This is a genomic window from Proteiniborus ethanoligenes, from assembly GCF_900107485.1.
Classification (GTDB): domain Bacteria; phylum Bacillota; class Clostridia; order Tissierellales; family Proteiniboraceae; genus Proteiniborus; species Proteiniborus ethanoligenes.
In genome coordinates this window covers 1-57,671 of sequence record NZ_FNQE01000012.1, presented here as the reverse complement: position 1 = coordinate 57,671, position 57,671 = coordinate 1, and the positions used below count along the sequence as shown (strand labels likewise).

Genomic DNA, 57,671 nt, shown 5'->3' with positions numbered 1-57,671 from the left:
AAGATATGAAAAAAGCTCCCTAATAATTATAACTAACCTTCCCCTAAGTAGATGGGATGAAGTATTTACAGGTCAATTAGCAGCAACCGCAATACTAGACAGATTAGTTTATCATTGCCATATCCTTAGTATAACAGGCGACAGTTTCCGTGTCAAAGGTGAGAAATATCTAGAAGGTAATCGAAAAGATACTAAGGAGGATAAATAGATGGCAAATGTTCCTAAACAAGACTATGAGAAAATAGTTAATATATTCAATGAGTCTGGAGAAAAAATAGCTATAGACTACATTCAACAAAACTATGGGATAAAAGCTCCTCGAGGAGTAATATCAAGAATTAAGCAATCTCCTGAGTATAGTTATGATAAGGAAAATAGAAAAATCATAAAATCTAGTAAACAAGATGAGTCAATATTTATGGGTTTAGATGAATTATGTAGTAAAGGGATTACTCCAATGGATCCTGTAACCCCAGTTCTATCAACTAGAAGCAACGATATTCTGGAATTACTATTCAGAGATCTAATGCAAGAAAAATTATTGGAGCTAAACAAGTACATTACACTAAATAGATATTCCGCGACTATTGAGATTGATAAGCAAGCTTTAGTAAAGGATGGATACCAAATAAATATTAACTAGATTTAAGTGGTCAAAATTAAACGTAAATAATTAATCCAGGTGGTCAATTTTAAATGTAAAACATGAGATTGACGCCTGGAAATATATAAATATTAAATTTATGAGTATATTGTTTATGCTAATCTAAAATTACCCCAAATTCTAATTGAAAATTCCCCTAGAGGAAATATAAAATAACCCTATGATACTTCATAGGGGGGCAAGGGGATGATTAGTTTAATGGACAAGCAAGAAATAATAATATCACATTTTTTAGAGGGAAAGTCTCAATGGGATATTCATAGGCAAACTGGATTTGATAGAAAAACCATTAGAAAATATATTAATCAATATGAAGAAAAAAGAAAAGCAATATTGGATTCAAATGAAGATAGGTTGGTTTTAACCGAAGACATTGTAACACCTCCCAAATATGATACAAGCAGCAGAACTAGGGTAAAATTAACTGATGAAATAACAGACAAGATTGACAAAGAAAATGAATTAAAGAAATCAACGGGTAGAAGCAAGCAACAGAAAAAGAAAATAGATATTTATGAATGTCTAATAGATGAAGGTTACGATATAAGCTATCCAACTGTATGTAACTACATAAGAGATAAGGTAAATTTAGAAAAAGAAGCATATATAAGGCAGGAATATGGATTAGGCGACATAGCTGAGTTTGATTGGGGCCATGTAAATTTAACAATAGGTAATAAACCTAAAATAGTTCAAATGGCCGTATTTACAACTGCAAAAGGAAATTTTAGATTTGCTCATCTCTACCAAAATCAAAAGATGGAGAGTTTCCTAGATTCCCATGTAAAATTTTTCAATAGGGTTGGTGGAGTTCATAAAACTCTAGTTTATGACAATATGAAAGTAGCAGTAGCTAAATTTGTAAGCAGGACAGAGAAAGAGCCAACTGAAGAACTTTTGAAATTATCAATTTACTATGGATTTAAATATCGATTCTGTAATGCAAGGCGAGGCAATGAAAAGGGCCATGTAGAAAAAAGCGTTGAATATGTAAGAAGAAAAGTTTTTAGCAAAGAGGATTCATTCCAAACACTAGATGAAGCTAATAAATATTTACAAGAAATATTAAATAAATTGAATAGCAAAATATATAAGCAATATGATGATAAAAGCCCAAATGATATTTTAAAAGAAGAGTTACCAAATTTACTAAAGTTAATGCCGAGTTATGATATTGCTAGGACAGCTGAAATAAGGGTTAGTAAATATTCAGTAGTAAGTATAGATGAAAACAAATATTCAGTACCAGATGCTTTAGTAGACAAATTCGTAACAGCCAAAGTATATCCAGAAAGAATATTAATTTACCATAACAACATTAATGTAGCTGAACATATAAGAAATCATGGTGCTCATACTTGGAATATAAAAATTGAACATTATCTAAAAACACTAAAAAGAAAGCCTGGGGCAATTCATTCAAGCACAGCCATGCAACAAATGAATCCCAGACTTCAATCAATATACAATAAATATTATACAGAAAATCCAAAGGATTTCATAGAGCTAATAGAAATAATATCACAATACGGATTAGATAAAATAGAAAACATAATTAAGGATTTAGAAAAAATAAGCCCAATAGGGATAAATACAGAAAAAATAAAACTTTTATGCAATAGAAATAAAGATTACATATTAACAAATACAAATAAAGAGGCTACAGAAATTGAGGAATACTCAAAAACAATTCTAATTGACAAATACATATATTAGCCAGATGGTCAATTTTACTTGACAATCAACAATCAGGTTTGTTAGAAAAAGAATGTGTTACTTTGTTCATATGCATCACCTATATGAATATATGTAGGTTTGTACAAATATAGAACGAACATTATATGATGACTATAAATTGACAAGATGGAAACTTTGCATTTAGAAAGTATGGCGAGAATTTGAAATATAGAAAATACAGCATTATGACAAGAGGAAGATTAAGAATCAGAGTTTTATGCATATATAGGAAAGCTTGAGTACAAATATAATTAGAAAGGATATGGAGCATTCATATTAGAAAATTTAGATGAAGTATTTAATAAGGTAAATAATAGGCTAACGAGTCAAGTTTTTATATATTAAAATGAGAAAAAGGTGCATAAGTTGATTAATAGTCTAAGAGGAAAACTTAATCTCTTAGATATGTCCCTTTATAAATTAGCTGAATTTCATAGAAACCATAGACTTGAAACTACATTTACTCGAGGTGAATTAAAAACTAAAAATTTAGTGTAAGTATGTATTTTGAAACTTTACTGAAGATTTTTCTGCAGATTTGAGAAAAAATAAAAAATGCTTGTAAAAATATATAAACAATGCTATAATTTATGCAAGCACTAGCAATAGTGATTAATTTTGGTAACTGCATAGCGAAATAGATGCCTATTTTGTTGTGCAGAAATTAGACTTAATCAGTGTTGCTGGTGCTTTTTTGTATACAAAAATAAGGAGGGAAAAGATGAGAGCCTATTTTGTTTCAAAAGAGCACGTTGAATTAGATCTTCATGGAATGACAGTTGAGGAAGCTAAAAGATACTTAGAACTAAGTATAGTACTAACTCTAGATAACGTAGATGAGATAGTTGTTATTCATGGATATCGTGGGGGAGATGCGCTTCGGAATTTTGTTCAAAATGATTTTGAATCAGAATATGTAAGTAGAAAATATTTGTGGCTAAATCCTGGGGTTACTTCATTCATTATTAAAAGAAACATTAGAGAAAATTTAAAGGAGGCATAGATCTATGAAGAAACATTTTGTAGTTGTGGGTAAAAAGAAAAAATCAGTTTATATGTGGGACTATGTTGAAAATGAATATTATGAATTTACATCAACAAACAAATCAGGTTTAAATTTTCATTTATACAATGTAATTGAAGTTGACAGTGACAAATTTGAAGTTTTACGAAATAGTTCAGTTATTAAATTTGACCTCAAAGATGCAAAAGCTATTGGCAAGACAGACTTAAAGCTATTTTTAGAAAAGATGAAAATAATATCAGGCTGGCAGTTTGCTACATTTGAGGACTTATTTAACCAAAGAAAGGAAAAATGGAGAATTATCAGCCTAGTTAAATTTTCAGGATCAACTATTACTAATGGACAGCTTAGGATTAAACATAAAGAAGATTATTCATATTGCGATATATTAGATAATGAACTAAAGAAGGAAGAAGGCTTTGAATATAATGGGATAGCACTTATGGAATATATACCAGATAAAAGGAAAGAAAGAAGCTTCAATTTAATTTTCTCTGTAGAAAATAGCTTCAAAAAACAAAAAAAGAAAAAAGCCAAGTATATACTGCTGAAGATATGATTGATTTGCAGGATGGAGATGCTTTACGTAGCATGTTTCCTTCTAATAAAAAGTATTATAAAGAAATAAATGCATACATTGAAAATGAACAAGCTAAAACACATAAAAAGATTGAAGAAGATTTTATGCTTATCAACTATGGCAAGATACCTAATGAAGATTATTTTGAAGAATACATTGATGAAGATATTTTACAAGATATAGTTAATGTTGGATTTGACAATTGGAATGAAGCTAGTAGTGTTGATATTTTTGATGGATATAATGAGTATGATGATTGTGCTTACTTCGGTTTTGGAAGGACTGATGAAGAACAAGAAGAACAAAAGAGATTAGCAATCTCAAAAAACAATTCATATGTCTACCAATTAGATAAATTGCTTGGAAGTTTCAGGATTTATATAGAAAATAACATAGAAGCCAAAACCTTTGCTATAAATAATAAATATATAGTTATAAATTTACTTCATCCATACTTATCAGAACATGTAGCTAATGAATTGTACGAAATATCAGATATAGATTTAAATGTACTTATGAAGTATGACAACAGAGTTAGAAGTATATTAAATCGCTTTAAAAATTATATGCCAAGTATTAATATCCCTAATCTTGCATCATTTCACAATCAATTCGCTTCCAATGATGATGAAGATATTCCATTTTAATATTATGGATTTCTTAAAAATACAAGATCACAATATAATCTAACATAAAGTACAACAATAATATTGACACAATATAATTTCGACAAAATATGTCAGAAAATTTAAAATAATTGTATTATAATTAAATTGATGAGCAAGAAGGGGGATGCGAGATGGGATGGGCAAAATATGCTGAGGATAATATGGAGATATTTAATAATAGGATGTATGATAAGGGGATAAATTCTATTTCATTTAAGGAATTTAAGAAAAAAGTTAGGCATAACCTTGAACTGATATCGAAGGAAGAGGAATATCAATTAGTTCTAAGAGAATTAATTAAAATAGACAGATGGCTAGAACTCGTTAACGACATGGCTAATGTTATACATACTCCTCTTCTTCTTAAGTTCCTTAATGACCAAAAAAAATATCTTCTTGCAGATAAGGAAAGTTATATTAATTATAGGTATGACCCCAAATTTAAAACGCTTAGGAATGTTCAGGTTGACAGAAATAAAATTAACTTTAAAGATTATATCTCTAATCTTATTAAAAAATATGCTCTATACATTATAGATAATATGAAAGAAATAAAAAATAACACAGATCATGAAGCCATAATCCTAAATTCTTTATTACTAGACTTGGAAGACTTTGCTAAAAAGTATTTAGATATAAATAAAAAAACGTTACAAGTTCCATTGGTAAAATATGTTCGAGAAAATGTTATTAAGGAAGAAAAAATCGTAAGAGCTATATGTAACAAATGTGGAGAGAAAACATACAGCGATTTTAATCATTGCATATACTGCAAATATACAAGGGGGGACAACTAAATGGATCTTAGTTTTCTAGACAAAAAAGGTACAAAAGAATTTAAAAACATTCTAGAGTTTCTAATGAATCCTGACTTAATTGAAAATACTTCACAAAAAACAAAGTTTGGGAAAATTGAGTATAGGAAAGAAGTTATTCTTAACAGTTTCAAACATCTAACTTCAAAAGATAGACAGAGTTTGATTAGAAATCTAAGAGATGAACTAAAAACTCTTGAAGAAATTGTGAATTCATTTGATGAGTTTAAGATATCGGAATTCAAAGAAAGTATAGCAGCTTTTCTTTATGACTTAATGAAAAGCATTAATGACTCAACACTAAAATCAAGAACATTTGAGGTTCTTTATTCAAATGATTGTGAGTACTCACTAAGGATTATCATGGAAGCGGAAACTCAGGAATTAAAAAAGCAACTTTATGAAATATGTTTACACCAAGATCAAGAAAGAGGGTATCTGTATGGGCTATTAAGTGATGTCAATAGCACATCTCCTGGTTCGATAGACACAGAGAAAATGCTAAATGAAATCAATACCTTACAGCCTTACCATAGTAATTCTATTTTAGAACTAGTATTAAATAATTATAAAGCTAAAGACGATTTGATTGATACAATTAATAGGAATATAGTTTTAAGGGATTTTAACACATTGATGACTTTGGCAAAAAACATCAATTTACTTAGCCAATACAAATTTGAGGTAGACAAGGAAGAACTATTACTATTAACTTGGATGTTTGATATCAAGGATGAAGATAGACTTAAATATGAAATTATGAACAAGGATTTAAGTTCATATTCATATGAATGGCTTATTTACTTATCAGATAACCTGTTGGGGACGGATACATTAAGAAGAAAAATTGGAATTAAAATTGTAAGTTATATTGCAGGAGACAAAAATCTAAGTCAAGATAACACTGATAAAATTGCTGATATTATTAAGAACCATATGAAAAATGACAAGGAATTAAAAGATGACTTTTTTGAAGTTTTAGTAGAACTAAAATCCATGAAGGGATTTTATGAAATAGTTGATATGATATTTGAAGGGGAGTTGCGACTGCTTAGAAATAAAAATGTGGAAAAGTATATTTATGATAAGTTAGAACAAACAAAAGAAAATAAATTCATAGTTAGGATAGATAAATCTGATGAAGATCTAGAATTAGATAAAGACTTAAATCCTAAAATCCTAGTTCTCTTTTTTAGAAAAAAATCACTTAAGGAAAACTACCTATTTTTGAGTATGATGAGGGATTCAAACAATGCTTTGTATTCTATAATGATGGAATATTTTATCAAGATTATTAAGAATAAGTTAGATGATGATAAAAAATATATAAAGCTTATGCTCATGTTTGATTATGAGTGTGAGGATAAAAGTGTTCTAATGGAAATCAAAGACTTTGGGGAAAAAAATCAAGGAATCATTAAAGGAGCAATTGAAGTGATAGACCCAAGTTTGCTTGAGGATCATTATGCTAAAGAAATTGAACAGGCTTTAGCGAATAAAGACAATCGCTATATTATTGAAGTACTTAAGAAAATAGAAAGTCTGGATATTAGGCGTAATTGTTCCTTAATAATAGTAGAAGGCCTGCTAAGAAATGATTTTTATATGCTAGTAGATATATGGGGGAATCTTTCACTAGATGTAATTAGCGAAACTAAATATAAAGAAGAGATTTTTGATATGTTAGCTCGGAAGGAGATTGAATTAACAAAAGAAGTTATAGACTTTTTAGACATGATTAGAATAGAACCTATTACTTTATACAGAAATGTAATATTACCAGAACAAAAAGAATATTTAATGGATATGTGGCATAAATCAGGAGATAATGGAAAGATTGTAAGCGTAATTAAAGAAATATTATTAGTTGAAGCCAATTGCTTACAAGACTTGGAAGATATTTTTAAGATATCAAGTTGTTATGGAATAAACAATCCTGGTCTTGTAGCAATAGCTAAAATAAAAGCATATTCGTTAATCAGTATAAGCCTACTAGATATTAGTGTTGAAGTTGAAGGGGCACCAGACTTATTAGATAAACTGGTAAGTAAGTTAGAGCTTTTTAGTCTAGTCGATAAGTTTGTAAAGGATGAAACATTTCATCAGGAGTTAGATAAGAGAATAGTTGATTATATTATTAAAAAGCTAATGATAAATACTTCTGAGAATACTATATGGGAGTATTATTGGGATAATATCAATAAAGAGCTGAACGCTAGAAGCTCTAATAGTAGTAGAGAAAAAATGGAGTCCTTTTTTTCCAATCTAACTAATACTAAAGATAGAATAGAATGGTTTTTAGATATAATTGATACTAAAACCCTTCCCAACGAAATATATGTGGAAGTAATAGAAAGCTTATTAATCTTATTGAATAAATATAATAGAATCATTCTACAAAGCAAGCAAGAAAACGATTCAGTAAAGAAAAGCACTTTAAAAATAATAGGGACAAGCATTAGTAAACCTTTAAGTAATATAGAAAAAACAATAATAACTAGAAGTAGTGATGTTACAAGCGATACACTAATAGAGAATATTAGAAAATTAAGGAGATCATTAAAAGAGGTTGGGATTGATACAGTTGAAGATATAGATAATTATGGGACAAAGGTTAGTTTTAATAATAAAAGGCATGAAAACAATCAACCAATAGGCATTGACGAGGGAATAGTAGATTCTTTAGGAATTAGAATTGATAATGAAAATATAATGTTAAGTACTTTATTAAATAATCTAAAAATAAGGGGGATATAAATGAAAAATATTTCTATAGGTATAGATTTTGGGACTACAAATACTTCTGTTGCTTATATGAAATATAATAACATTTGGTCTGTATTTAGTCCTGAATGTTTTGATTTAGATAGAAGTGATACTATTAGAACGATTATTACCTACAAGGATGAAACTAATTATTGGATAGGTGAAGATGCATTAATACACTCATACGAATATCCATATGGATTTGTTAATTCACTAAAAAGGCAAATAGTAAGCGATACACTTAAAATTGCAGGTGTTAAAAACAAATCTGATTTAGACATAGTCTCTGATTTTCTATCCGCAATTATGAAAAAAATTGAATCACAAATTCCATATGGTACTCAAATAGGAGGAGTGGCCATAGGTATACCTATTGGCTTTAAAGACAAGGACAAGGAGTTGTATTTAAGGGCTATGTTGAAATCAGGAATATATAAGGATTATAACATTGCCAAAGCTAATACAATTTTTGTATCTGAACCTATTGCTTCAGTATTAAATTATAATTTATCATTAAAAGATGACAAAAGAGTTTTAGTCTTTGACTTTGGGGGTGGAACCTTAGACTTAGTTATAATGGATATGAAGAATATTAGAAATGCAAACGAGATATCTCCTCATGATGTTATTTCTAAAAAAGGCAGATTAAATCTTGGTGGAGATGACTTTGACAAGGCTATACTTGAAAATATCGTTGTAGAAAAATACGGGATGAGAAGTCTTAAAAGAGATCTGGGAATAAATAGGATAGAAGATCTGCTATCAGTACAAGAAGGTATAGAACTAATGAATCAAATTAGAATAGCAAAAGAAGAGTTATCAAGATACGACTTTACGACAATAGCCTTTGAAAAAGGAAACCTAAAAATGAATATTGAGATTACAAAAAAAGAATATGAATTAGCTATAAGTTCCTATCTTAGAGAAATAAGAGAATTAGTGTTGGACTGTTTAAATGAATCAGGAATTAATTCTAATGATATAGACATAGTCGTACTTGCGGGAGGAAGTTCATTAACCCCAGCTGTACAAGAACTTTTATATGAAATTTTCGGCAGAGATAAAATAAAAGTGAATGGGGATGCAATGACAAGTATTGCAAGAGGATTAGCTTTAAGGGGCTATGATCCAAATGCAAACAAATACAATGATATTCTGGAACATGACTATGGAGTCAAAATGAAGGATGAATATGGTCAAAAAGATATTATAGAAACAGTTCTTAACAAAGGTAAAAAAATAAAAGAACTAAATACAGAAGAATGTTATAAGGAATTTGAGTTAACCACAAACGCTAGAGGGAGAAACGCATTTAAAGTTAGTATCTGTGAAAACGATGAAGAAATAGGGAAAGCATATATTCCCATTGAAAAAGAAATGACAAATTCAAGTTTCAAGTTATACTTTACAATAGATGAAAATAGCGATAGATTAGAGTTACATATTTACGATTCAATGTGGGATGAAAAGCTAGATATACCAATTGAGAATAGATTCTTTGAAATAAATAAATAAAGGGGAGCATTAAATGAGTACACTAAAATTGGGAGAAAAAGAAAGATATGATATAAGTGAAGAGCAAATATTGAAGTACAATATTAATGAAGGGACTATTTCGCCATTTACTAGACTAAGGGTAATCGACATTGATAGTGATAAGGAAGAGATAGATATTAAAAAGCCGACTCCAATAGAAGAAGTTGACATCAAAAAAGTAAGTAAGAAAACTAAAGAAAAAAATGTACCAGATGATGAAGAAGTTGATATCAAAAAGATAGGTAAAAAAGCTGTAGGAAATGCTGTTTCTGATGATGAAGTCGATATTAAAAGAATAACTTACAATAATAACAGTAAAAATGCAACTGAAGATGACGAAATAGATATTAAGAAAGTTAAGAAATAAGCTTAGTAAATAAATGATTAAAGGAAAATCTATAGAATCTTTTTAGTAACTAGATTATATTGATAAGACTAACAATAAATTTGTATCAATAAGAGAAGAGGATGTCACTGATCCTCTTCTCTTATTAGCATTACTATTATTATTTTTAGAAGTTCATCTAAACTCTTTGCATCAGGCTTGTTAGAAAATGAATGTGTTACTTTATTTATACTACATCACATATATGAATATATAGATTTGTACAGATATAGATCAGTGTGGATGGTATGGCAATAATGCTAAGAGCTTTCTAGGCAAGAAGATGAAATCAAATAGAAGGATATATATAAATTCAAATAGAATTAATAATAAATAAATCTATTTGAATGGGAATGGTTGTTATCTTTTAACAATTATATGTATCAGAAAGGGGCAAATACATATGGATCTTAGGCATGCAATAGAAGAATACATTGTCAAAAAGGTAAAAGGCAAAGAAGAAAAAGAACAGGTGACAAAGCTTTTGTTAGGGGAATTAGACCCATATTTAAAAGAAGAGCAAGTACACTATAATATTAGTTTAGAATCTTTACAGGCAAGAAAAGAATATAGACCAAGTATCGTGGATGCATTCTATGAGCTGTTAAAGAAAACAAGAAATAATAAAGAATATACTCAGAAAAGAATTGTTTCATTTTCAGAGTATTTGCAGAAGAAATATAAAATAGAGTTGGAATTAGGTAAAGTATTTGAAAGAGAAACTTTGAACCCATACGAAAGACTAGTAGACTTATTAAAAACACTAAATAAAGGCATGACGAAGAGTGAGTTAATGGATCATTATAGTATTAGCAGAAAGCCATTGGAAAGTGACATAAACCAGCTAGTAATGGGCACGAAAATTCTTGGACAAGAGGTAAAAATCCGTGATATTCAAAAAGAACAAAATAAAATAACCTATCAATCTACCATTCATCCGATATTCCTTCCACTTAACATGACAGAGGTATACTATTTAATCATGGGGCTTAAATCCCTTTCAAAAGATCAAAGAAATATAGCAAGCAAAACCTATGATGATTTAGCAAACAAAATATACTGCCAACTATCTGACTATGCAAGAAATAAGATTGACATGAAGGGTAGAGAATTAGGAATCAGGTTTCCCTATGTAGATGAGTTTGATACATATAATGGTAGTAAAGATGAAGAGAAAATGATTATTGATAAAAAGAGAGATGCTATATTGTATTTATGGAAGGCTGGAGTCAAGTGTACGATTCATATGAATAATGATGACATGGAAATAATTAAGGATTGTTACATAGATTACGATATAGCTAAAGGAGATATATTTGTCAAAGATTCATTATATGGGACAAGGATAAGAAAATTAGATATTAATGAAGTGTTAAGGATTGATTATGACTATATATAATCTATATATATTTAATTTAGGGTAGCTGAGCTACCCTTCGTGATATATATTCCTTGATATATTTTATATAGAGAATAAATCAGGGAGGTAATAATATGAGAAAATTATTAAACAAAGCAAATCCAAGCAGAGAGAACTTTAATGAATTTAGAATCCAAATGGAAGAGAGTTACAACTTATTTATTAACCAGGTTGAAGGTAAAGCAGATGTACAAGCACTAATCGTGCTAATAGAAGAGCTAGTCTCAAATCAAGATTCAGATGGATATTGGAGACTAATTTCTAGTGATGATATACCATATGATGCAAAAGTTGAATATTGGAAATATCCAACTATATTATTCACTTCAATTATGATTAAATTTCAATTAAACTATCCTAAATTATGTAATAATTTAAAGGGATTTGATACCACACTTATTAGAGCTCTTAACATTTTAGAAAAAGGAAAACTTGTTGGTCATGGATTTAGTTCCTTTAGTTTTAGAATTAATGCAATAAAAACCTTGCTTAAGGCAGATATAATGAGATTTATTGAACTATATCCCGAGAAACATGAAAAATTTACTGAACTGATATATTTTAGTAAATCAGAAATTGAAAAATTATTGAAAGAGGGAAACACTCGATTTGACTATGATGAGGAATTTTCATTGAGGATGGAGGATGTACTGAATAAAATGAATAATAAGAAAAAAGTATTTTTGTTTGTTTATGGAACATTAATGAAGAGTAATAGACAGAAGCAATCTTATTTAGAGGAAGCAGAGTTTAGAGGAGAAGGTATTTTGAGCGGTTACTCTCTATATGATTTAGGATATTATCCTGGAATAGTAGAGAGCAAAGATGGAAGAGTAAAAGGTGAAGTTTATTATATATCAGAAGATAAGATTCATGAGCTTGATATCTATGAAGCAGAAGGCTTACTGTATAAACGAGTAATAGCTCAAGTTTATAGCGATAAAAATGAGAAAATAGACGCATATGTTTATGTATATAATCAGTCTATTGAAGGTAAAACCAAAATTGATTTTGTGTATCAACCTTGGTTTGAAGGTGTAGCATACATCTACACAAATTATGTGTGGTATGCTTGCTATGGATCTAATATTAACAAAGAACGTTTTATGAAGTATATTTTAGGAGATGCAATTAGGAGTGGATGTAGGGATAAAACACCTCCTGTTGACGAAAAACCAATAATCGTAAAATATCCAATTTACTTTGCAAATCATAGTAGTAGATGGAATAACAAAGGGGTAGCTTTTCTTGATATAAGTAAAAGAGGTAAAAGCTACGGAAAAATGTACTTAATCACTAAAGAACAGTTTGAAGAGATTCATCAGCAGGAAGGAAATGGACCATCTTGGTATAATAAAAAAGTAAATTTAGGATTTCAAGGAGGAATACCAATTCAGACCATTACCCATGAACTTCGTGATATACAAGAGGTCATTCCAAGCATTGATTATCTTGAAGTTATTAAAGCAGGAATTAGAGAGACATATCCAAAACTAAAGGATGTAGATATAGATGTTTGTTTGATGAAGAGATACCTAAAAGAAGAGTGTATTAGTATTTTGAGATATCTAAGGGCACAGGAACATGGAGTTACAATCCAGAAGATTAGTGATGACTTAAATAAAGATATAAGAAGTATTATTAGTGCAGCTCAAGATTTAATTGAAACAAAATTAATAAAACAGGACGGGAGAAGTGTTAGAAGTGGTATAGCTTGGAATGCTGATGAGGCTATATATTATACAATACCAGATAAAAGAGAATCAATTGATAAATTTATAAAATAATGGGGTAATAAGTAGTACTATTAAACTAGAGGAGGGGATATAAATTAATACAATAGGGTATATAAGGGGATATAATTTTTATAATAGTTCAGTTAATAAATTTGTAAAGTATGTTATTTCAACATTAGGTAGAGAATTTGAATATGAAACTTTTCTAGAGGAGACTGGTGATAGTTTTAAAATTCGTATGGATAAAAATGGAATAAATGTATCTATAGAAGATGAAAATAAGCTATAGAAAAGAGATTCTTACGCATTAGACAGGTATATCTTAATTATTTTATTTGACTAAGGTTTGAAACTCGACAAAAAAAGAAGTCAATATATAAGATATTGTTATGGAATACTTGATGTTTAATCTGTTGAGTTAAAGATAAAATATATGCCTTTATTACTTTTGTTGGCTACATTTACATAAAATAAAGGATATTAGAATATGTTTGTGGAATTTTTATACTATAGTGAATCTTCTGTAATAATGAGGCTGTTATAATATATCAAGAAGTATTTAAATGCTTACCATTTACTTGAGTTTATGTGAATTATAGATGACCTATAATTGAAAACATTTATTTAATCTGTTCTATAAGTCTAGGATAAAAAAGTCAAAGATTATAACCTATAGTAATTTAATAATATAATTTAAAGCCTATGATGTCATTAGTTTTTAGGTAAAAATATCAATTTATGATTTTGGGATAAAGGGGGATTTGCAAAATGGAGGTGCTATTCAAACAAGGGGATGTTAGAACTAATATTTTTGCTGAATTCAACAGTATTTCGGTAATTGATTTAATGTGCTTAAAGAAATTAATAGACATTGTTACTAAAGGGAAGTCTAAACTAAGCTATTTAGATTTCGCATATGAAATTGTGTCGGAGTATTGGAATACTGATTTGTCTAAAGTAGAACAATCTTCTGAAATAAAGTTGTTCAATGAAATAAAAAACACTTTAATAATCAAATATGGTCTTTCTATGATTTCAATGAAGGAAGATGTTACTCAGATTTTAAAGTATATGAACGACAAACAAGTTAATATTAAACTATTAGGCATGGTGAAAAAATCTTTAAGCTACCTAAGGAATCCAATTGATAACAATAAGATTACTAACGCTAGTTTTAATTATTGGAATAACTATTTGATCAGCGAATGGAAATGCAACAATGATTTATTTGAAACTCAAGGACAAAATGAAATTATTATAGATAAGAATTGGGTTAAATATATTTATAGCAACAAAGACACAATATATCGCGATATCTCAAATTGTCTCCAAGCCTTACTAAACGGAGAATCACTAGTTGTAAAAGAATACAATAATAGCGCCTTTCAATCAGATAAGGAAGAATTCTTATCATTGGAAAAACTTGAAAAAAGAATAAAGTTCCATCAAATGTTAAATAAAAAAAATCATATATGTCTTGAGGTAGCCTATGATTGGCTCAGCTTCAAGAATGAGGATTATGTAAAATTAAAGCTGGAATTTGATTCATATATAAACAGGTATGGTATCAAGATAACAGTTCAAAACTATCCTTTTGTTACATCATTGATATTAATTTTTACAGCTATATATAGATATAACGATGAGGACAGTAATGGATATTGGCCTGAATTTTTTGGTAAGGGTGATTATCAATATAAAGATGCCTTATTAGCTATGGAAGTATTAAAAGAAGTAGCAGATAAGTTTAATATTAACTCAGAAGATAGACGTTACCTAGAAAAGACTAATTTATCAGAAATTTTTTCGCAAATTTATATACCTGAAGTATCTATTCGAAAAATTTATAGTGCTATTTATAAATATTACTTCAGGTACAGTAATAATCAACGAATAGCTAGTGTGCATATTTTTTTAGAAGATAACACATATAGACTAGACAAGCCAGGAATTTTCTTCTTGTCCGAAGACAAAATTATTGACAATCCATTTAATAAGATTATGGAAATGTTTAATAATTGCCTAGATAATAAAGAAAATATTGAAGCTATTGATTATTTACCAAAGCGTTTTCTAACCTCTTTTGAAAAATGGATTGAATCGGATAAAGTAGATATTGACTCCCAGAAGGAGGAATATTACATTGCAAATCCGAGAATACGTTTTGATATACCAAATGAGAAGTTACTTTTGATGTTGCCACAACAAAGAAGTAAAACTTATAGTGATGAAATTTGTGGTTGGAATATTTTTATTGATGATTCACCAAAAAAATTTATTGATGGACGAATTATTAAGCGTAAAGATGGAGTTTATATAGTACTAGATGAAGAGATTGAATTAACTTATTATGAAAATATAAAGATTGAGTATGTCTTTAATAATAAAGTAGTAGGCAAGTGGCAAATTGAAAATACCAATTCGTTTATTTTATTTAATGAATATGGTTATTATTTGAAAAGTGATAAATTAAATAGAAGTAAATGTGTAATTGGAATTATAAACTCAGAATATAAAGATCAAGTTCATGTGCTTGATAAGATCACCTTAAAGAATTGGAAGGGTTATATCTTCTACTATTTAGATTTAGAAGATATAAGTCAACGAGAGATAGTATTCAGTGGTTCTGGAAAAGAAATTATTTTTGAAATTGATGATCGACCTAGTGTAAAAAGAAACTCATACAAGTTAGCATTTGAAAAGCGGGAAACTAGCCCACATAATTTTGAGGGTATTAATATATACGAAGATATTGGAACCTTTAGTTTTCATGCGCCAAATATAGATGCGAATGATATAGAAGTTCGGTTAAGACCATTAAACAATAATAATAACTTTGAATATTCATCGTGCTATAGAATAAGGCAGAAGAACTCTAATAGTATCGAAATAGATTTTGATAAAGACAAATTACCTAAAGGATACTATAGCTTATTAATAAGTTGTAAGGAAAGAACCATCACGAAGGAGACCTTTATTCTTATAGATCCAATTGAGTACAATGATGGATTTGGTATGTCTTATGAAAAAATAAACAATAAGCATGAAAAATTCATTTTAGAGAAAGGTTTACATTATCAAATTGAACCATCTCATATAACATGTCTTGTATCTGAAGATATGAATAATTATTATATCGAACCTTCAAATGTTGCTAAGGTAAGATTTAATCTACTAGTTCATGGAATTACAGTACCTATTTCTAAGGTTATACTGCCAATAAGGTGGGATATTACTGGATTAGAAACTGTTGTAGACAACAAGGATCATAACCAGGTAAGAGAAATATCTAAACAAGCTTTTGATAATAGTGACATCCGTTTACAGATTATTAATTACGATTATAGATATAAAACATTAACATATAAGCTAGAGATAAAAGAAATAAATAATAATGAAAGTATAGTTGAAACTAGAAAGCTAGGTTATGGGGATCAGTTTAACTTTCAGTTTAAGAATATCAGAGATAGGTTGATTGATTTTCATAATATTTCAATCAAGATAGTTGTCTTAAATGAGGAACAAGAAATCTTATATGAACAAATTATCTTGAATGTAGCAAAAAAAATAAAGATGCTTAATTTAAAATCGGAATTTATTGAGAATGTCCTGATTATATCATGGGATGAAGAATACTCCAATAAATCAAGGATCCTGAAACTCTATAATTATATTAATCCTTGGAAGAACCCTTTGGAGTTTGAACTTTCCGATGGTATTACAGAGGTGATAGTGGCACTTGATAAAATAGACTATGGTTACTATTTACCAGTGTTAGATTATAAAAAAGAATATAGTCTTTTTGACAATATTCAAGAGAAAAGGGATTTCTTCAAAAAGAATGATATAAAAAATATAATCGCTAATGATATAGCAATAAAAGTGGAGAATGAAGACTTTATTTTGGGTGAGCTATTGCAGTGTTACGCAAATGGGCAGTCTAACAATTCACAATTATTTGAAGGCTTGAAAAATACAAGTGCTTTATCAATCAGTAAAGTATTTATGACCCTTACTCAGATGAGATATTTTACTGTTGATCAGAATCATGTAGAGACATTTATAAAAGATTCATTTAGAATACTGAACTTAATTATTAGTAGAGAGGGATATGAAAGAGTTTTAAATGGTTTACTTAATATGACTAACTATCTCAATAATCAAGATATGAAACTATGTGTTACAATGTTGCTAGCAACGAGAAAAGATAAAGAAATTTCTAATGAAAAAATCGATTTATTATCTGAAATAAACATAATAGATGCCTTATGTAGTGTGAAAAATGGAAGTGGGGCACTTACTAGCAATTTAAAAAGTCGTTGTGTATCAACTTTTGAAAGAGAGCTTTTATCTATTGCTAGAAAACACAAAGAAATTTCAAATGTTGTAAGAAATGAGATTGAAATAATCAACTCTTTCTGGAGTTGGATAACAGAATATAAAAACAGTTATATTCTTAAATATGATTATTCTCTACCAAGAGCTTTTAGGATTTATGAATTTGAAAAAGATATTTCTACAATGAAAGTGAATGGAAATAAAATTGATGATCTTGTTGAAAATATTAAGTGTGACAACAACTGCTCATACTTTAAGTTACCAGAAGAATTAGCTAATCGTTATAAGATCACTAAAGAGCAATTCAATACCATTAAAGATCTGCTTGAAACTAACATGAATGATTATTATCGTTCCTTATTAATTTCTGCATTTTTGTCGATTGTTCCAGTCGAGACTATGTCTGATGATGATTACTACAAAATGATTATGGAAGAATACTTTGGGAAACGATGGGAATTATTTGAAAGATATAGGGCATTTTTCAAATTGATATTTATATAGGGGGAAGATATATGAGCATTAACCCAATTGCAACTACAGAAAATATAAGGGAAGAGTACACTAAATATCTGAAATCCATGTTCTTATTTAAAAATAAGGAATTAAGGGAATCAGCGGATAAGGCAATTGAACTTAATAAATCTGAATTAGTAAAAGGTCCCTATCTTGAATCAACAGCAATGTATAAAAGTGGTAAGGATTTAAAACAATTAGCAAATGAAAAAATATTACATAAAAACTTTGTAAAGCTAATCCCTAGGATTGGAGAATTTCCACTACACTTACATCAAGAAAAAGCAATTAAGAAAGCAGTTGTTGAGAAAAAGAATATGATCGTTGCTACTGGTACAGGCAGTGGTAAAACTGAAAGTTTCTTGATACCGATCCTCAATCACTTAGCAGAACAACATAGTAATAATGAATTAACTCCAGGAGTTAGAGCACTGATTCTTTATCCTATGAATGCATTAGCAAATGATCAACTAAAAAGATTAAGAAGCTTATTAGCGGATTATCCAGAAATTACTTTCGGAAGATATACAGGTGAAACCAAAGAAAAGAAAAGTGAAGCTCTTGATAATTTCAAGAAAATGAATCCAGACCAACCACTTTTAAAAAACGAATTATTATCTAGAGAGGAAATGCGGTCAAATCCACCACATATTTTATTAACAAATTATGCAATGTTAGAATATCTATTACTACGTCCTGATGACAATGTATTTTTTGATGGATTATATAAAGATTATTGGAAGTATATTGTTTTAGATGAGGCTCATGTTTATTCTGGTTCTTTGGGAAGCGAAATTTCATATTTGATAGCTAGATTAAAAGATAGGGTAGTTGATGGAGAAAAAGGCAAGATAAACTTTATTGCTACTAGTGCAACATTAAGCAGCAGTAAAGAAGAAATTAAACATGTTGTAAAGTATGCTGAGGATTTATTTGGAGAGGACTTTAGCGAAGACTGTATAATTACATCTGAAAGAGTAAGAACTAACGCAAATGCAAATTTAATCAAACCACCATTGGATACATACAAGAAAATCTTAATGTTAACTGAAAAATATACTGGAAGAGAATTAGCAGAGGCAATTAATAAGGAAGGCATATATGAATCTATAAACCCTAAAAGTGAGTCATATGAAGTTCTTTATGACACATTAATTCAGGATTATTATGTAAATAAGTTAAAGATCGTTATTGAGAACAAAACAAAGTTGATTGAAGAAGTTATAGTGGATGTTTATGGGGCTGTGAATAATGAAAATATTGATGCTTTTCTAGCAATGGTAGATTTAGCTGCTAAAGCTAAAAAAGAAGATAACTCAGATGTGTTACTACCTGCAAGATATCACACATTTTCTAAGGCTATAGAAGGTGGATTTGTAAGATTATACCCAACAAAAAAAGTTTTCTTGAATCGTAAAGAGTATGAGAATATTGGAACAGAAAAAGTTGGCATCTTTGAATTAGCCAATTGCCAGAAATGTGGACAAGAGTACCTTATAGGCAAGATAGAAAACGGATATCTAAAACAATCATCTGGCTTTTTTAATGGAGAAACTAAAGAAAGACTTGAATACTTTTTACTTAAAGAGGACTACTCAAATATAGAATTAAATGAAGATTCTTTAGTTGAAGATGACGAATTATTAGGTGATGATTTCAAAGCAAACAATGCTGAGAGATATATTTTATGCACAAAATGCGGGAAAGTTGCTCCATATGCTAATAGGACAGACAAAGAATGTTGCAAAAATCCTAATCTTATCATTGTATATAAAGTCAATCATAAAGGTTCGATTAATACTTGTTTAGATTGCGGTAGTTATGGAAGAAGCATTGTAAAAAGACTTGTAAATGCTGACGCACCAACAACCGAAATGTTAGGGAGGACGCTCTATCAGAATATACCAGGAGAAAAAGTCACATTTGCATCCGAAGAAGATAATGACTTGACTGAAACTGAAAGCGAAAGTCTCTTTGGAAACTTTAATTTCTTTGATACGGTAGAAGAAAAAACTAGTCAAGATATAAATGGAAGAAAACTATTAGCTTTTTCAGATAGTCGAAAAGAGGCAGCTTATTTTGCAACTTATATGGATATTAGGTATAACAATTATTTGTGGAGAAAGATTATCCTAGATGCAATTGATTCTCTTGACGATGAAGAGATTACAGTTAATAAATTGCATACAAGAATATATAAAGATATAGAATCACAAAAAGATTTACTTATTGATAAATTAGAGGATATTGATGAAACAATTTCTGCTTATATAATGTATGAACTAATGTCATATGAAAGAGAAATTGGATTAGAAGGAGTTGGCATGCTATCGTTCAGCTTCCCAAAACCAGATTGGTGGCCTCAGGGACTTGAACTTTGTGGATTGAATAGTAATCAAGTTTGGCAAGTAGTAGAGCAGTTTTTCCATGGTCTGAGAATTTATAGGTGCGTAAATTATCCTGAAGATTTGCGACATGAACATCCACTATTTGGTCAACGTACTAAACCTATTTATTTTAGATATGAAGATTCTAATCCTCAAAAGGGAATTATGAGTATCAGGCCAAAAGAAAACTATAGTAACATGAGATTTGAATACTTAGTAAAAATATTCACTGAATTAGGTGATAATAAAAAAGTTGCTAAAGAGAAAGCAGATATTTTTCTTGAAAAAATATTTAATGATTCAAATTTTATTAGATTAATGATTGATAGAGGAGTATATATATCTAGATATATTCCAAATGAAGGCAATGTTTATCAATTGAACTACAATAAGTGGCTATTTAAAAAGAATCAAGTACTTTATCGTTGCAATATTTGTGGTAAAAAAACACACATTAATATTGAGGGAGTATGTTCATCATATAGATGTAATGGACAATTAGAGCTATTTAGGGAAGAGGTTTCAAGGCACACATATTACTCTGATATTTATAATAATATCAAAAGAATTCCAATGGTTATAAAAGAGCATACAGCTCAGCTAACAAGTAGGCATGCCTCTGAAATACAAACTAAATTCGAACAAGGCAAGGTAAATATTTTAAGTTGCTCAACTACCTTTGAAATGGGTGTTGATGTAGGAAGCCTAGAGGCAGTATTTTTACGGAATATACCTCCAGAGACAGCTAATTATGTCCAAAGAGCTGGACGAGCAGGTAGGAGAACAGCTTCAACAGCATACATTTTAACATATGCAAAGCGTAGATCTCATGATTTGTACTATTTTCAGAATCCTGAGAAAATTATTGAGGGCAAGATTAAACCTCCATATATAGAGAAAAGTAATGACAAAATTGCTTTTAGACATCTATGCTCTATTGTATTTTCATGGTTATTTAGAAAAGATGAATGTTATTTTTCAAATGTTGAAAAATTGTTTGCCTATAATCAAGACTATCCATCAGTGGATATCAAGTTAAGAGAAGAGTTGAATAATCATCCACAAGATATCTTAAAGTCTTTGCGAAACGTTTTTACTAAAGAAGTTCAAGATGTCTTTAAAATAGAAAGATGGAAATGGATAGAAGAAAGACTTTTAAAGGATACTGGGAATTTGATTATTTCGAAAGAGAAGTGGATTGAAGACGTAACTGACATTATAAAAATAAAAGATGATAACTTTGCAAAAGGAAAACCTACAGATTCTATAACTAAAATGCTAAAGACATTTTTAGATAAGAGTGTAATCGATTTTTTAGCTTCAAATAATGTACTTCCTAGATACGGTTTTCCAATTGATTCTGTAAATTTAGATACAATACATTTGGGTGAAGCGTCAAAGAACGTAAATCTAAGCCGAGATTTAAAATTAGCTATATCAGAATTTGCACCAGGGAATAAGGTAATAGCAAATGGAGTAATGTGGGAATCTTATTCTATAAATATGTCAAGGTCTAAGTGGTGGCCAACGTACTTATATGCAATATGTGATGAGTGTCATACTATTTATAAAGAACCATGTGATTATAATTTAAAAATAGCAGACATAGACGAAGATAAAAAATATTGTGCATGTGGAGCTCCATTAACTATGCATAAATTTATAAAACCTATTTTTGGGTTCTCAACTGATAATAGTAAACCAGAAAAACCAACATTATCAAAACCAGTTTCCTCCTATAGTAGTAAGGTGTTTTTTCATCAATATGATGATAATGAGAGAAACTATCAAAGCACAGTGGATGTATATAACATTCCTATAAAATATACTTATTCTCCAAGAGGAAACTTGTTTATTGTAAATCAAGGGAACAATGGTAGAAGTTTTAGGGTATGTTCATGGTGTGGTTATGCTACTACTAACGATTATGACATAGAGTTTGAACATAAGAACAAATATGGGAACAATTGTGGGAATAAGTATTTGAACAAGGTAGATTTAGGACATGAGATTATTACAGATATTATTGAAATAGAATTACCTAATGTGGTAAATAATTTTAGCGAAGCATTTTATTATTCAGTACTGTATGCGTTAATTGAAGGTGCAACTGGTTATCTAGGAATTGATAGAAGAGAGATTGACGGGTGTTTGAATTACACAAGTCAATCCGATATGCCATCCTTTATATTATTTGATCAAGTACCAGGAGGTGCTGGTCATGTTAAGAGAATTGGAATAGAATTGGACAAGGTAATAAAAGAAGCAAAAAAACGTGTAAGTGGATTATGTGAATGTGGTGAAGAAACCAGTTGCTATGGTTGTTTGAGAAACTATTCTAACCAACCATATCATGACATACTTCAGAGGGGACTAGCCTTAAACTATTTTAGAGTAATGGAGAATATTAATAATTCATATAAGGAAATTGCTTCATCAAAAGAAACTGACATAAACTCTATTATTTTGTATTGTAAAGACAGGAATATAGAAGTTCCAATCGAAGGATACGAGTTAGAATTAGATAATGGTGATTTACCAATTGCGGAGCTTGCATTTGTGGAAATGAAAATTGCATTATTTTTGGATGATCAACAGGAAGAGAAAAATATTTTTAGTGATTTAGGATGGAAAACTTATTTCATTAATGAGTTTAATTTAAATAAATGTCTAAGTGATTAATTTATTAAGATTTCAATGAGGAGATAAGAATGAATGTTGATATTGCAATAACAAAAACTTATTTAACGGCGTTGTCTAAGCTACCAAAATCAAAACAAAAAAAAGCAAATAACTTTTTCGAAAAATTCAAATTGAACCCTGATTCTGCATCCATAAATTATGAAGATATTATTGATATGAAAGATGATAAAGTGAGAACCGTTCGGATTGATCAAAAATACCGAGCAATTATCATTCATCCTCCTGAAGGAAATGTTTATTTATTTGTATACATTGACAATCATGATGAAGCAATGGATTGGGCTAAAAATAAGATCTTTAATGTTAATAGTAGCACTTCGGCAATTCAGGTAGTAGACCTAACTATAGGAAAAAAAGAAGTAGTTCCATCAGAAGAAGAAATTGAGAGTCAAGACAAAGGTGAATTAAGTATAGCTGACATATACACTCAAGATGAATTGATTTCAATAGGTATTCCTAAACTTGTACTTCCTGTATTATCTTTTATCAAAACTGACGAAGACTTGGTGAAGCATGTGAAGGAATATGTTTCTGAGGATATCTATGAAATATTGAGTTTTTGCCTAGAAGGTATAGATATAGAAGAAATTAAAGAATGTTTCAGTATTGAAAATGATTTTGTACCGAAAACAATGCATGAAGCAATAAATAAAGATATTAATAAATCTTATATAAAAGTTATTTCTGAGGAAGATGTAATTTCAAAAGTCTTAGATGACCCTATAGACTTATGGCGTATTTTTATACATCCTCAACAAAACAAGTATGTAATAGGCAATAATGGAAATTATAAAGGGAGCTTTCAGCTAAAAGGATCTGCAGGAACAGGTAAGACTGTTGTAGCAATGCATAGAGCTAAATACCTTGCTGAAAATGTTTATACAAGTAGAGAAGATAAGATTCTATTTACAACATACTCTAAAAAATTAACTAAATCAGTAGAGTATAACCTCAAAAATATGTGCAACTTAGAAAGTTTGAATAGGATTGAAGTGATCAATTTGCATTCATGGATTGCTAAGTACCTTAAAGAACATAATATCTCATTTAAAATAATTGATGATGAAACTCGTGCTATATTTATAGAATCAGCAATAACAAGAGTAGGGTTAGAACAGGACTATACACTTTCAGATGTAATTACAGAAATAGATGTTGTATTAAGTTATCACCAGGTTATGGATTTGGACTCATACCTAAGAGTAAGTAGAAACGGTGCATTTAAAAAGCTTGGAAGAAGCCAAAGAAAAGAAGTTTGGAATATTATATCTGAGTACCTTGAAATGCTTCATGAATCTGATTTTACTGAATGGTGGATTATTATTAAGGATGTAATACATATGATAAGTAGAAAAAAAGATATAAACTATTCAGCCATAATTATTGATGAAGCTCAAGATTTTGGGATGCCAGAGTATAGACTAATAAGAGCTTTAATTGATGAAAAAGAAAATGATTTATTTATTGTGGGTGATATTAGACAAAGAATTTATTCTGTAAACTCTAACTTTTCAAAATGTGGCATTAATATTAAAGGTAATAGAACAAGAGAACTTAAAATAAATTATAGGAATACTTTGGAGATTAGTCAGCAAGCAGAAAAAATTATTAGAGGTGTTAATTTCACAGATTTTGATTCGGATACTTTTCAAGACAAGTCTTCAAAGTGTGTGATGAGAGGTAAAAGACCGATAATTAATAATTTCCCTAGCCAATATGAAGAGAGTAATTATGTACTTGAGGAAATAAGAAAGATAGTTAGTTCTGGTATTAATTATAGTGAAATTGCAATTGTTTCGAGAGTAAATAGTTACTTAAGTATTATAAAAGATACCTTGAACAAGGCGATGATAAGAACAATATCTCTTGAAGAAGTTAATCCTATTAGTCAAAACAATGTTTATATAGGGACTATGCACGGAATCAAAGGATTTGAGTTTAAAGTAGTTTTTCTGGTTGGAATGAACGAAAGTATGATTCCATATAAGAATCAATTGGACAAGTTAGAATATCATAGAGAAATAGAAGAATATGAAAATAAGGAGCGTTCATTATTATATGTTGCTATGACAAGAGCACGAGATCAGTTATATATTTTGAGTAGTAATCAGATATCAAAATGGATAGAAAAAATAAGTTAATAGATTTTTATCTATTGTAGAGATCCCTGCAGAAACTTAGAAGTTTAGAGGCTTAATTAATATAGCAAAAATAAATACAAAAATGTGGTATAATCTAGGTGAGTTTATGTTGTTAGCTCGCCTAATTATATTTCTGGAGGTATGAGAAAATGGCTCTAAATCGATCACCAGTTACCATTAAAATAAATAAACAAACATCCATTATAGAATGTAAAATGGGAGAAAAAAGAAAATAATATTGCTTGTCAAGTAATTTTGACCTTCTAGTGGTCACTTTTAATTGTAAATCAATACTTCATTCTCAAGTAAAGGAAATATATTGATAAGCGATGGAGAAAAAATTATTTCTGATAATTATGAACTGATTTTAATGTTGGACAAGTATCTATATCATACCTATTTAATCAGTTCATATGATATATATTATAATTTAATGCCATCTAATATTAATGAGTATCCATTAACAGATTTTTTATTTATAGATAGTGGTGGATATGATGGTCCAGCTATCAGATCGCATTTGAATGAAATTGAGAAAACACTTGGCAAAGAGATAGAAGGAATAGAACAAATTTTATTTGGAGGATCTCTATCTAAAAAAACTTTTGTAGAAGGAATCAGTGATGTGGATGCTTTAGTAGTGGTTAAACCGGATATAGCTAGTGGTCTAACCCCTGAGGAATTGGGAAATAAATTTTATGATTTACAATACCTAGCTTGTTCATATTTTAAGACTTATAAATACACCATTAGCTCTTAAATTTTCATATATCTTAGGAGCTCCATATCTAGATTTACTAGTTTTAAATATATGCAGAATTTCATTTTCTAGAAATCGATTTTCAATGCTCCTTTTACTTTCTTTTTTATTGAGATGCTTATAATATGAGCTTCTAGAAACCTTTAGAACTTTGTACATTAGTTTTATATCATGGATATGTCTATTGTCAGTAATGAACTTATATATTGAGCTTACTTCTTTGCAAATACTGCCATGGCTTTTTTTAATATTTCGTTCTCTTCTTCAATTCTAGCCTGCTTAGAACGTCATTAAACTTAAGTGGAACAACATTTAAAGGAATATGTACTGCAAATCTTATGTAATAGCATGTGAGCTGAAGGCGGGTCGTTCGTGTATAAGGATAAGCTAATGCACTATATCTCTTCATAGGGAGCGAAGCCTATTAAGGAAATGACAGACAGGTTCAATTCAGGGATGTAGTAAACACAGAGACGTTTTGAGTTGTAAGGGATATAATTTGTAGATTATTTTTTGTTTAACCTATTAGTTACTAGTTATTAGCAACTAACTTAATAAAAGCATGAGGATTTTACTGGAATCAAATGATTAATTAACAATTACTATTTTAGAGAGGTTGTAATGGGAACTCCTATTTTGCCTAGGTTTTTATCTTCCATTTTACTTGATTCGTATTCTACCATATATACTCGGAGAGTGTATACTAAAACAATTACTTGTCTATGAAAAAACAGAGGATGCTCAAAATTGCATCCTCTGATCCTATTAGCATTCATATTACTATTTTTAGGAGGTTATCTAAGTTCTATGCATCTGACTTGTTGGAACATGAATGTGTTATTTTATTAATATGGGCCTATATGAATATATGTAGGTTTGTATAAATAGACTAGCGTAGATATTTGATCAGAATAATGTTGTCTTAGACTATTCTGCTAAGGAGATGAGGATTGGGACCCATTATCAACTTGTCTCCTTGGCATTCTATTTGGGAATAAATAAAATCATTTAATTAATGGTTCATCATTTTTCCCAAGCACCCTAGGGATGAGTTCTTTATCAATGAATACAAGTAGGTTATCACATTCTTTTACTAAGGCTTGCAAATTACTTAACACATTAGGATCGCCATACCAGAATTGTTGAATATATTCTTGATCAAGTTCATTTATTAAAGCGTTTATAATAGTTATTGCAACAAAGGCATCATCTATAAGTGCCCAAGCTCCTAATGCATCGGGTATGATATCGATAGGGCTTAAGAAATATAAAATAGCATATACAACTTTTCCTTTATATTTTTGGGGGAGCGAGGGGTCTAAAGATATTTTCCATAGTAAATAGAATAAGTCTGGAACTAATATAATTATACTTTTCAAGGTATCTGGGCAATTCTTGTCTTTAATCCAAGAATCTATCTTTTTACGTATTTTTTATAAAATGCTTCATTTTTTTTCTGACTTTTATCACTATGAATGTTTTCAACGTAAGGAACTATAGCATTTTGAATAGTTTGATTTCCCATTAAATCATCTTTATTGATCATAGTTTATACCCCCATTTTTTATATCTTATACCTTAATTCCACAATATCAATAAAATTCCTTCATAATAAGTGATATGAGTGTAAAACTCTATTTTTACAGACTAAAAAGAAGCATTAAGGGATGTGATAATAACAATAACTCATTCATTCTAGTAAATGTGCTTTGACAAACTTTTTATATAGTTAATTAGATAGGTAAGATTAAATATAATTTCTGTCACCTTAGCGTTTTTCATTTTCTTACTAGACATCTCCACCCACAATGATATAATATAACTATCAAAGTGGCCCATCTGAAAGGAAGTGATTGTAAAATATGTTACAATATACATCGATTTTGAAAGCCAGACCTTTTCTATATCTAGAACTAAAAAAAGCCATATCATTGAAAATTCAAGGATTTAGTGAACTAGATATAAAAAACAAATCATTAGAAGAGAATATTTTCTCTGTCAATACAGAAACCAGAAAAAAAGAAATTGCTTCAGCAGTTATTAATAGAATACAAGTATTAGATGATTACATATTAGATAAAATCGTAAATGGTAGCTTACAAACAAGCAAGCAGCTAACTATTTATAGCATACTCAAAACAGACAGGCTTTTTTTCGAATTTATGAAAGAAGTCTATAGAGAAAAGATACTATTAAAAGATTACAGCATAGACGACAAAGATTTTAATATATTCTTTAGAAGAAAAGCGGAGCAAAGTGAAAAAGTTGCATCATGGCAGGATTATACCTATTACAAGCTTAAACAAGTATATAAAAGAATTCTATCAGAAGCAGGATTCATCAAAAACACAAAAAATGAAGTAAAAATTATACCTCAGATAATAGAGGAAGAAGTTAAAAATCATCTAATAGATATAGGTGATAGAGTATACCTAGAAGTCATGTTGGGGGAGATGTAAATGGATATATATGAAAGACTAGACAAGATTCTTCCAAAGCTACAGGAGAAGAGATTTAGAGAAAACAAAGGACTAGGCAATGAAATAGGATATTATATATTTGACTATGACCCTAGTGATGAGCTTATAGTTAGGGAGCATATTAAATACCTAAAGCAGAAAATAAATAATGAAAGCTCAGAAATAAAAATAAAAGAGTTCGATCTATATGAGATCATGTTAGAGGTTCTAGAAAGCAAAGGGTACTTAAACAAGGTTCTTGATATGGAAAAACAAAAAGGCACAGAGCACATACTAAACGCTATTAAGAAAACCCTTAGATTAACTCAAAATAATGATCTAGTAGTAGAGTATATAAGAGATAGAGTAGAAAAAAATGACATAGTATTTTTAACAGGTGTAGGGAAAGCATGGCCTATTATCAGATCACATACAGTTTTAAACACACTACATTCAGTAATAGATGAAGTACCACTCATAATGTTTTTTCCAGGGGTATATGATGGACTTGAGCTTAAGTTATTTGATGAAATAAAGGACGACAATTATTATAGGGCATTTAAGTTGATTGAAAGATAAATGAAAAGGGGAGATTTTATGCAACTTAGGAAAATGTTTTATAAAGAGATTGATAGAGATATTAAAGGAGTTATTAAAATTGGACAAGATGATGAATCAAATGTCTATCAAGAGCTTGAAGAGTATGTTGTAACTAGAGAATTGGCTAAACACTTTAGTGAATTCTTTGAAGCATATAAAAAAGGCATAAATAGCTACACAGATAAAATTGGAGTATGGATATCAGGCTTCTTTGGAAGCGGTAAATCACACTTTTTAAAGATACTATCATATCTATTAGAAAATAAAGAAGTAAAGGGTCAAAAAGCTATTCATTATTTTGATGATAAAATAGAGGATTCTATGGTGCTAGCTGACATAAAAATGGCTGGAGACACTAGTGCAGATGTGATTTTATTTAATATAGATTCCAAATCAGACTCTACTTCAAAAGCGAATAAAGATGCTATTGTTAAAGTTTTTATGAAAGTATTTAATGAAATGCAAGGCTTTTGTGCTGCACTTCCCTGGGTTGCAGAACTAGAGAGGCAATTAGTAAAGGATGGTACATATGAAACTTTCAAAGCCAAATTTGAAGAGCTATCAGGTAACACTTGGGAAGATTCAAGAGAAGACTTTTATTTTGAAGAAGATAATATAGTAAAAGCACTATCAGAAACAACAAAAATGAGCGAGGAAGCAGCTAGAAGCTGGTACAACAAAGCAGAACAAAACTACACATTAAGTATAGAAAAGTTCGCTAACCTAGTAAAGGAATATATAGAATCAAAGGGAAACAATCATCATGTTGTTTTTCTAGCGGATGAAATAGGACAATACATAGGAGATGATGTAGGCCTAATGCTTAATCTCCAAACAGTAGTAGAGGACTTAGGTACACACTGCGGAGGAAGAGCATGGGTAATTGTTACATCACAACAGGATATAGACTCTATTACTAAAGTAAAAGGAAACGATTTTTCAAAAATTCAAGGAAGATTTAATACTAGACTTATTCTATCCTCAGCAAATGTAGACGAAGTAATAAAGAAAAGAATTCTTCGTAAAACGGATGTTGCTAAAGATACATTAAAACTACTATATCAAGATAAAGAAGCTATCCTAAAAAATCTAATCACTTTTTCAGCTGATACACCAGAAATGAAGATTTACAAAACAGAAGAAGACTTTGTAAATGTATATCCATTTATACCATATCAATTTAATTTGCTTCAATCCGTATTTACAGGTATTAGGCTACATGGAGCTAGTGGTAAACACTTGTCAGAAGGAGAACGTTCATTACTTAGTGCATTCCAAGAATCGGCTATTATCTATGCAGATAGTGAAATAGGTACACTTATACCATTTGGGGCTTTTTATGAAACTGTGGAAGCATTTTTAGATTCAAATATTAGAACAGTCATAATAAAAGCCGAGGATAATGAACGTTTAACAAAAGAAGATGTAGAAGTCTTAAAAGTACTATTTTTAATTAAATATGTAAAGGAAATGCCTTCAAATATAGAAAACATAGCTACTTTAATGGTTAGACATATTGACGATGACAAAATTGAACTAAAAAAACAAATAGAAGAATCCTTAAAGAGACTATTAAAAGAAACTCTAATCCAAAAAAATGGTGACGAGTATATTTTCCTTACTCATGAAGAACAGGATGTAAACAAGGAAATTCAAAATATACCTATTGATATGAGTGAAACTATATTAAAAATAGGAGAAGAAATCTTTGAGGGAATTTATGATGAAAAGAAATACAGATATAATACCAGGTATCATTTTGACTTTAATAAGATAATAGACGATAGGTTATTATCACCTCAAAAGCACGAAATAGGATTAAAGATTATAACTCCATATTATGATACAGGTGTAGAACTAACAGACCAAGAGCTTAAATTGATGTCCACAAGGGAAAACAATCTAATTGTAAAGCTGCCTATGGACACTACTTTCTTAGAGGAAATGGAAGAGGTATTAAAGATAAAAACCTATTTAATGAGAAAAGGTGGAGCTGCAGCTACTCCAGAAATAGAGGAAATTAAGATTAGAAAATCTAGGGAAGTAAAGGAAAGAGGAGACAGAGTAAAGTCATCACTTATTGAAGCTATAAAATCAGCAGAACTCTATGCTAACTCACAAAAACTAGACATTAGGGCAAAGAACCCAGTAGAGAGAATAAACGAAGGATTTAAAGTACTTATTGAGAGTATGTACAATAAACTTAGTTACATTACAACATTTGTGGAAAGCAACAAAGATCTAAACGATATTATATTAGAAGATGACATGCAGCTAAAAATAACAGATGATATGCCAAACAAATTAGCAGTGGATGAGGTTGGTGGTTTTGTTGAGAGAAACACAGATAGAAATATTCCTATGACAATAAAGTCTATAGTTAGTCTATATTCAAAGGCTCCTTATGGATGGAAAGACTTAGATATAGTAGGCATAGTACTAAGACTATTTAAAGCTCAAGAAGTGAAGCTACAGCTTGGAAGTGAATATATCAATATATTTGATAAGGATTTAATCAATTATCTCACTAAAAGAGACTATCAAGATAGACTAGTCATTAAGAAAAGAACTAAAGTTCCAGCAAAATATATAAACAACGTAAAAAACTTAGCCAAGGAAGTCTTTGATATTACGGCAATGCCAAATGATGAAGATGGTTTAATGGAAAGATTTAAAAAGCTATGTGAGCAAGAACTAAACATGAGAAGTATAGATACAAATGATTATGGAATATATTTTCTGCTAGAGAATTACAAAAATAATATATACTATCCAGGAAAAGAAGTATTAGAAAGAGGTCAAAAGCTATTTGAAGAAATATTAGCCCTAAGGGATAGCACAGAGTTTTATGAAAAAGTATATGAGTTAAAAGATGAGCTATTAAATTATGAAGAAGACGTATTTGAAGTAAAGAAGTTTTTCAAAAATCAAAGAGAACAGTTTGACAATGCTGTTAAGCAGTTAGACATATACAAACACAATAGCACCTATGTAGTTGACAAAGAAACTATCAAGTTAATTGGTGAAATAGAAAGAATAGTTAAATCAAAAGAGCCATACTCTGAAATTCATAAATTACCTAATTTAATAGAACAATTTATAAACAAATTTACAGAGTTACTGGAAGAAGAATGTAAGCCAGTTAGAAATGTAATTAAAAGTGATTGTGAAAAGGTATTAAATGAATTATCTATATATGAATTTAAGGATGAATTTTACGGTAGATTTAAAGGCATGTTCGATAATCTATTAAAACGCCTAGACAGTGCAAATAACTTCTATGAAGCAATCGCAATGAAGGAAGAATCAGATAGAATAAAGATTCGCTGCTTTGATGAAATAAACAGAGAAAAGCAGAGGAGAAAACCACCTGTAATAGACAATGTACCACCAACAACTTCAGGAGAAGGAGAGACACCACCATATGTAACTAAAAAAACTATACATGTAAGTATATCTAACATACTGCATGGTGCAAAGGAAATCGAGACTGATAAAGATATAGAAGAAGTATTAGAGCAAATTCGTAAGAGTCTAAAAGAGCAGCTAACTGAAAACACAAAACTAAAACTAATCTAAGGGCAGGAGGGTCATATATGAACAAATCTGCTATAAAAAACTTTGCAGTAAGAGCTAGGAATAAACTTATAGAAGATATTACTCAAAAATCATATGAACTAGGTATTACAAAAAATGAAATAAAGGATATAGAAACCTTTGAGGGTGGATTTAGAGTAAAAGGGATTGAAAATAGCAAAGTCTATAAGAAGTATGAAATAAAACAAAGAGAAAAACTAATATCTAACATAAAGACAAAAGGATTTGAACAAGTAATAGAAGAGGTTGCCTATACATGGTTTAATAGATTCATTGCCCTCCGTTTTATGGAGGTCAATGAATACCTTCCTACAGGTGTAAGAGTGCTATCATCAATAGAAGAAGGAAAAATAGAGCCAGATATTATAAAAGAAGCGTTAAATGTAGACTTAGACTTAGATAAGGAAATAATATATAGATTAATAGATTCTAATGATACACAGGACTTATATAAATATCTTTTAATAAAACAATGTAATGAATTAGGTAAAATAATGCCTATGGTATTTGAAGAAATATCTGACTACACAGAACTACTAATACCAGATAATTTATTAGGAGAAGGATCTGTAATAAGGGATTTAGTAGAGTCTATAGAGGAAGAGGACTACAAAGATCAAGTAGAGATTATAGGCTGGCTTTATCAATACTATATATCCGAAAAGAAAGATGAAGTATTTGCAGATTTAAAGAAAAACAAGAAGATTACAAAAGAAAATATACCTGCTGCAACCCAGCTATTTACTCCAAAGTGGATAGTAAAGTATATGGTAGAAAACTCACTAGGTAGACTATGGCTAGAATCCCATCCAGACGAAGAGTTAAAAGCACAATGGAAATATTACTTAGAAGAAGCAGAACAAGAACCAGAGGTACAAAAGAAACTTGATGAACTTAAAGACCCTAACTTAAATCCAGAAAATATAAAAGTACTAGACCCAGCTATGGGAAGTGGACATATTTTAGTATATGCCTTTGATGTACTGTATGATATCTACCTAAAAGCAGGATATTCAGAAAGAGATATACCACAACTAATATTAGAGAAAAACCTATACGGACTAGATATAGATGATAGAGCAGGACAACTAGCAGCCTTTGCACTTATGATGAAAGCAAGGAGTAAGAATAGGAGAATATTTAGAAGAAAAGTAGAGTTAAATGTTTGTTCGATTCAGGAAAGTAATGGGATAACAAAGGAAGCTATTGAGTATTTAGTTAGCCCGAAAGATACTGCATTAGAAAAACATATTCATAAAGAGGGTGTAGAATATTTAATTGAAGTATTTACTGATGCAAAGGAGTATGGCTCAATATTAGATGTCAATAAAATAGATTTCGATGCTATTGAGAGAAGGATAGAAGAGATTAGAGATGGAGAAGCATTAAATTTATTTGAGTTTGAGTATAAAGAGGTAATATTAGAAAAGTTTCCACCTCTTGTTAAACAGGGTAGGATAATGAGTGAGAAGTATGATGTGGTGTGTACTAATCCACCTTATTTAGGTAGACAAGGAATGAATAAAAAATTAATCGAATTTGTAGACAAGAACTATAAAGGCAGTAAGCAAGACCTATTTTCTGTATTTATCGAAAATGGATTTAATTTCTTAAAATTAAAAGGATTTAATTCAATGATAACAATGCACTCATGGATGTTCTTAGACTCATTTAAGGAGCTTAGGAGAAATATAGTAGACAATTATGGGATATACAGCATCTTACATTTGGGTTACGAAGCATTTGAAAATATCATTGGCAAAGTAGTGCAAACATGCGCATTTATTGTTAGGAAAGTTAATATAAGCTTGACGTCACATAATGTTAGATTAGTTGATTATTATGATTCAAGACGACATGAAAAAGAATCCCAGTTTTTCAATCCCATTAATAGATACAAGAAGTTAAATCAATCAGATTTTAAACAAGTACCCAATTATATTTTATCATATTGGATTAGTAAGGAATTTCTTAATGTCTTTAAGAAAGGTAAGAGACTTGAAAATAAAGTGCTAGCAGTAACAAAAGGAATTTTTACAGGAAATAATGATAGATTTATAAGATACTGGTATGAAGTTAATAGTTTGGATATGGTCAATAGAAAGTGGAACAAGTATTCCAAAGGAGGCCCATATAGAAAATGGTACGGGAATTCCCTGTATGTAATTAAATGGGAGAATAATGGTTATGAATTAAAAAGCTATGAAAAGAGTGGTATGGGAGCATCGAAGTATTATGGTTTACCTCATATTGTTTGGTCAAAAGTAACTACATTAGACATCACATTTAGAAAGGACCCAGACGATGTATACTTTGATGATGCTAGTCCTGCAATCATTTTTAGAGAAAATGAATTTAGCGATATCATTTTTGGATTTGTAAATTCTAAGATTTGCAAGGAAATTGCTAGAATACTTGCTCCAACAATGAACTATCAGATTGGTGATATAAAGAATATACCATTAATTGAGATAGAAGAAGAGTATAAAAAACAAATTGAACAATTAACTAGTAAATGCTTAGACATAACAAAAGAAGATTGGGATTCCTATGAAATATCTTGGGGTTTCCAAAAACATCCTTTATTAAGTCATAAAGGTATCTTAGGTGCTATAGAATATTCTTTTAATAACTGGCTAAATTTTACTAGAAAACAATTTTATTTATTGAAGGAAAGTGAAGAAAAACTAAATGAAATTTTTATTAATACTTATAAGCTCAAAGGTGAATTGACACCCGAAGTTGATCAAGATGATATAACAATAAATATTGCTAAACAAGAAAAAGACATAAAATCCTTCATCTCCTATGCAGTAGGCTGTATGTTTGGTAGATACTCCTTAGATGAAGAAGGCCTAATCTATGCAGGTGGGGAATTTGGAAAACAATTCAGAATTGAGAATGGAGAATTGAGAATTAATACAACGGAAGGATGGAAAAATTCTTCAATAGATGTCACTATGGATAACGTAATTCCTATAGTAGAAGATGATTACTTTGAAGATGATATAGTAAATAGATTTGTAGAGTTTGTAAAGATTACCTTTGGAGAAAAGACACTAGAGGAAAATATAGACTATATAGCAGAAACATTAGGACAAAAAACTGGTGAGACCTCAAGACAGGCTATAAGAAGATACTTCTTAAAAGACTTCTACAATGATCATGTAAGAACTTATCAAAAACGACCTATTTACTGGCTATTTGATAGTGGAAAACAAAACGGATTTAAAGCTCTTATATACATGCACCGCTATGATTCATCAACAGTAGCAAGGGTTAGAACAGATTATCTTCATAAGCTACAGAAAATGTACGAAGCAGAGGTAAGGAGACTAGATATACTTATAGAATCTAATCTATTACCAAGAGAAAAAGCTGCTGCAATGAAGAAAAAGGACACTATAAATAAACAAATTGGGGAGTGTCTAGCCTACGACCAAGTAATAGCCCATGTTGCAAATCAGAAAATAGAAATTGACTTAGATGATGGAGTAAAAGTTAACTATGGAAAATTCCAAGAGGTTGAGGTTTCACAAGGGGAAGGAAAGAAACCATTAAAAGCTGATTTATTAGCTAAGATATAGTACGGGGGTGATTGAATGAGTTATATTAAGGAACTACATATTAAAAATTTTAGAGGAATTAGGGATTTGGAATTATCAGACCTAGGAGTAGTAAATGTTATAGTTGGTGAAAACAATGCTGGTAAGACATCTGTATTAGAGGCTATAGCCATTATAGAAAGACCTACTGAACTAGGCAATATCATTAGGGTTGGTGGATTGAGGGAAATATTGAACAATAAGAGCTCATATTATACAATTTTTAAAAATATGTTGAATGCTGATTCTAATAGTATAAATATCTCTGCAAATATAGAAGGACAAGAGTTTGATCTAGATATAAATGGGAACAGGGTTCACATGTTGACAGAGGAAACATATTCTAAAGAAATTGAAAGATTTGAAGGTAAGATAAAAGTTAATTATGGTGAGAAAAAAATAGTAGAGAATGTAACAATATCTCAAAAGGATAAAGAATTTGTATTGGATAATAAGCTTCAGACAGTTTCTATGGAGTATGTTACATCTATTGAACATTTGACGAATAATATCCCAAATGAAGTTATCAAAAAAGGAAAGAAAAAGGAGCTAGTAGATTTACTTAAGATATTTGATAAGAATATTGTAGGACTGGAAATGTTAGAGGAGAATGGAAAAACCATACCTTATTTACAACATAAAAAGTTCGGACTAATGCCATTGTCTACCTATGGTGAGGGAACAAAAAAAGTACTCCTGCTAGGTTCATCTATTATAAAGGCAGAGAATGGAGTTTTGTTAATAGATGAAGTTGAAACTGCAATTCATATAGATGCTTTAGTTGATATATTTAAATGGTTTATAAAGGCATGTAAAAGACATAAAGTTCAAGTTTTTATGACTACACATAGCATAGAGGTAATTGATTCTTTATTAGAAAGTCAAAATGATGTAGATAGACTGAAAGTGTTAAGAGATTTAATAAGGATAATAACAATTAGAAATAGTTTAGATGAAAAGAAAACAAAGGTCAGAAATATTGACGGATTAAAGGCATATGAGCTAAGAGAAGATTTTAATATGGAGTTGAGATGATGAAAAGTATATTATTATGTGAAGGCAAATCTGACGCTATATTAATTAGTTATTACCTTAATAAAACCAAAGGATGGGAGTTTAGCAATAAAAAAGATAAACGTAAAATTACTATTCCCGTAAGAAACCAAGAGAATGAAGAAGTAAAGTGGTATAGCCTGAATGACGATTTATTAGTTATCTGGGGTGTTGGGGGAAAAGATAATCTTCGTTATTCCATAAATGAAGTTTTAAAGAATATTAGATTTGAGAAAAGAGAAAGGGCATTCGATAAGATTGTGATATTAAGAGATAGAGATAATACAGAAGATATCGATAGTATCTTGCAGGAATTAAGTGAGTGCCTAGATGTGGTAAGGCTAGAAAACAATAACTGGAATGAAGTGGAATATATTAATGAATTTAATGATTTAATTAATGTGAAAATACTACCAATAATTATTCCTTTTAACAAACATGGAGCATTAGAGACATTTTTACTGGAGGCTATAACTGAAATGGGAGAAGAAGAAAGCCTTATAGTAAATAAAAGTAAAGAATTTATTTCGAATTTTAGATTAGCAAAATATTTGTTTAATGAAAGACTAAAACTAAAAGGTGAGTTAGCTGTTACTCTTGGAACAATGTTTCCTCAAAAAACCTTTACACCTATTGATTCTATGCTAAAAGATATTAACTGGGAAGAATATAGGACAATACAAGAAGGATTTAGAAAGCTAGAAGAAATATAAATAAGTAGGTGATGAAGTGAACTTAACAGAAATAAAAAAGATATTAGAAGAAAATTTTAATAAAGAACCATATGATGGAAAACGTAGAAATATAGTATTCTGGTATGACTCAGATGGAGAATTCACAGAGGAAATTAATGAGCTAAAACTTGAAAACGCTAAGGTTTTGCACTTAACTGATAGAAACAGCTTTTATATAAAGTATATACTCGAAAAAGAGGACACAACTTCAAATTATCTAGTTTTTTCACCTAAACCTAAGCCATTACCAAGAGAAAATTGGCTATTAGACATTGAAAAATACAGTACACAGTTTTCAACTGACAAAGCAACTGTCATTATGAGAAATCTAGGGGTAAAGGATGAAACTCTAAGAAATGTATTTAAGAAACATATAAAATTCTTTAACAACAAGGAAAGATATAAAAAGTTTGCCTCATATAATATTGAAAACTATACAGAGGAAAAGGTTGAAATTGGAGTTTTATCTTCTCTTTGTAAACTACCAATTATAGACTTTGAGTTAGTAGTCAAAACCTTGCTTATAGAAGAAATAAAGGGTGAGGATAGATATTTAGAAGACATTAATAAGTTTGGAGATATAGATGTATTCTGGAGCCTAGTAGGGAAAAGATATGGATATCATCTAGAAGAAAGAAGCCTTGAACAGCTAATGCTTATGTTCTTAATAACAAGCTTAAGCTATAGTTTAGAAGCAAAGATACCAAATACTTGGGAGAAGTTCATTTCCTCAAAGAAAAGCGATGTCATTATATTTATTGATCATTTCATGAGCCATACAGTAGACCATGAAATGTATGATGCTATGGCTAATAATATGGAGAAAAAGCTAAATATAAAGGAATATACCAAGAAATGGGACATAGAAGACTATATTAAATGTGATAACTTCAAAGCTTTTGATGAAGAAATAATAAGTAGATTAATTACAAATTTAGTAGAAAATACTGGAGAATATGAGAATTATAGAAAGATCATTAACAGAAGAAAAACTACTCATTGGTACAATAAATTAAGTAACGAGTATGAAACACTATACTACGGAATGGAAATTTTAAGGCTAGAAAACGAATTACAGAAATCTATTAAAGGTTCAACGGCATATGAACTAGTAGATAACTATACTAAAACCTATTATCTTTTCGACTATTTTTATAGGAAATTCTATTTAGCCTATGACAACATAGATAATAAAGACAGATTTTCCGAGCTTGTTCACGTAATTGAAAATACATATACAAATTGGTATTTAGAAGAACTGTCTATGAAATGGTCTCAAACTATTGAAAATGAACTCATTAGTGATATAAGAATTAGTGGACTTACAAAGCAGCAGGATTTTTATTCTCAATATGTTTCACCATATATAAGAAATGAGGAAAGAGTATTTGTAATCATATCAGATGCATTCAGATATGAAGCCGCTGTGGAATTTAGCGATATACTAAATAGAGATAGACGAGGTAAGGCTGAGCTTTCATTTATGCAGGGAGTCATACCTTCTTATACAAAGCTAGGAATGGCAACACTACTTCCACATAAGAAAATAGAGATTAATGATAAATCCGAGGTAATAGTAGATGGCTTAAATTCATCAGGAACAGAAAACAGGCAAAAAATACTTTTAAACTATTCAGCAGATGCAGTAGCTATACAATATAACCATATTAAAGATATGAATAGAGCAGAATACAAGGAAATTTTTGATGGAAAGAAGCTAATCTATATTTATCACAATGCTATTGACACCATTGGGGACAAGGCCTCTACGGAAAGAGATGTATTTGCAGCAGTTGAAAAGACATTTGGGGATTTAAATAACTTAATCAAGAGTTTAGTCAACAATGTAAGTGCTACAAATATTTTTATTACAGCGGATCATGGATTTATCTACAGAAGGTCATCATTACAAGAGTATAATAAGATAGGTAAAGCAGATGTGAAGGCGATAGATGAGGGAAGAAGATTTATTCTTTCTGAAGACAAGATTGAAGAGCAGGGACTGCTAACTATACCTATGAACTATTTACTTGGAGAAGAAAGAAAAATAAATGCAATTATTCCAAAAGGTGTTACTAGATTTAAAGTACAAGGTGCTGGTGATAATTATGTCCATGGTGGCGGTGCTCTTCAGGAAATAATCATTCCTGTAATTAAATTTAAAAATATCAGAAAAGATGAATTCAAATCATCTAAAGTAGAAGTAAAGCTTACTAATATATCGAGAAAGATTACAAATAGGATTACCTACCTAGAATTCTTCCAAACCGAAAAGGTAGAAGAAAAGAAAACTCCTATTAGGTTGAAACTTTACTTTGTAGATGAGGAAGACAACAGAATTTCTAATGAAAATATTATTATTGCTGATAGTAGGTCATCCAAACCTGAAGAACGTTCATTTAGAGAGAAATTTACATTAAAGGATCAAGCTTATGATAAGGGTAAAAAATACTATTTAGTTATGGAAGATGAGGATGAAACAGTAGAAAAGGTCTACGACAAAGTACCATTTATGATTGATTTAGCAATTGTAAATGACTTTGGATTTTAATAGTAGGTAGGTGAGCTACGTGGAAATCATAGATAAGGAAATAAGCTTAAATGAAAAATTAAATAAACATTTTGCTGGCAGAGTAGTGAGAAAGGACTTAACTAAAAAAATTAAAGAAGGTGCTAATGTACCTGTATATGTATTAGAATACCTTCTAGGAATGTATTGTGCTACAGATGATGAGGATAGCATAAATGAAGGAGTAGAACGGGTAAAAAATATTCTTACTGATAATTTTGTTCGTCCTGATGAAGCAGAAAAGGTAAAGTCAAAGATCAGAGAACTAGGACAATATACAGTTATTGATAAAATAACAGTAAAACTCAACGAAAAGAAAGATATTTATGAAGCAGAATTTTCTAATTTAGGTTTAAGAGGAGTGCAAATAGCATCTCACTATGTAAAAGAATATGAAAAACTATTAGCAGGTGGTATCTGGTGCATATTAAAGATGAATTATTATTATGATGAAGAAATTAGAGATGTAAGTCCTTTTAATATTGGAAATTTAACACCTATTCAAATGCCTAACTTAGATATGGAGGAAATAATAGAAGGAAGAAAATACTTTACTAAGGATGAATGGATAGATGTTTTATTAAGGTCAATTGGTATGGAACCTACCCAATTAGAGGACAATGTTAAATGGCATTTATTAGCTAGAATGATTCCTTTAGTGGAAAACAATTATAATCTTTGTGAGCTAGGACCAAGAGGTACAGGTAAATCACATATATACAAAGAGATATCTCCAAACTCTATATTAGTCTCTGGTGGACAAACTACTGTTGCAAATCTATTTTATAATATGGCCAGCAAGAAAGTAGGACTTGTAGGACTATGGGATGTAGTGGCTTTTGATGAAGTTGCAGGAATTTCATTTAATGATAGGGATGGAGTTCAGATAATGAAGGATTACATGGCTTCTGGTTCCTTTGCAAGAGGAAGAGAAGAAAAAGCAGCTTCAGCATCTATGGTTTTTGTTGGTAATATAAACCAAAGTGTTGATGTATTATTAAAAACCTCTCACTTATTTGAACCATTTCCTGAAGCTATGGCATATGACTCTGCTTTCTTTGATCGTATGCACTATTATGTTCCAGGATGGGAGATACCTAAATATAGGCCAGAGTTTTTTACTAATGAGTATGGATTTATTACAGATTACATATCAGAATTTTTTAGGGAAATGAGAAAAAGATCATTTTCTGATGCTATAGATAAATACTATATTCTTGGTAATAATCTCAACCAAAGAGATGTAATTGCTGTAAGAAAAACTGTTTCTGGACTTGTAAAGTTGATATATCCAAATGGTGAGTATGAAAAAGAGGATATTGAACAAATATTAGAATATGCTTTGATTGGAAGAAGAAGAGTAAAAGAGCAGTTAAAGAAAATCGGTGGAATGGAATTTTATGATGTACGTTTTTCCTATATAGACAAAGAGACATTTACTGAAGAATTTGTATCAGTACCTGAACAGGGTGGAGGAAAGCTTATTCCAGAAGGAATGGGTAAGCCAGGACATATATATGTAGTAGGACACGGAGAAACTGGTATGATTGGAGTTTTCAAAATAGAAACTGAAGTAGTACCTGGTTCAGGCAAGTTTGAAAGAAGTGGACTAGGTTCTAATAGAGAAGCAAAAGAAAGTATTAATACAGCATTTAACTATTTTAAAGCAAATAAGAAGAATATCAGTGGGACCATCTCAATACAAAATTTCGATTATCTAATGCATATTCAAGACTTACAGGGGATAGGTGTGACTTCAGAATTATCTCTTGCCGCCTTTATTGCAATGTGTTCTGGTGCATTAAAGAAGCCAGTTCAAGGGCAAATGGTAGTTCTAGGCTCCATGAGCATAGGTGGTACTATTACAAAAGTAGAAGAGCTAGCAAGCACACTACAGGTATGCCTTGATGCAGGAGCAAAAAAGATACTTCTTCCAATGGCATCGGCAGCTGATATAAGTACAGTACCACCAGAGTTGTTTGCAAAGTTCCAGATTTCGTTTTATCAGAGTGTTGAGGATGCGGTGTTTAAGGCTTTAGGGGTAGAATAATCCATGAATAAAAACTCATTATAACAATCGATGAGCTCAAGAGATATAATCTTGGGCTTATTTTTTGATTTTTCTCAAGTTATAAGCTCTTTATCTATCTTGAGTTTTGAATGAAAGAAGATTTAAACAAACTGATATTACTTGATAGATTTGTGTTAAGAAAAATAATACTTGATGTTAGAGAAGCATAGGGGTCATGCCTGAATTATTACTTCACAATTTTCCTCCTAGTACAAGTTTTATTTCACACATATTCCCCATATAATGTAACTATAATGGGGAGGGGTTTGTTTATGTCAAGACGGACTATGATAGTTACAGTAGGCTTTTTATGCATATTAGCAGTTCTTCTTATAGGGGACCTAATTATAACAAATTCAAGTACCTACAAAAGCAAGAGTAATGGTGAAAAGCTAGTAGAAATATATAAGAAACAAGATGATATAAAAAATAGAAATCTTTCAATATTAATTGAGATAGACTCAAAGCTATTATATTTAATCGATACAGATACTAATGAAATTATCAAAAAATATGTTGTAGCTACAGGCAAAAAAGATACTCCCACTCCCATAGGAAGCTTTAAGATAGTACATAAAGCTATATGGGGAGAAGGCTTTGGTACTAGGTGGATGGGTTTGGATGTACCCTGGGGTAAATACGGCATACATGGAACTAACAAGCCACAGTCCATAGGCTATAGCTCTTCTCAAGGCTGTATTAGAATGAATAATAGAGATATAGAGGAGCTATATAGTCTTGTTAAATATGGAACTAGAGTTGCTATTGTGGGAGGTCCTTATGGTCCATTTAATTATGGGTTTAGAACCTTAATGCATGGAGATAGAGGAGCAGATGTACAAGAGGTTCAGAAAAGATTAAAGCAGCTAGGATATTATAATGGAGCTATAGATGGTATATTTGGTTATGGAATGAAGGAGGCTGTTGCTAAATTTTATAAGGATAATAAAATGCCTGTTAGTGATAGAATAGGACCTGATGCATATAAAAAGCTTAATATAGTATTAATGGATTAGTTAAGCTTGTTAAAAAAATAATAAGATGTTTTATACTTATGATTATTAAATAGAAATAAGGGTATACATATAACATGACAATGATGAAAATCTAAACAACTTATTTAAGAATATATAGGAGGTATACTAAATGTTATCAGAAAAATTAGCAAAAGCATTAAATGATCAAATGAACTATGAATTTTTATCTGCCCACTACTATCTTGCAATGGCTGCATATTTTGAAGACCAGGATTTAAGCGGATTTGGGAACTTTTTTATTATGCAAGCAGCAGAAGAAAGATTCCATGCTATGAAATTCTATAATTTTATTAATGAAATGGAAGAGAGAGCTACAATTCAAGCTATAAGTGAGCCACAAAATGAGTTCAAATCATATGTAGATGTATTTGAAGTTGCATTAGCTCACGAGAAGGAAGTAACTAAGAGAATTTATAATCTTATGGATATAGCTACTGAAGAAAAAGAATATGCTACTATTAGCTTCTTAAACTGGTTTATAGATGAACAAGTTGAAGAAGAAGCAAGCATGAGTACTATTATTAAAAAGTTACAAAGAATTGGTGATGATAACCACGCAGTATATGCGTTAGACCAAGAACTAGCTGCACGTGTATTTACACCTCCAGTAGCTGCAGAATAATAACTACATCGTACCTATAACCGACAACTAAAAAAACAAAGGTGGCATTCTCCATGGTGTCATAGGGACATTTTCTAAACCGTGGCGAAGGCTGGGCCGTATGTATTGGCAGACAGTGAATTATCGCTGTCTGCCGTTTATCGTTTAGGCCACATCTATCGATGCTTTCTGGCTATCAGCCTGCTCGATAATATTATCCAGCAGTCCGTGGAACGGATAACTAAACACACAGGCAGTTAAATATACCTTGGCTATATATTTTCTTGATTATTTCTTGTATAAGAAATATAATGGATTAAACCACGCGGATGATAAATTACTACTATGTAAACGAGTGCATTGAGGATGCACAGATGATTGCAAATATATGGCTTATTCCCAAGGATGCCGTTCGCCCGGAGGACATACGGAAAAGAAATGGGTGCAAGCCTGGTGCAAACAAATAAATTGAGGAAAGGAGGTACCCTCATGGGTTATTACCCACATTTAAACGACATCTATATCACTGAGCGATTAAAAGAACGGCTTTTTGAAATCAGTAACCATCCAATCACCACCGTCACCGCCCCGATGGGTTTTGGAAAAACAACGGCAGTAAACTGGTGGGCAAAGCGACTGGCAAAAAAACACAATAAATTAACAGTCTTACGCCAGATGATTGTCACGGACAGTGTGACCGATTTCTGGAGCGGATTTTGCCGAGCATTCAAGAGCTATCCTGAACTGACCGAACAGATGAAGGCCCTCGGCTACCCTAAGGATGCTCAGGCCATATCCCTACTTGCAGAGATGCTTAGCGATGCCTTATCACAAAGTGCTTGCCCAGTTTATTTCATCATGGACGATCTCCACCTTTTGGAGAAAAGCATAGTCACCCCTCTTCTTCTGTTGCTTTCCCGAAACCTGCCCGACTATGTACATCTCATTCTCTTGTCCCGCAATCAGATTTTCAATGAGAAAGATCGGATGTGCCTGGGCAATCTGAACTGTGAAATCGGAGCGGATGACTTGAGGCTTAATCGGCAGGAGTTGGAGGCCTACGCCTATCGCTGTGGCCTTGCGGCATCCTCCGAGGAGATGGACACTCTCGCACTGACCAGCGAGGGATGGATTTCTATGGTCTATCTTAACTTTAAATCCTATACACAGAGCGGGCATTGGCTGTCCGGCTCATCAGATATTTTCACACTTATTCACCAGGTGCTGCTCACGCCTCTGCCAGAACGTCAGCGGGAATTTCTCATTCTCGTCGGCATGACCGATGAATTTACAGCCGAACAGGCGGCTTACCTGTGGCAGGACCTCGATGCGGAGGATTTGCTGGATTCCCTTTCTAAAAACAACGCCTTTATTACAAGAAATGAAAATGGGATTTACCGCTGCCATCATATGCTGCGACACTGTGTCCGGCTGATGTTTGCTGAAAAGCCAGAGGATTACCGACGAGAAAGCTATTCACGGTTGGGAAACTGGCATTTGGGTCAGCAGGAGTACATACCCTCTTATTTTGCCTTTGCAGCTGCGACAGATTTCCCAGGACTATTAGCAACGCTGACAAAGGATAAGGCAAAAAGCCTAAACAGTGAGCATAGTCAGGCGTTTTTTGACTGGCTTACCGAATGCCCAGAGGAAATCCTTTTGAAGCATCCACCCGCCCTCGTCGTCTGCATGGTCAAGATGTTTTCCTTTCACAACATTCCTGAAATCAAGCGGATGAAGTCACTGCTTCTCAAGGCACTGGAGCAGGATACCGACCTGACCCCACAAGAGCGTGACAACCTACTCGGCGATGCGGAGGTGGCGGAGAGCTTTCTTGCTTACAATGATATCTCAGCCATGAGTGCTTACCACCGCAGGGCTTGCTCTTTGCTTGACCGCACCACCATGAGCATAGACCCGAAAGGGGCATGGACATTTTCAGCACCGTCCATTCTGATGATGTACCACCGTCAGCCAGGATATGCGGACAGTGAAACTGCTGAGATGAAAGAATGCATGCCATACTACTATCAGGTGTCGGATGGTCATGGAAACGGTGCAGAATACAGCTTTGCTGCGGATTTGTTCTATGAACGGGGGGAAATGATCGATGCTGACATCTCAAACCGTATGGCACTGTCGGCGGCGAGGCGAAAAAATCAGCACAGTGTTATGCTGTGTTGCGAGTTTCTCGACCTGCGTATCGCACTGTTTCACGGCGATTATGAAAAAGTCAAACAGAGAAGTACAGAGATACGGGAATGGCTTTATAAGGAACGGCAATACACGCTTTTGAATACCTTGGATATGTGCATGGGCTTTCTCCATGCCCTGCTGTGTATCCCAGAATTTGCACCTAAATGGTTCGCTGAGGGAAAGCTGTCCGAAGCCTTGGTCATGTTCCCCGCTACGCCTATGCTGCACACCTTCTATAACCAACTGCTGTTGGCACAGGGAGAATGGACGGCGGTATTGGCACGACGTGAGGAATGCGAAAGGCTCTACGTCGTCTACCACAATGTCCTCTGCGAAATTTGGCTTCACATCCAGCTTGCTGCAGCCCTTGAACAGCTTGGCAGACATGAAGGAGCCCGCAGGGAGCTGAGGTTGGCATTACAATTAGCACTTCCCGATGATATACTTTTGCCCTTTGCCGAAAGCGAGATATACATTCTTGAACTGCTGAAGGAACTGCAAGGCATAGGTGTATATGCAGAGGAAATCGAGCATATTCTGCCTTTGGCGGAACAATTTCGCACTGCAAGGGAGAACATTCGCCGAGAGTATTTGGGAGAAAACGAAACCTACGGACTGTCCGAACGGGAGCTTGAAATCGCAAGGTTAGCTGCAAGGCGCAAAACCAATCTGGAGATTGCCGAGGAGCTTCACCTTGCCGAGGGAACTGTTCGCAACCAGCTATCGCGGATTTTTGATAAGCTGGGCATTGGGGGAGAAGGCAAAAATAAGCGCAACTTGCTTGAAGATTTGCTGAAAATAAAAAAATAGTGACAAATGGTCACACTACAAAATGAGAACGCCACTGTACAATTAAACTGTACGGTGGCGTTCTTTTATTTTGACAGGAGGTGGATATATGAAAGGGCAGCCTATAACAAAAGTAGAGCCGTTGGAAAACGGAATTTTGCAGGTGACTTTTGACACTGGAAACCATGTGACGGTGAATATGAAGCCCCGTTTTATCGGGTTTCGGTTCGGCGTGTTACAGCACCCAGAAATCTGGTACTCTGCAGACACGGATGGCGGTTTTGTTCACTGGTACAAAAGTGGCTGCACTGTACCTGTGGCAGAGCTTGCCTACGATGAAATTATGAGAATGACTCTCGGAGAGTCCTATTAAAAAAGGAGGTAATAGTTGAATGAAACAAACATGGAAACGAATCGGCAGCTTGGTTCTCGCATTATGTATGGTAGTTAGCATGCTACCGGGAGCAGTTTTTGCTGGAGGGGGTGATGAGTTTACTATCGAAAATCTTGCTTATAAGGTATTGACGGAGGATAAAGAGGCTAAAACCGGCACAGTGGTTCTTGTGGGATATGCAGGAAGTGAACCGACAGGTACGCTTACCGTGGCGGAGGCAGTATATAACAATGGCATAAACTACAGCATAACGGAAATTGGAGAAGATGCCTTTAATTGGTGCAACGAACTGACAGCAGTTGTAATAGGCGATAATGTGGAGAATATCGGAAAAGGTGCATTTAAGTATAGCGATAATATAGTCAATATTACACTGGGTAATGCTGTAAAAACTATCGGAGAAGGAGCTTTTGCTGCTAATAAAAACCTAACCCAGATAGACACTACAAATGTAGTGACCATAAGTAAAAGTGCCTTTAATAGCTCTGCCTTGGTGGGCATTGATATTGGGGATTTTGTAAAGACCATCGGCGAGAATGCTTTCTACTCATGTATGGACTTGACGGAAGTAAATTTTTCGGCAAACTCCTCCTTAGAAACCATAGAAGATGGTGTTTTTAGCTATTGTAATTCGTTAGAAGAGATTAGTCTGCCCGATTCACTAAAGACCCTAGGAAGATGGGTTTTTGGCTGTTATGAATTAGAAAGTATCAGTATAGGCAAAAATGTAGAATCAATAAGGACTAATGCAATTTACAATGTCCCCGTATTAAAAAATTTAACGGTAGATTCAGATAATGCAAATTATATGACAGAGGATAATATCCTTTATAATAAGGGCAAAACTACTTTAATAAGGTATGCACCCGGTAAATCAGAGACAACTTTTGAGATATCTAATACGGTAACAAAAATTGAAGAATGTGCCTTTTATGGTGCAGGTAATTTAATAGATGTAATTGTACTTGATTCGATAGAAACCATTGGTGATGAAGCATTTTTACATTCGAATTTTACAAGCATAACCTTCTTAGGTGATACACCGCCGATTGTAGGAAATAAAATATTTTCGTACTGCAATAATCTGATGAATATCTATGTGCCCTCAGGCAGTGTGGATGAATACAAGTCTGCATTGGGCGATTATGCTGAAAAAGTTAAAGCACAAGCCACAATAGACCAGACTGGCTGGGAGGCTTTAATTGCTAATCCTAATACAGAAATAAAAGATGGCGATATTATTATTTTGGGCGAAGATGTAACTGGGAATCTTTCCAGAACTACTGATTTGTCGAACCTTACTATAGAGGGCAATGGTCATACTATTAACGGGAGATTGTGGTTTGGTAAAGAAATAAATCTTACTTTAAAGGATATAACAGTGCAAGGGCCAGATGATTCGGAGGCTATTCGTTTGTCTACTGGAGGTAAGCTTAAAACTATAGGCAAGGTGGAAATCAATGGTGGAAATGGAATAGGTTATTTAGGTATGTCAGGGGTATTTAGTGGTATCGACTTGACTATTACTGCCAGTGACGGCACTAAAATTACTGCTGGAGATGCCAGCGAAGATTTCAATTTAAGCGGCTCCGCCGTGTGGGTACAAAGTGGCAATCTTACACTAGATGGTGGCAGTCCCATATTCCAAGGAGGCAAGGGCTATAGCTCTTATGGTGCACTTGTAGGTAGAGATGATAATCTGAAAGATCTTATCATAAGCTCTGGCAGCCCCAAATTAATTGGCGGTTCTTTTAATGATAGTGGTTCTAACGGTGCATTTGTATATGGAGGCATTCACATATCCTCCGCTGGCAGCCCGGAGTTTATAGGTGCTGATGGTAAGGAGAATAGTTACAGAGCTAATGGTGCTTGGGCACACAAATTGGAGATAACAGCAGGCAGCCCTAAATTTAAGGGGGGCTCAGTCTCAAAAGAGAAATCATACGCCGGTCATGGTATCTCTTTATATGACAGTGCAACTATATCTGGTAATGCCTCCCCCAGCTTTACAGGTGGAAATGGCGTGTCCCTAGAGTACGGTGGAGATGGTCTTAACTTTACTGAATGTTTAACCATTTCTACATCAGGGGATGTAGAATTTATCGGGGGCAGTAATTGCCAACATGGCATAGGGCAAAATGCCAGTATTTCTGGGACACAAACTGGCATTAACCTAAAGAACCTTAAGGGAAAAATTATTGCAGATAGCACCAAGGGTGAATATAGTGCTATCGGATTGTATGTAGGCTGCACTATAACCTACCCCGATGGGCTGGCAGAAGCAAAAAAATATAATGGAACTGGCAAAATGTATGTTTTAGATATGGGTGATATGAGCACTGTCTACACTGCCACATTAAATATCAATCTAGATGATTCCCCATTTACTAGTCAAGTGGGCGGATATACGCTAAAACTTGAAGGAGATGAATCCATGGCATTCGCCATGAATGGTTCCGGAGCGACGAGGACGGCCGAAGTGCCTAAAGGTACCTGGAAAGTGTATGAAAATTTTGATGACATCTACACAGGTGTAAATATTACTATAAATGATGCCCCTACTAGTGGAACCCTAGATTATTATACTGTCAAATATTCTGCCACAAAAGAAGGAACAACTAGTGAGGGAAGAATTGAACTGTCCGTAACAACTTTGGATGGGGTTGAGTTAGATAACATTAGTTACCTCATAAAAGGCGATAAAGCATCTTTCGCCGCTACTGGTATGGGTGCAGAAAGCTACACCTACAGATGGAGCGGTACTCATGGCACGGACACAATTAGCAGCACAGGCAGTATTTACACGATAAATCCTGTGCAGGGTAAGATAGATATTACTTGCACGATTACAGGAACCGGCACAAGCAGTGTACCAATACCAGGCGATTCGGGAATAATCACCGTAACTGACATCACAGAAAACTCCCTAACCCTTAACTGGGCAAATGCAACTAGAACGGTTGAAGGCGGTTTGAAATATGTAGTGTTTCAATCCAAAGGTGCAAACATTTCTACAGTAAGCGAATGTACTAGTCACCCGGAATTGCTGTTGAACGGCGAACCCAGCGACATTAACACCTATGCTGTCAGCGGCTTATCACCGAATACGACCTACTATTTTAATGTAATCGTCACAGATGATAAGATGGGCATGGCGGCCTATACGATGGTATCTGCTACAACAACTAGCGATGGCAATGAAGGCAATGGTGGCGGTGGTAATGGCTCTGGTTCCGGTGGTCCCTCCGGTGGAAGCACGACTACACCAATCACAATAACACCGGGAAACAAACCGAACCAGCCTATTACGGCATCGGCTCCTGTCACGGCAACAGCGGGAACAGGCGGCACAGCCAACGCAGCGATAACGGATAAAATCATTACAGATACCATCGCAAAGGCACAGGCTGATGCCAAGTCACAGGGAAAGACTGTCAACGGAACCTCTGTTGCATTGAATGTTACCATGCCGCAGGGTGCAACTGCCCTGACAGTAACTCTGACCCCAAATTCCCTGAACAGCCTTGTCAGTGCAGGAGTAATCAGCCTTGAAATCAATGGTGCACCAGTTTCTCTCGGACTTGACCTCACCGCCCTCAAGGAAATCCAGAAACAGAGTGGTGGAAATATTACGATCAGCATAGCTCCAGCAACCGAGCTTTCCAAGGAAGCAAAGGCTCTTATGGGCAATCGGCCAGTGTATAACATCACCATCAGCACCGTGAAGGATGGGAAAACCACCAATGTAAACAGTCTTGGCAACGGTACGGCAACCCTGTTGATCCATTACACGCCCGGCAAAAACGAAGCCGTAGGCTATCTGTTCGGCGTGTATGTAGATGCAAAGGGCAAAGCGACCCAGATTGACGGCTCCACCTACGACACCAACGTAGGGGCTATCCTACTTTCTACCAACCATTTCTCGGTGTACGGCGTAGGCTACACAGCTCCAAGCGCAAAGTTTACCGACATCAGCACACATTGGAACAAGGAAGCCATCGACTATGTGGTAGGCAGGGGACTGCTCTCTGGTACCTCAGAAACCACCTTCGCGCCCAATACCGCCATGACACGGGGAATGCTGGTGACGGCTCTCGGAAGACTGGCAGGAGTGGACACCAAGCTCTATACCACAAACAGCTTTACCGATGTAAAAGCCGACAGTGACTTCCGTCCTTATATCGAATGGGCATACCAAAAGGGCATCGTGCATGGCATCGGCAAGCAGCAGTTTGCACCTGACCGGGCAATTACCCGTGAAGAAATTGCGGTCATCTTCGCAAACTACGCCAAATCCACTGGCTACAAACTGCCTGTGATCCGTGAGGCAACCACCTATTCAGACGCTTCCAGTATAGGTAGTGCTTACAAAACGGCGGTAATGGCTATGCAGCAGGCAGGAATTATGATGGGCGGCACAGACAATAAGTTTAATCCCAAAGCCAGTGCCACCCGTGCAGAGGTTTCCTCTATGCTGCACCGCTATATTAAACTGACCATCGACCCCGTCACCGCACAGGGATGGGCACTGAACGATGTGGGACAGTGGCTGTACTACAAAGAGGGCAAGGCTCTCACCAGCACGCAGACCATTGACGGCATGAAGTATTTATTTAACACCAACGGTACACTGAAAACTGGCTGGGTTAAGGAAGTTGACAACTGGAGGTATTACTCAGGTAACAAGATACTCACTGGATGGTGGGACATCGGCAGCGATGCTACAAAAAAGACCTATTATTTTGAAACCAACGGCAATATGATCTCTGGTAAGTGGCTCCAAATTGACGACAAATGGTATTACTTGGGTGTCGATGGCTCCCTTGCCAAGAACACCACCATTGATGGTCATGAGGTAGATGATAATGGGGTAAGAAAAAACAAATAGTAATCAGAAAATAAGCAGCGGGGGCCATCATTGGCTCCCGCTGCTTGTTTTCCGTATTCAGTTTGCTTTTCTTAAATTGTCCCTATGATACTGTGGACTTATGCTTACCTTTGTTTTTATATATTATATGGACGTTTTATTACTATCTAGTTGTAGTTCCACCCATGCTTCTTTGAGCCATTTCTACTAATCTTTTTGTCATATATCCACCAACATAACCATTTTGTCTAGCTGAAAGATTACCTTTATCTAATGATTCATAGTTGCTCATACCAAGTTCACTAGCTATTTCAGTTTTCATTTGATTTAGAGCTTGACGAGCAGCTGGGACTACTATTTTATTACTAGTGCTGTTATTAGGCATTGTTATCCTCCCTTCATTAGTTATTTAATGCTTGTGATAGTATTATATGTAGATTTTATTTCAGTAAACCAAGTAATTTTAGCTATTAGTGGATTACAGTGGCAAGATATACATAAAATATACATTTTTGAAAAGGATAACTATAAATTAAAACAATATCATTTTAAGGCCAAAAAATATTAACATAAGCCCACCTAAAAGATTGGCATATTCTTTTAAAAATGAGTTTCTTCTGATTTTTTTACTTATTAAGAAGCCTGTAGCTGTAAGAAAAGAACATATGATGCCTACAATTGAAGAACTTTTTAGTATAAGATTTTCCAAACTCATATTGCAAAACAGAGTAAATCCTATAACTAAAGCATCTATGCTGACACATATTCCTAAAATCATTATTATAAAAAAGTTTAGGTCCTTTAAATTATCTTCCTTTGACAGGCCTTCCTTAAACATTAACAATCCAACCAATAATACTATTACTCCGCCAAGCTTAGAAGATAGATGAAATATGTACATATTGAAGTATCCGCCTAAGTAACCACCCATAGTAGCAAATAGAAATTGAAAAAAACCAAAAATTACTATTGTTATAAGGGCTTTTTTTCGATTGATTTTATTGCTAAGGCCTACAGAAAAAGCCATACTAAAAGCATCAAGCCCAAGTGCTATAGAAATAATGCTTAAATCATAAAAGCACATAATATTCCTCCTAAGAAATTCTTAAAAAGTTATAACTACAACTATAATATTAAAGATAGGGTATATAATATTAATGTATATTGTAAAAAATCTTATATAATATTATAATTAAGGTAAGATTGGAGAATAAAGGGGAGTAGCTGGCAGAAAACTGTTTAATTAGTCGTCAATACGGCTTAAAGCCCGGCTAATTATTTATAGCGAGACCTTTGTTTAAGCCTTTATTGTGTTTAAACAAAGGTCTTTTTTTATACAAAACAATAAAAATAAGGAGGAAATAAACTTGGAACAACTAATGATGGGAATCAAAAATCTTTCAATTGGAAATGTGGTTATGTTTATTGTAGGAGGTGTATTAATTTATCTAGCGATAAAAAAAGAATTTGAACCAATGCTTCTTCTACCTATTGGGTTCGGAGCAATATTGGCAAATCTTCCTGTTATTGAGGGAATACCAGGCATATCTAGTCCAGAAGGTGTTTTAGGATTATTAAAAAACGCAGGTATAACCACAGAATTGTTTCCTGCACTAATATTTATAGCTGTGGGAGCAATGATAGATTTTGAGCCTCTGTTGAAGATGCCTTCAATGTTATTTTTTGGTGCAGCTGCACAGTTTGGAATTTTTATGACCTTAATATTTGCTTTGCTTCTTGGATTTGATATTAAAGATGCAGCTTCTATAGGTATTATAGGAGCCGCCGATGGACCTACTTCTATTTTTGTTGCCAGCAGGTTTTCTCCTAAATATTTTGGCGCCATATCTGTAGCTGCATACTCTTATATGGCTCTTGTACCTATAATACAGCCACCAGTGATTAAACTATTGACTACGAAAGCAGAGAGAAAAATTAGAATGGAATATAAAGAAGTGAAGGTTTCTAAAACAGTAAAGATACTTTTCCCTATTATCGTCACAATTGTAGCTGGAATCATAGCTCCTATTAGTGTTACTTTAGTTGGACTATTAATGTTTGGAAATCTTATAAGAGAATCAGGTGTCCTCGAAAGACTCTCTCAATCTGCTCAAAATGAATTAGCAAACCTAGTTACATTACTTTTAGGTATTACAATAGGCTCTACAATGTTCGCAGAAGAATTTTTAAGGCTTGAGACATTAATGATACTGGGATTAGGACTTTTTGCATTTATATTTGATACTGCAGGTGGAGTATTGTTTGCAAAGTTTTTAAACCTATTTGTAAAGAAAAAATATAACCCAATGGTAGGAGCAGCAGGCATATCAGCTTTTCCTATGTCTGCAAGGGTAATACAAAAGCTTGCAAAGGAAGAAGATCCTACGAATTTTGTCTTGATGCAGGCTGTTAGTGCAAATGTGGCAGGACAGATAGGTTCTATAATAGCAGGAAGTGTAATAGTTGCTTTGCTATCTAAAGGAGGTTTTTAGTATGGAGAATATTGGAGTAGGGTTAGAAATGATGCTATATGGCATTGGAACTACCTTTTCGATATTAATTATATTTTATTTTTCTATAAAATTATTATCTAAGTTATTTCCAGAAAAATAAAGAATAAACATTCTCTTTTTTAAATAGTATATACTGATTAGGACTCTTTATGAAGCTATTATTTATTATTCATAAGAGTAGGGAAAGGGGGATATACTATGCTGTCACCAAGCTCTGAAGACTATTTAGAGGAAGTGTATAGGCTAAGTGTAAACAGTAAAGATATAAGAATAACTGATATAGCCTATTGCTTAAATGTGTCTATGCCCTCTGTGGTTAAAGGCCTTAGAAAGCTAAGTAGATTGGGCTACATAGTATACAGACCTTATGAAAAAATAGAACTGACAGACAAAGGGAAGGAAAAAGGATGTTTTTTAGTAGAGAGAAATAAGATATTAAGGGATTTTATAGAGATGATAGGAGCAGACTGTGATATAAAGCAGGAAGCAGAAGCTATGGAGCATTATCTCACTACATCTACTATTAAATCTATAGAAAAGCTGGTAAAATTTTTTTCAAATAATTATGACCTGTTATTAGAGTTCAGAAACTTTAATATAGACAGCATATTAGATGATTAATAAAAGGGATATTTGCAGAATTAAGCAAGTATCCCTTTTATAATATTACACAAGGCCTAGAGTGTTAAATATGGTATTTATTATAAAAGTGACTATTATTGCTATACCTGTTGTCAATACCAGTGTAAACAAAGGCCATTTCATACCATTTGATTCTTTACGCATTGTTAAAAGAGTTGTAGCACAAGGGAAATGCAATAGAGAGAAAAGCATAAAATTAAGTCCAGTCACCCAAGTCCATCCATTGTTAAGAAGAAGACTTTTTAGTGCCTGTAGATTATCAAATTCCAGCATTGCACCTTGTGACATATAGCTCATTATAAGTATTGGAAGTACTATCTCATTAGCAGGAAGCCCTAGTATAAATGCCATTAGTATGAACCCATCTAAGCCTAAGAGTTTTCCAAAGGGTTGAAGAAATCCAGCACACAAATTCAACAAGTTAGTGTCTCCTATAATTATGTTGGCAAATAGCCAGGTTATTGCTCCTGCTGGAGCAGCTACTACAATAGCACGACCTAATACAAATAAAGTTCTGTCTAAAAGTGAGCGTACCAATATTTTACCTAGCTGTGGTCTTCTATATGGAGGAAGCTCTAAGGAAAAAGAGGATGGAACTCCTTTTAAAACAGTAGATGACAAAAGCTTAGATACTATTAAAGTAACTATTATTCCTATAAGTATCATAGAGACCACAGAGAAGGAAGCAAATATAGAGCTGTAACTATTAGTATATATACCTAATCCACCAAAAAATATTGTAGATATTGCTATGAGAGTGGGAAATCTTCCGTTACATGGCACAAAATTATTGGTTATCATAGCAATAAGCCTTTCTCTAGGAGAATCTATAATTCTACATGCAATTATTCCAGCAGCATTGCAACCAAATCCCATACTCATAGTTAAAGCCTGTTTACCGTGTGTACCTGCCTTTCTAAAGGCATTGTCTAGATTAAAAGCTATTCTAGGCAGATATCCTAAATCTTCTAGTAGGGTAAACAATGGGAAAAATATAGCCATTGGTGGTAGCATTACAGCAATTACCCAGGCTAAGGTTCTATACATTCCCAGTATTAATATCCCATGCAGCCAGTTAGGTGCATTCATATATATGAAAAAGTCACTTAGATTATCTTCAATTCTAAATAGAATATTTGCAAGTAATTGAGATGGATAGTTTGCACCCTCTATAGTTATCCAAAATACTATTCCTAAAAGAAGGAGCATTATAGGATATCCGGTGATTTTAGAGGTTAATATATCATCTAGCTTTTTATCCCAGTTGATTTTTCGTTTGTCATCTATTGATACTGCTGACTTAGCTATGTTTTCAGCGCTTTCATATATGCTTAAAACTATTCTATCACCAAGGAATTCTTTATCCTCTATTTTATTAAGGATTGATTCTTCAATTATATCAAAATCTTTAGACACTATGTTCTTCATACTCCTACACCTCGTATAATATGTTTAGACCCAGATTTTCAGGTGTCTAAGCATATTTATTTTTATTTAATTTTAATTACAATGTTTAATCGAGATATCCTAATGCTAAAATAGAATTAAGAATAGTTAGCGAAGGATAATTCTTCCTCACCTTGCAAAACCATTTGGTTATTGCTTAGAGAGCATGCTTCCTGACTTACTCGTCATATTCTGCTTACTTCAGTTGCTGCATCTCTTTGATTAGACCAACAGCAAGGTAGTTTTCAAAGATGAATGCTAATAATGCGAGGTTGCAGTTAGCGGTTAAGATTGGGATATCTCTTTTACTAATTGTTCATCA

36 protein-coding genes and 1 pseudogene (1 of these 37 running past the window's edge) are annotated in these 57,671 nt (G+C 32.5%); 32 read left to right on the top strand and 5 right to left on the bottom strand.

Going from position 1 to position 57,671, the window contains the following annotated elements:
- The 16 genes from BLV37_RS06410 to BLV37_RS06335 form a co-directional block, all read left to right on the top strand.
- On the top strand, positions 1 to 208 hold the 3' portion of the coding sequence (locus tag BLV37_RS06410) for an ATP-binding protein (protein ID WP_091728896.1). 194 nt of this gene lie to the left of the window's left edge; only the last 208 of its 402 coding nucleotides appear in the window; its start codon lies off the left edge, out of view; it ends in the stop codon at positions 206 to 208.
- Complete coding sequence (locus tag BLV37_RS06405) at positions 209 to 643, top strand: hypothetical protein (RefSeq protein ID WP_091728895.1); 435 nt, start codon at positions 209 to 211, stop codon at positions 641 to 643. It begins immediately after the preceding gene.
- 207 nt (positions 644 to 850) lie between these two features.
- Positions 851 to 2,380, top strand: coding sequence for an IS21 family transposase (gene istA / locus BLV37_RS06400; RefSeq protein ID WP_091728892.1), 1,530 nt, complete (start codon positions 851 to 853; stop codon positions 2,378 to 2,380).
- Positions 2,381 to 3,122: 742 nt separating this feature from the next.
- The gene (locus BLV37_RS06395) at positions 3,123 to 3,404 is read left to right on the top strand and encodes a Smr/MutS family protein (protein WP_091728889.1); all 282 of its coding nucleotides are present in this window, start codon (positions 3,123 to 3,125) and stop codon (positions 3,402 to 3,404) included.
- 4 nt (positions 3,405 to 3,408) lie between these two features.
- Positions 3,409 to 3,984 (top strand): hypothetical protein, encoded by a 576-nt coding sequence (locus BLV37_RS06390; RefSeq protein WP_091728886.1) that lies wholly within the window; start codon positions 3,409 to 3,411, stop codon positions 3,982 to 3,984.
- Positions 3,981 to 4,652 carry a hypothetical protein gene (locus BLV37_RS06385; RefSeq protein WP_091728884.1) on the top strand — a complete coding sequence of 224 codons (672 nt, stop codon included), beginning with the start codon at positions 3,981 to 3,983 and terminating at the stop codon, positions 4,650 to 4,652. Before BLV37_RS06390 ends, BLV37_RS06385 begins: the two co-directional genes overlap by 4 nt.
- A 152-nt stretch (positions 4,653 to 4,804) precedes the next feature.
- The gene (locus tag BLV37_RS06380) at positions 4,805 to 5,470 is read left to right on the top strand and encodes a hypothetical protein (protein ID WP_091728881.1); all 666 of its coding nucleotides are present in this window, start codon (positions 4,805 to 4,807) and stop codon (positions 5,468 to 5,470) included.
- Positions 5,471 to 8,245 (top strand): hypothetical protein, encoded by a 2,775-nt coding sequence (locus BLV37_RS06375; RefSeq protein WP_091728878.1) that lies wholly within the window; start codon positions 5,471 to 5,473, stop codon positions 8,243 to 8,245.
- On the top strand, positions 8,246 to 9,769 hold the full coding sequence (locus BLV37_RS06370) for an Hsp70 family protein (RefSeq protein WP_091728876.1): 1,524 nt from the start codon (positions 8,246 to 8,248) through the stop codon (positions 9,767 to 9,769).
- Positions 9,770 to 9,782: 13 nt separating this feature from the next.
- Positions 9,783 to 10,157, top strand: coding sequence for a hypothetical protein (locus BLV37_RS06365; protein ID WP_091728873.1), 375 nt, complete (start codon positions 9,783 to 9,785; stop codon positions 10,155 to 10,157).
- 421 nt (positions 10,158 to 10,578) lie between these two features.
- On the top strand, positions 10,579 to 11,574 hold the full coding sequence (locus BLV37_RS06360; RefSeq protein ID WP_091728870.1) for a hypothetical protein: 996 nt from the start codon (positions 10,579 to 10,581) through the stop codon (positions 11,572 to 11,574).
- 95 nt (positions 11,575 to 11,669) lie between these two features.
- Positions 11,670 to 13,382: a gamma-glutamylcyclotransferase family protein gene (locus tag BLV37_RS06355; RefSeq protein WP_091728867.1), complete on the top strand. Its 1,713-nt coding sequence runs from the start codon at positions 11,670 to 11,672 to the stop codon at positions 13,380 to 13,382.
- A gap of 717 nt (positions 13,383 to 14,099) precedes the next feature.
- A complete protein-coding gene (locus tag BLV37_RS06350) occupies positions 14,100 to 18,173 on the top strand; it encodes a hypothetical protein (protein ID WP_091728864.1) in 4,074 nt (1,357 codons plus the stop codon).
- A gap of 11 nt (positions 18,174 to 18,184) precedes the next feature.
- Positions 18,185 to 23,254, top strand: coding sequence for a DEAD/DEAH box helicase (locus BLV37_RS06345; protein WP_091728861.1), 5,070 nt, complete (start codon positions 18,185 to 18,187; stop codon positions 23,252 to 23,254).
- Positions 23,255 to 23,283: 29 nt separating this feature from the next.
- Complete coding sequence (locus tag BLV37_RS06340; protein WP_091728858.1) at positions 23,284 to 25,416, top strand: 3'-5' exonuclease; 2,133 nt, start codon at positions 23,284 to 23,286, stop codon at positions 25,414 to 25,416.
- A gap of 319 nt (positions 25,417 to 25,735) precedes the next feature.
- A complete protein-coding gene (locus tag BLV37_RS06335; RefSeq protein ID WP_091728856.1) occupies positions 25,736 to 26,176 on the top strand; it encodes a nucleotidyltransferase family protein in 441 nt (146 codons plus the stop codon).
- A gap of 1,004 nt (positions 26,177 to 27,180) precedes the next feature.
- Here BLV37_RS06335 and BLV37_RS06330 read toward each other — a convergent pair.
- Both BLV37_RS06330 and BLV37_RS15430 read right to left on the bottom strand, forming a co-directional pair.
- Entirely contained in the window at positions 27,181 to 27,555 is a 375-nt protein-coding gene (locus BLV37_RS06330) for a YkvA family protein (RefSeq protein ID WP_176967898.1), read from the bottom strand.
- A gap of 35 nt (positions 27,556 to 27,590) precedes the next feature.
- Entirely contained in the window at positions 27,591 to 27,722 is a 132-nt protein-coding gene (locus BLV37_RS15430) for a hypothetical protein (RefSeq protein ID WP_280140114.1), read from the bottom strand.
- A 316-nt stretch (positions 27,723 to 28,038) separates the two neighbouring features.
- Between BLV37_RS15430 and BLV37_RS06325 the strand changes: the two genes are divergently transcribed.
- The 13 genes from BLV37_RS06325 (at position 28,039) to BLV37_RS06265 (ending at position 52,769) form a co-directional block, all read left to right on the top strand.
- A complete protein-coding gene (locus BLV37_RS06325) occupies positions 28,039 to 28,635 on the top strand; it encodes a DUF1819 family protein (RefSeq protein ID WP_091728849.1) in 597 nt (198 codons plus the stop codon).
- Positions 28,636 to 29,214: a DUF1788 domain-containing protein gene (locus BLV37_RS06320; protein ID WP_091728847.1), complete on the top strand. Its 579-nt coding sequence runs from the start codon at positions 28,636 to 28,638 to the stop codon at positions 29,212 to 29,214.
- Between the two features lie 18 nt (positions 29,215 to 29,232).
- Complete coding sequence (brxC, locus tag BLV37_RS06315; RefSeq protein ID WP_091728844.1) at positions 29,233 to 32,814, top strand: BREX system P-loop protein BrxC; 3,582 nt, start codon at positions 29,233 to 29,235, stop codon at positions 32,812 to 32,814.
- Between the two features lie 17 nt (positions 32,815 to 32,831).
- On the top strand, positions 32,832 to 36,419 hold the full coding sequence (gene pglX / locus BLV37_RS06310) for a BREX-1 system adenine-specific DNA-methyltransferase PglX (protein ID WP_091728842.1): 3,588 nt from the start codon (positions 32,832 to 32,834) through the stop codon (positions 36,417 to 36,419).
- Between the two features lie 15 nt (positions 36,420 to 36,434).
- Complete coding sequence (locus tag BLV37_RS06305; protein WP_091728839.1) at positions 36,435 to 37,472, top strand: AAA family ATPase; 1,038 nt, start codon at positions 36,435 to 36,437, stop codon at positions 37,470 to 37,472.
- The gene (locus BLV37_RS06300) at positions 37,472 to 38,203 is read left to right on the top strand and encodes a DUF3226 domain-containing protein (RefSeq protein ID WP_091728836.1); all 732 of its coding nucleotides are present in this window, start codon (positions 37,472 to 37,474) and stop codon (positions 38,201 to 38,203) included. The genes BLV37_RS06305 and BLV37_RS06300 overlap by 1 nt, the downstream gene beginning before the upstream one ends.
- Positions 38,204 to 38,219: 16 nt before the next feature.
- Positions 38,220 to 40,775: a BREX-1 system phosphatase PglZ type A gene (gene pglZ, locus BLV37_RS06295; protein WP_091728833.1), complete on the top strand. Its 2,556-nt coding sequence runs from the start codon at positions 38,220 to 38,222 to the stop codon at positions 40,773 to 40,775.
- A gap of 10 nt (positions 40,776 to 40,785) precedes the next feature.
- On the top strand, positions 40,786 to 42,843 hold the full coding sequence (gene brxL / locus BLV37_RS06290) for a protease Lon-related BREX system protein BrxL (RefSeq protein WP_208975216.1): 2,058 nt from the start codon (positions 40,786 to 40,788) through the stop codon (positions 42,841 to 42,843).
- Positions 42,844 to 43,136: 293 nt separating this feature from the next.
- On the top strand, positions 43,137 to 43,880 hold the full coding sequence (locus BLV37_RS06285; protein ID WP_091728830.1) for a L,D-transpeptidase family protein: 744 nt from the start codon (positions 43,137 to 43,139) through the stop codon (positions 43,878 to 43,880).
- 130 nt (positions 43,881 to 44,010) lie between these two features.
- The gene (locus tag BLV37_RS06280; RefSeq protein WP_091728828.1) at positions 44,011 to 44,523 is read left to right on the top strand and encodes a ferritin; all 513 of its coding nucleotides are present in this window, start codon (positions 44,011 to 44,013) and stop codon (positions 44,521 to 44,523) included.
- A gap of 468 nt (positions 44,524 to 44,991) precedes the next feature.
- The gene (locus tag BLV37_RS06275; protein WP_176967897.1) at positions 44,992 to 47,508 is read left to right on the top strand and encodes a helix-turn-helix transcriptional regulator; all 2,517 of its coding nucleotides are present in this window, start codon (positions 44,992 to 44,994) and stop codon (positions 47,506 to 47,508) included.
- Positions 47,509 to 47,596: 88 nt separating this feature from the next.
- Positions 47,597 to 47,860: a DUF2442 domain-containing protein gene (locus BLV37_RS06270; RefSeq protein WP_091728823.1), complete on the top strand. Its 264-nt coding sequence runs from the start codon at positions 47,597 to 47,599 to the stop codon at positions 47,858 to 47,860.
- A gap of 19 nt (positions 47,861 to 47,879) precedes the next feature.
- Positions 47,880 to 52,769, top strand: a complete 4,890-nt coding sequence (locus BLV37_RS06265; RefSeq protein ID WP_091728820.1) for a leucine-rich repeat protein — start codon at positions 47,880 to 47,882, stop codon at positions 52,767 to 52,769.
- Positions 52,770 to 52,911: 142 nt separating this feature from the next.
- Here BLV37_RS06265 and BLV37_RS06260 read toward each other — a convergent pair whose 3' ends face one another.
- Together BLV37_RS06260 and BLV37_RS06255 are read right to left on the bottom strand one after the other, a co-directional pair.
- Positions 52,912 to 53,133 (bottom strand): alpha/beta-type small acid-soluble spore protein, encoded by a 222-nt coding sequence (locus BLV37_RS06260; protein WP_091728817.1) that lies wholly within the window; start codon positions 53,131 to 53,133, stop codon positions 52,912 to 52,914.
- A gap of 147 nt (positions 53,134 to 53,280) precedes the next feature.
- Positions 53,281 to 53,832 carry a manganese efflux pump MntP gene (locus BLV37_RS06255; protein WP_091728815.1) on the bottom strand — a complete coding sequence of 184 codons (552 nt, stop codon included), beginning with the start codon at positions 53,830 to 53,832 and terminating at the stop codon, positions 53,281 to 53,283.
- A gap of 283 nt (positions 53,833 to 54,115) precedes the next feature.
- Between BLV37_RS06255 and BLV37_RS06250 the strand changes: the two genes are divergently transcribed.
- The 3 genes from BLV37_RS06250 (at position 54,116) to BLV37_RS06240 (ending at position 55,882) form a co-directional block, all read left to right on the top strand.
- A complete protein-coding gene (locus BLV37_RS06250) occupies positions 54,116 to 55,240 on the top strand; it encodes a sodium ion-translocating decarboxylase subunit beta (protein ID WP_091728812.1) in 1,125 nt (374 codons plus the stop codon).
- A gap of 1 nt (position 55,241) precedes the next feature.
- A complete protein-coding gene (locus tag BLV37_RS06245) occupies positions 55,242 to 55,361 on the top strand; it encodes an OadG family protein (RefSeq protein ID WP_091728809.1) in 120 nt (39 codons plus the stop codon).
- 98 nt (positions 55,362 to 55,459) lie between these two features.
- A complete protein-coding gene (locus BLV37_RS06240; RefSeq protein WP_091728807.1) occupies positions 55,460 to 55,882 on the top strand; it encodes a metal-dependent transcriptional regulator in 423 nt (140 codons plus the stop codon).
- A 45-nt stretch (positions 55,883 to 55,927) separates the two neighbouring features.
- On the opposite strand, the pseudogene BLV37_RS06235 reads toward BLV37_RS06240, so the two are convergent.
- Positions 55,928 to 57,325, bottom strand: a pseudogene (locus BLV37_RS06235) (nucleoside recognition domain-containing protein); the annotation flags it as partial.
- Positions 57,326 to 57,671 lie beyond the last annotated feature (346 nt).

Coding starts and splice junctions, on each gene's coding strand:
- istA (WP_091728892.1), top strand. CDS start 851: ATGATTAGTTTAATGGACAAGCAAGAAATAATAATATCACATTTTTTA.
- BLV37_RS15430 (WP_280140114.1), bottom strand. CDS start 27,722: ATGATCAATAAAGATGATTTAATGGGAAATCAAACTATTCAAAATGCT.
- BLV37_RS06390 (WP_091728886.1), top strand. CDS start 3,409: ATGAAGAAACATTTTGTAGTTGTGGGTAAAAAGAAAAAATCAGTTTAT.
- BLV37_RS06270 (WP_091728823.1), top strand. CDS start 47,597: ATGAAAGGGCAGCCTATAACAAAAGTAGAGCCGTTGGAAAACGGAATT.
- BLV37_RS06320 (WP_091728847.1), top strand. CDS start 28,636: ATGGATATATATGAAAGACTAGACAAGATTCTTCCAAAGCTACAGGAG.
- BLV37_RS06385 (WP_091728884.1), top strand. CDS start 3,981: ATGATTGATTTGCAGGATGGAGATGCTTTACGTAGCATGTTTCCTTCT.
- brxC (WP_091728844.1), top strand. CDS start 29,233: ATGCAACTTAGGAAAATGTTTTATAAAGAGATTGATAGAGATATTAAA.
- BLV37_RS06305 (WP_091728839.1), top strand. CDS start 36,435: ATGAGTTATATTAAGGAACTACATATTAAAAATTTTAGAGGAATTAGG.
- BLV37_RS06395 (WP_091728889.1), top strand. CDS start 3,123: ATGAGAGCCTATTTTGTTTCAAAAGAGCACGTTGAATTAGATCTTCAT.
- BLV37_RS06245 (WP_091728809.1), top strand. CDS start 55,242: ATGGAGAATATTGGAGTAGGGTTAGAAATGATGCTATATGGCATTGGA.
- BLV37_RS06365 (WP_091728873.1), top strand. CDS start 9,783: ATGAGTACACTAAAATTGGGAGAAAAAGAAAGATATGATATAAGTGAA.
- BLV37_RS06405 (WP_091728895.1), top strand. CDS start 209: ATGGCAAATGTTCCTAAACAAGACTATGAGAAAATAGTTAATATATTC.
- BLV37_RS06360 (WP_091728870.1), top strand. CDS start 10,579: ATGGATCTTAGGCATGCAATAGAAGAATACATTGTCAAAAAGGTAAAA.
- BLV37_RS06370 (WP_091728876.1), top strand. CDS start 8,246: ATGAAAAATATTTCTATAGGTATAGATTTTGGGACTACAAATACTTCT.
- BLV37_RS06325 (WP_091728849.1), top strand. CDS start 28,039: ATGTTACAATATACATCGATTTTGAAAGCCAGACCTTTTCTATATCTA.
- BLV37_RS06275 (WP_176967897.1), top strand. CDS start 44,992: ATGGGTTATTACCCACATTTAAACGACATCTATATCACTGAGCGATTA.
- BLV37_RS06355 (WP_091728867.1), top strand. CDS start 11,670: ATGAGAAAATTATTAAACAAAGCAAATCCAAGCAGAGAGAACTTTAAT.
- BLV37_RS06280 (WP_091728828.1), top strand. CDS start 44,011: ATGTTATCAGAAAAATTAGCAAAAGCATTAAATGATCAAATGAACTAT.
- pglX (WP_091728842.1), top strand. CDS start 32,832: ATGAACAAATCTGCTATAAAAAACTTTGCAGTAAGAGCTAGGAATAAA.
- BLV37_RS06350 (WP_091728864.1), top strand. CDS start 14,100: ATGGAGGTGCTATTCAAACAAGGGGATGTTAGAACTAATATTTTTGCT.
- BLV37_RS06265 (WP_091728820.1), top strand. CDS start 47,880: ATGAAACAAACATGGAAACGAATCGGCAGCTTGGTTCTCGCATTATGT.
- BLV37_RS06240 (WP_091728807.1), top strand. CDS start 55,460: ATGCTGTCACCAAGCTCTGAAGACTATTTAGAGGAAGTGTATAGGCTA.
- BLV37_RS06375 (WP_091728878.1), top strand. CDS start 5,471: ATGGATCTTAGTTTTCTAGACAAAAAAGGTACAAAAGAATTTAAAAAC.
- BLV37_RS06380 (WP_091728881.1), top strand. CDS start 4,805: ATGGGATGGGCAAAATATGCTGAGGATAATATGGAGATATTTAATAAT.
- BLV37_RS06285 (WP_091728830.1), top strand. CDS start 43,137: ATGTCAAGACGGACTATGATAGTTACAGTAGGCTTTTTATGCATATTA.
- BLV37_RS06300 (WP_091728836.1), top strand. CDS start 37,472: ATGAAAAGTATATTATTATGTGAAGGCAAATCTGACGCTATATTAATT.
- BLV37_RS06340 (WP_091728858.1), top strand. CDS start 23,284: ATGAATGTTGATATTGCAATAACAAAAACTTATTTAACGGCGTTGTCT.
- BLV37_RS06260 (WP_091728817.1), bottom strand. CDS start 53,133: ATGCCTAATAACAGCACTAGTAATAAAATAGTAGTCCCAGCTGCTCGT.
- BLV37_RS06255 (WP_091728815.1), bottom strand. CDS start 53,832: ATGTGCTTTTATGATTTAAGCATTATTTCTATAGCACTTGGGCTTGAT.
- BLV37_RS06345 (WP_091728861.1), top strand. CDS start 18,185: ATGAGCATTAACCCAATTGCAACTACAGAAAATATAAGGGAAGAGTAC.